The organism is Actinomadura kijaniata, from assembly GCF_014138665.1.
GTDB classification, from domain to species: Bacteria; Actinomycetota; Actinomycetes; order Streptosporangiales; family Streptosporangiaceae; genus Spirillospora; species Spirillospora kijaniata.
This window is the reverse complement of record NZ_JACJIA010000010.1, coordinates 332,651-386,652: the sequence shown is the minus strand read 5'-3', so window position 1 is coordinate 386,652 and position 54,002 is coordinate 332,651. Positions and strand designations below refer to the sequence as shown.

Genomic DNA, 54,002 nt, shown 5'->3' with positions numbered 1-54,002 from the left:
CCAGGTCGGTCATGTCCCTGATCTTGTCGACGATCCAGGCGAGCTGGCCGGCGGGCGAGTCGGTCAGGCCGTAGGCGAGGGTCTGCGGCCGGGTCGACTGGATGGCGATGTAGCCGCCCGCCTCGTTCATGAACTCGCGCATCCGCCGCACCCGGGCGCGTTCGAGGTCGGTCAGCGTCGGGTCGTCCTCCTCGGCGCTGGGGTAGGTCGTGCCGCCGTTGATGTGGACGGCGACGACGTTGTCGGGTGCGGCCAGGCCCAGCGCCCGGGTGATGCCGCTCCCGAAGTCGCCTCCCTGGGCGCCGTAGCGGTCGTAGCCGAGCCGGCGCATCAGTTCGGCCCAGGCGGCGGCGACGCGCCCGGTCGACCAGCCGGCCTCGCGGGTCGGGCCGGAGAACCCGAAGCCGGGGATCGACGGGATGACCAGGTGGAAGTCGCGGGAGAGCGGCTCGATCAGGTCGAGGAACTCCACGATCGAGCCGGGCCAGCCGTGGGTCAGGATCAGCGGCAGGGCGTCGGGCCGGTCGGAGCGGACGTGGAGGAAGTGGACGTCGTGCCCGTCGATCTCGGTGACGAACTGCGGGTGGGCGTTCAGCCTGGCCTCCCAGGCCCGCCAGTCGTAGCCGTCGGCCCAGTGGTCGGCGAGCTCCCTGAGGTAGCCGACCGGGACCCCGCGGCTCCACCCCTGACCGTCGATCTCGCTGGGCCAGCGGGTGTGCCGCAGCCGGTCGCGCAGGTCGTCCAGCTCGGCCTGCGGGATCTCGATGCGGAACGGGCGGATGGCGCTGTCGTTGCTCATGTCAGGAACGCTACGGCGCACCTAGGTCGATCACCGTCCTAGGTGTGCGGCAGGGTGGACTCCATGATGGAAACCTCGGCTCGGCTGCTGCGGCTGCTGGCGTTGCTCCAGGTCCACCGCTGGTGGTCGGGCAGGGAACTGGCGGACCGGCTCGGCGTGAGCCCGCGCACCGTCCGCCGTGACGTGGAGCGCCTGCGCGAACTCGGCTACGCCGTGGACGCCACCGCGGGCGCGGCGGGCTACCGGCTGGGACCGGGGGCCGGTATGCCGCCGCTGCTGCTGGACGACGAGGAGGCGGTGGCGGTCGCCGTGGGGTTGCGCACCGCCGCGGGCGGCACCGTGGCCGGGATCGCCGAGAGCTCGGTGCGGGCCCTGGTCAAGCTGGAGCAGGTGCTGCCGTCCCGGCTGCGGCACCGCGTCCACGCGTTGCAGACGATGACGGTCCCGATGGCCTCCGGCGGCCCGACCGTCTCCCCCGACACCCTGACGGCGGTCGCGGCGGCCTGCCGGGACCACGAGACCCTCCGGTTCGACTACCGGGCCCGGGAGGGAGACCCGAGCAGGCGGATGGCGGAGCCCTACCGTCTGGTGGCCGGCGGACGCCGCTGGTACCTGGTCGCCTACGACCTCGACCGCGCGGACTGGCGCACGTTCCGCCTGGACCGGCTCACCCTGCGCACCCCCAACGGCCCGCGGTTCATCCCCCGCGACCCGCCCCATACCGACATCGCCGGATACACCTCACACGCGGTCTCCAGCGCGCCCTACCGCTACCAGGGCCGCTTCACCGTGCACGCGCCCGCCGCCGTCGTGGCCGAGCGGGTCGCCCCGACCGCCGGCAGGATCGAGCCCGTCGACGCCCGGACCTGCACGCTGGACTGCGGCTCCGACTCCCTGGACGAGCTGGTCCTGTGGGTGGGCCTGATAGGCGTTCCCTTCACCGTGCACGGGCCGCCCGAGCTGGTCGAGCACATCCGAGCGCTCGCCGCCCGCCTGGGGGACGCGACGCCCCCGTCCCCGGGAGACGGCCCCGAGCGTGAACGGTGGAGAGAACAGCGCGCCGGGTGACGGCCGCCCGGACGACGGCGCGCCGGCCCCGTGCCCCTAGCCGAGGGAGCGGCGGTAGCGGACCTTGCTGACGAGGAAACCGTCGCTGCGGTCCTCGTCCCGGCCGCCGTCGTCCTTCCACCCCTGCCCTTCGTAGAAGGCGCGGGCGCGGCGGTTGTCCACCAGCACCCAGAGGGACGCCTCGGCGTACCCCGCCTCGGCCAGGGTCTCGACGACCCGGGTCATGAGGGCCTTGCCGGCGCCGGTCCCCCACACCTGGGGCAGCGTGTAGAGCGAGCCGATCATGCCGACCGACGAGGGGTCGTCGGCGTCGTCGGTCGGGTAGAAGTGCGAGTATCCGGCGATCGCGCCGTCGCGTTCGAGCGCCAGCATGCCCGACCGGGGCCAGTCGGTCTCGCCGAGGACCCTGTCCCAGGTGGCCTGGATGGCCGCCACGTCCAGCCCGGCGAGGTGCGATTCGGGCATCAGTCCCCGGAAGGCCGCCCGCCAGGAGGCGACCTTGACCCGCGCGAGCGCTCCGGCGTCCGCGGGGGCCGCCGGCCGGATGTGCTGTGACAACGTCCCTCCAAAGGGCGAGCGCTCAGGTGTCCGGTGAACGCTAGACCCGCCGCGCCCGAAGATCAATCGTGATTCCGGCGGCCGTCGCCGCGGCCTCGGTGTCCGGCCGGTGCCGTCGCTCGTGTCCCCGGTCTCGGGCCGCCGTTCACCAGCAGCTCAGGCGGCCCCTTGCAAGGGGGGCGACCTGGCCGGAGCTGGCCTTTGAATGGTAAAGGTTGAACTTCGTTTACGGCCGCCGCGTCGATTGGATGAGGTGGCCAACCCCCGCACACTTGGAGGTGCACTGCATGAGTTACTACCAGCCGCCCGGGCAGGGGTACGGCGGTTATTCGGCTCCGCCGCCCCAGTCTCCCCCGCCGAACCATCTGGTGTGGGCGATCCTGACGACGATCCTCTGCTGTCTGCCGGGCGGCGTCGTCTCGATCGTGTACGCGGCGCAGGTCAACTCCAAGTGGTCGGCGGGTGATTACCAGGGGGCCATGAAGGCGTCGAAGAACGCCAAGACCTGGGCGATCGTCTCGGCGGTCGTGGGGTTGGTCGGCAGCGCCATCTACCTGGTCGCCATGTTCGCCCTCAACAGCAACTCCAGCAGCTACTGACGACGGGTTCGATGGGAGACGAACGTCGGTCCGCTCCGCACGCGCCGAGCGGACCGCCGGTCGCCGTCGCGCGACGGCTGGCCGTTCCGGCGGGGGTGTTGGCGTTGGCCGTCGGGGCGGTGGCGTACGTCGGCGCGGTCGACCCGAACCAGCCCGGGCACTACCCGACGTGCCCGTTCTTGTTGTTGACGGGGTTGCAGTGCCCGGGATGCGGGTCGCTGCGGACGCTGCACGCGCTGGCGCACGGGGACGTCGGCACCGCGCTGGGACTGAACGTGCTGACCGTCGCGATGGTGCCGGTCCTCGCGTTCTTCTGGGCGCGGTGGGCGGTGGCGCGGGCGCGCGGGGTGCCCACGCGGAGGAAGGCGGGTGATCCGCGGGCGATCTGGGGGCTGTTCGCGGTCGTCGTCGTGTTCTGGGTGGTGCGGAACCTGCCGTTCGGGACGTTTCTCGCCGCCTGACCGGGAATGCCGGGCCCGGGTGCGGTACCGCGCCCGCGCATGGTCTTGATGGGGAGGCGACGATGGCGGACGAACGCGCGTTGGTGCTGGGCGGCGGAGGGGTCGCGGGCATCGCGTGGCAGACGGGCGTGCTGGCGGGGCTGGCCGCGGCGGGCGTCGAGGTGACCGACGCCGACCTGGTGGTCGGGACGTCGGCGGGCTCGACGGTCGCGGCCCAGGTGACCAGCGGGTTGCCGTGGGAGGAGCTGCTGGCGCGGCAGACCGATCCGGGCAGGCGGAGCGAGGAGCTGGTTCCGGCGGGGTCGGTGGCCGAGGCGCTGGAGCGGATGCTGACGTTGCGGTCGGAGGGGCTGGAGCCCGCGGAGGTCCGCCGGCGGGTCGGGGCGCTGGCGCTGGCGGCCGAGACGGTGCCGGAGTCCGCGCGGCGCGCGGTGATCGAGGGACGGCTGCCGGTGCGCGAGTGGCCGCGGCGGCCGCGGCTGGTGATCCCGGCGGTGGAGGCGATCTCGGGCGCCCCGGTGCTGTTCGACGCCGAGTCGGGGGTGGACCTGGTGGACGCGGTCGCGGCGAGCTGCGCGGTGCCGGGGATCTGGCCGCCGGTGACGATCGCGGACGCCCGGTACGTGGACGGCGGGCTGCGGTCGATGAACAACGCGGACCTGGCGGCGGGCCACGGGCGGGTGCTGGTGGTGGCGCCGTTCGCCGACCCGGTGCTGGAGGAGGACGTGGCCGGGCTGACCGGGGACGGCGCGCGGGTCGAGGTGGTCGCGCCGGACGAGGCGTCGGCGGCGGCGTTCGGGACCGATCCGCTGGATCCGGCGACGCGGACGCCGGCGGCCGAGGCCGGGTACGCGCAGGGGCGCGCGGAGGCCGAGCGGGTCGCGGCGCTCTGGAAGTGAGCGGCGGGCCGCCGCCTCCGGAGGGGCGGCGGCCCGCGCGGCCGGTCAGGTGGTGATCGGCTCGGTGGCGGGGGTCTCGCCGGCGTCGGCGGGCCGGTCCCGGGTGAGCACGTTGAACACCAGGTTCAGGACGATGGCGGTGAGGGCGGCGACGGTGATGCCGCCGCCGAGGACGGCCGCCAGGTCCTTGGGCAGGTTCTGGGCGAACTGCGGCACGACGGTGGGCAGGAAGCCCGCCCCGGCGCTGATGGCGACGATGAGCGCGTTGCGCTCGTCGCGCAGGTCGGCCTTGGCGAGGGTCTGGATCCCGACGACGGCGACCATGCCGAACATCGCGACGGCCGCGCCGCCGAGCACGTCGCTGGGGATGCCCGCGACGTAGGCGGCGGCCTTGGGGAACAGGCCGAGCAGGATCATGATCGCGCCGGCGGCGACCACGACGAAGCGGCTGCGGACGCCGGTGAGGCGGACCAGGCCGACGTTCTGGGCGAAGCAGGTGTAGGGGAACGAGTTCAGGGCGCCGCCGAGGAAGGTGGAGACGCCGTCGGCGCGCAGCGCGCGGGTGATGCCGTCCCGGCCGACCTCGCGGCCGACGATCTCGCCGGTGGCCTTGGCGTCGCCGATGGTCTCCACGACGGTGACCATCATGACCAGGACCATCGCGACGATCGCGCCGAGGTGGAAGGTGGGCGCGCCGTAGTGGAACGGGGTGGTGACGCCGAGCCAGTCGGCCTTGCCGACCTGGTCGAAGGTGGTGTCGCCGAGCAGCCAGGAGACCAGGGTGCCGCCGACCAGGCCGAGCAGGACCGCGATGCTGGACAGGAACGGGCGGCGCAGCCGGTACAGCGCCAGGATGAACAGCAGGGTGCCGCCCGCGTAGGCCAGGTGCTTCGGGTCGCCGAACTCGGGGGTGCCCTTGACGGCCGCGCCGCCGGCGGCGTCGGTGAGGGCGGTGGGCAGCAGGAGCAGCCCCATCATCATCAGGACGGTGCCGGTGACGACCGGCGGGAAGATCCGCAGGATGCGGCCGAGGAACGGCGCGGCCAGGAACGTCAGCAGGCCCGCGGTCATGGTGGCGCCGTAGATGGCCAGCAGGGCGGCGGTGGGGGTGGCCGCGCCCTGCCCGATGGCGATCATGGGGGCGACGGCGGTGAAGGTGACGCCCTGCACGATGGGCAGCCGGACGCCGATCCGCCAGAAGCCGAGGGCCTGGATGATGGTGGCGATGCCGCAGGTGAACAGGTCGGCGTTGATGAGGTAGACGAGCTGTTCGGGGGACAGTCCGATGCCGGAGGCGACCAGCAGGGGGACGATGACGGCGCCCGCGTAGAAGGCCAGGACGTGCTGGAAACCGTAGAGGGCGAGCTTGGGGACGGGGAGGACCTCGTCGACGGGGTGGACGTCGGGCCGGGTGCGGGGTCCCGCTTCGGACATGCCTGCCTTGCCTTCCAGGTAGGTGAATGACATGTGTGGTGCGTCGGTGGCGGGCAGGGGCGGGCGCGCCCCTGCCCTCCGGGCGGATCCAGCGGCCGCGGTGACGGATTCCGCGGGCGGGGCGGGCCGCGGGACCGGAGGATGGTCCGGCAATGGCGGCGTTTGCCCTGATCCAAGGGGTGTCACGATAACGGAGCCGCCCCGGCCGTGATCGGCCGGGGCGGCTCCGTGGACGGGCGGGTCCGGGGTCAGACCTTCGGGTTGAGGGCGGCGTGCAGCTCGGTCTTGAGCTCGTCCTTGGTGCGGGAGGACACGCCGGTGAGGCCCTGGCGTTCGGCCTGGGCGACCAGCTCCTCCTTGCTCATGGCGTCCAGGTCGCGGCCGGAGGTGGCGGCCAGCCGGGTCTTCTCGGCCTCCTCGGCCTGGTGGAACGCCTCGGCGACGCGGGCGGCCTCGTCCTCGTCGAGGGCCTGGTTGAGCTCGGGGAGGATGCTGCTCTCCTCCTCCTCCACGTGGTGGTCCACCGACTCGACGAACTTCTCCAGCCTGTCCGTGAAGTCCTCGGTGCCGGGCTCGGCGGCCTGGAGGGCGCGCAGGTGCTCCTCGGCCTCGCGGTGCTCCTCGACGCCGTGGAAGACGTCGCCCTTGTCCTCGGGGGACTTGACCGCGAGCTTGGGGTAGACCTCGGCCTCCTCGGCCTTGCCGTGGGCGACGAAGAGGATGGACATCTCGGCGAGGGTCTTCTCGTCGGGGTTCTTGCGGAGCTGGTCGAACATCCGCTCCAGGGTGCGGTGGTCGTTCTTGATGGCGGCGACGACCGCGTTGTCCGGCATGCTGCCCCCTGTTGATCATCATTGGTCGGGACAGCGATGTTCCCGTGGAGCGGGCGGGCAAACAGGCGGCGCTACCCGCGGCGGTCGGCGGCCCCGTAGGTGAGGCGGCGCAGGACCGCCTCGGCGGGGCCGCGCCGGCCCGCGCGTTCCAGGGCGTGGGCGGCGGCGACCGTCACCAGCCAGACGCCGATCGCGAACAGCGCCACCGTCGCGCTGTTGAGGTGCGCGCCGAGGCCGAGGCCCCAGGCCGCCAGGACCGGCGCGAAGATCAGCGAGTGGGTCAGGTAGGTCGACAGGGAACGCTTGCCGACCGCCGTGACCGCGGCCGTGACGGGGTGGCGGCGGGCGCGTCCGGACAGGTGGTGGGCCAGCAGCGCGAACACCGCCACGTAGCCGACGCCGCCGAACGTCCCGGTCACGTCGCGCAGCGCGGCCAGCGTGCCCTCGGCGCTGAGCGCGGCGGGCGGGACGTGCCAGATCCCGCTGTGGGCCAGGGCCATCGGCAGCGCGCCCAGCCAGCCGACCGGGACGGCGACGGCGGCGGTCCAGCGCAGCAGCCGCAGGTGCCGGTGCGGCTCCTCCAGCACGCGGCGGCGCGCCGCCCAGAACGCCAGGATCATCTGCGGCGCCGTCAGCATCAGCGGCCCGCCGACGAAGGTGACGAAGAACCCGGTGGTGGCGCGGGTGCCCATCGCGTCGAGGTAGCTCTCGGTCCCGGAGGCGTACTCCCTGGTGGAGGGCGGGTCCCCGGCGGCGGGGCCGAACGCGCCGACGTCGCCGCCGGCCAGCGCCCACAGCGGCCCGGAGTACAGCAGCACCGTGACGACCGCGGCGATCCCGGCCCACACCAGCTGCGTGCGGGGCCTGCGGCGCAGGAACAGCAGGACCAGCAGCAGGCTCGCCACGCCGTACGCGCCGACGATGTCCCCGGCCATCAGCAGCGTGGAGTGCAGCAGCCCGATGACGATCAGCCAGAAACCGCGCCGGTACAGCAGGCGGGCCGCGCGGCGCTCGCTCGTTCCGGCGGCGGTCTGGCGCAGGAACATCTGCATCATGCCGTAGCCGAACAGGAACCCGAACAGCGGGTACACCCGCATGTCCAGGGTGATGATCATGATGAGGCGGACGGCGCGGTCGAGCGCCGAGCCGTCCACCGGATGCCATCCGGAGGGCCCGTGCTCGGCCGCGTAGAGGTGGAAGGCGGTGTTCGACAGCACGATCAGCAGCAGCATCAGGCCGCGCGCCAGGTCGGGGGCCAGCGCCCGCTCCCGTGCCCGCACGCCGCCCCGCGCCACGCGTGCGGTCCGCGGGTCCCTGAGCCCGTCCGTGGTCTGGTCCATGCTCCGACGCTCTCAGGGCGGGACGCGGCCGGGCTTCGGCCGGATGGCCAGCGGGGACCGACCAAGGTCTAGGGTCGGCCGTCCAGTCGTCGACGCAGCCAGGCCAGGGCGATGTCGCCCTGGGCGCGCTGGAAGGCGCGCAGGGTCGGCAGGCCGGGCGGGGCGGGCAGCCGCGCCATGTGGACGAAGAAGCCGGTGACCGCCGCCAGGACGGCGGTGACCGCGTCGCCGTCGGCTCCGGCGGCGACGGGGTGGGCGTCGAACACCTCCTGCGGCGGCGGGCCGCCCTGCATGCGGACGCAGGGCAGGGCCAGCAGCAGGTCGAACCACGGCGGGGCCAGGCACGCCCACGGCCAGTCCACGACCACCACCCGGTCGGGGGTGAGCAGCAGGTTGTCGGCGCGGATGTCGGCGTGGGCGAGGGTGGCTCCGGCGGCGGCGGCGTCCTCCCAGGTCGCCTCGACGGCGGCGAGGCGGTCCAGGCGGCCCAGGGCCCAGGGGTCGAGGTCGTCCACCCCGGTGGAGCCCGCCAGGCGCCGCCATCCCCGGAACTGCTCGGTCCAGCGTTCGGCGGCGGTGGGCGCCTCGACGGGCGCGGGGGTCATCGTCGCCGCCAGCGCGGCCAGGGCGTCGAGCACGCGCCGCAACTCGCCGGCGTCCCACGGCTCGCGGGGCGGCCGCCCGTCGATGTCCTCGAACGCCAGCGCGACCCAGTCGCCCTGGTCGACCGCGCCGCAGAACGCGGGCACCGGCGCGGCCGGGGGAAGCGCCGCCGCCACCCGCGCCTCGGCGCGGTGCAGCTCCGGGGTCTCGGGGTTCGGCTCGGCCCCGGCCGCCTTGACGAAAGCGCGCCGCCCGTCGGCCAGCCGCAGCCGCGCGGCGACCCCCGGCGAGAACCCGCCCGGCTGGGTGACGGCCTCGGCGACCCGGCCGCCGAGCAGGTCCTCGACCGCGCGCCGGAGGCGTTCGGGCGCCTCCCACCAGCTCATCCGCGCACCGGCGGCGGGCGGGGCGATGTTCTCCCCGGTCATGCGTGCCTCCTCCCCGGACGGGTAGGCCGACCAGCATGACCACCAAGGGCACGCTGTTCAAGACGTTTTCCGTGACGGCGGCCGCCGCCGCGCTCGGCGCCGTCTCCACCGACCCGCGCTCCACCTGGTACCTGCGCCTGGACAAGCCGCCGTGGCAGCCGCCGCCGACGGCGTTCCCGCTGGTGTGGACGCCGCTGTACGCGTCGCTGGCGTACGCGGGCGCGCGGGCCCTGGACAGCGCCGACGGCGCGGAGCGGCGCGGGCTGCGCCGGGCGCTCGGCTGGAACCTGGCGCTCAACGCCGCGTGGACGCCGCTGTTCTTCGCCGCCAGGCGCCCGCGCGCGGCGCTCGCCGAGATCGCGGCGCTGAACGCCGCCAACCTGCTGCTGGCCCGCCGCGCCTGGCGCGCCGACCGCCGCGCGGGGCTCCTGCTGATGCCCTACCTGGGGTGGACGGCGTTCGCGACGGCCCTCAACACCGCGATCGTGCGCCGCAACCCCTGACCTCAGGTCACCGGAACGATCTCGGCCCGCACCAGCGCGCCGTCGGCGACGTCGAGCAGCCCGACCGTGCCGTGGGGCTGGCGGCGGCGGTCGGTGGGCGATCCGGGGTTGAAGATCCGCAAATGCTCGTCGTGCTCGTCGAGCGGGATGTGGGAGTGGCCGAACACCACCAGGTCCGCGCCGGGGAACCAGCGCCGCATCCGCCCGAGCCTCCCCTTGGCCTGCCCGCTGTCGTGCACCATCGCGACCCTGAGCCCGGCGAGCTCCAGTTCGAGGCGCTCGGGCGCGCCCCACCCGGCGACGTCGGGGCCGTCGTTGTTGCCGAGGACGGCGTGGACGGGCGCGTACTGGGCGAGCTCGTCCAGCACGCCGGCGGTGCAGACGTCCCCGGCGTGCAGGATCACGTCCGCGCCCCGCAGATGCTCGGCGACCCGGGGCGGGCACGCCCTCCACCGCCGGGGCGCATGGGTGTCGGACAACACGACGACTCTCACGCCGACCATTGTCCCGCGGGTGGGGTGCCCTAACCCTGGGGAGGGGTGAGGATCCCGGTGGTGGGGCCGAGGGTCGTGATGCGGCCGAGGTCACCTCGTCGCAGACCAGCACGCCGGGGTCGGCACATCGGCGCCGGCCTGCGGCGCGCCGCAAAACCCGTCGCCGCCGGGGGGCCGCCCTCCGTACCTTGACGCCATGAACCCCAACGACGCCATGAACGCGGACGTTCCGGCCTGGGCGCGCGGCGTCACGCGCGTGGCGGTCCTGACCGGCGCGGGCGTGTCCACCGACTCCGGCATCCCCGACTACCGGGGACCGGAGGGCCTCTGGACGAAGGACCCGTCGCTGGCCGGGCTGTTCACCCGCGAGCACTTCCTCGCCGACGCCGAGGGGCGGCGGCGCTTCTGGCGGATCTACGCCGGGATGCGCCGCGACGGCGTGCGGCCGAACGTCGCGCACGAGGCGCTGGCCAGGCTGGACGCGTCCGGCGTCGCCGTGCGCGTGCTCACCCAGAACATCGACGGCCTGCACCAGAAGGCGGGACTGGCCGCGCGCAAGGTGCTGGAACTGCACGGCAACATGGCCGAGGCCGAATGCACGCGCTGCCACGTCAAGGAGCCGATCGGCGCGGTGTTCGACCGGATGGCGGCCGGGGAGGACGATCCGGCGTGCCGGTCGTGCGGCGCCGTGGTGCAGCCGTCGATCGTGATGTTCGGGCAGTTCCTCGACCCGGACGTGCTGTCGCACGCGGCCGCCATCGCGCGGGCCGGCGGCCTCTTCCTGGCGGTCGGCAGCTCGCTGACCGTGGAACCCGCCGCCGGGCTGTGCGCGGTGGCGGTGGAGAGCGGCGCGACCCTCGTCATCGTCAACCGCGACCCGACCCCCTACGACCACCTGGCCGCCGAGGTCGTGCGGGAGCCGGTCGGCGTCGCGCTGCCCCGCATCTGCGACGCCATCATTTGCGACCGAAAAGCCGGATCTATAGGCGGGACATAAACATCGTCGGCGGAAGTGAAGAACATCACAATTGGCGAAGTCCCGCCGGAGCCGTCCGGCTGTCGCGTCCGCACCAACGAGGGTCCGGAATCCGCTACGGTCAAGGTCGCCGCGTCGGCAACGGAAGGAAGACACCACACACATGGCCGAGAAGGTCATTCGCGTAGACGACATCGACGGCTCCGAGGGAAGCGACGTCTCCAAGCGGGACTTCGACGTTCTCGGGCGGACGTTCACGATCGACCTGAGCGACGACAACCACAAGCGTCTGGTCGAGACGCTGGAGACGCTCAACCTGTTCGTCGAGCACGCCACCGAGGTCAAGGCCGCCCGGAAGGGCCGCAAGTCGACCAGCGCCGTCAAGCTCAAGGGCTACACCAACGCCGACGTCCGCGAATGGGCGATGAGCAACGACATCGAAGTCACCGAACGTGGCAAGATCTCCGATGAGGTCTATGCTGCATTCATCGAGGCTCACCCGGACGCGAAGCCGGACGCATAGCAAAGAGGTCCCCGCATGGCACAGAAGGTCGAAGTCCTTCTCGTCGACGACATCGACGGCGGAGAGGCGGACGAGACGGTCAGCTTCTCCCTCGATGGAATCACTTACGAGATCGATCTGAGCAAGGAGAACGCCGCCAAGCTCCGCAAGGAGTTCGAGCCGTTCGTCGCGCACGCCCGCAAGGCCCGCAAGGTCGGGGCCCGTCCCGGACGCGGCACGACCCGCACCGCCGGCACCCGCGAGCGCTCGGCCGAGATCCGCGAATGGGCGAAGTCCCAGGGGATCAAGGTCAACGAGCGGGGCCGCATTCCGCGCGACGTGATCGAGAAGTACGAGGCCGCCCACTAGACCGGGTGCGCGCCGCTTCCCGAGGGGCCGGGTGATTCGTTCACCCGGCCCCTTTGCGTGCGTATCGGACCGTGCCGCCGCGGGGCCATTGGTAGATCATTTGTCAGGGATTCCGGTAAGGCCGGCCGGCCGGGACCGGGAAAGGCCCGCCCCGCCGGGCGTCCCGATCTCCGGCCTCCGTTCCGGCGGGGCCGGGGAATGCCGGCCGCCCTGTCAAGGCACGGCATTCCTGTGTTTCCCGCCGGCGGCCCCGGAATGGCCGCCCCGGTCAACGGGCCGAGGCGGGCACCCGTTCGGTGATGGTGACGCCCGGCGTGACGCCGGAGACGCCGAATTGGAAGTTGCGCTCCACCTCGGCGATCTCGGCGGCGTTCGGATTGGGGTTACGGCACGAGGTTCCGGCGCTGGCGCCCGACATCAGATCCGAGCAAAGGCCGGTACGGCGGTCGGGAAGGCCGAGGATGTGCCCGAGTTCGTGGCTGGCGATACGCAGCGCGTAATGGCCCTGCGCGGTGGCCTGGCGGCCCATCCACACCCTTCCGCGGCCCAGCCCGGCGGGCTGGGCGCGGGGCCATCCGTTGTCGGCGTACACCACGACGTCGGCGGGCGTTCCGGCGACGAACCGCACGTTGCGGACGTGCTGGTTCCAGATCTGCGCGCCCTGGTCCACGACCGTGCGGAACTCGGCGGCGCGGCTGGCGTCGTACCGGATCACGCGCACCGCGGCGGGCGCGGCCTGCGAGCGTTCGCCGGACGGCGCGGACGGCGCGGACGGCGCGGCCTGGGCGGGGGCGGTCATCACCCCGGTGGCCAGGGCGGCGCCCAGCAGCGCGCCGCCCAGTGTTCTCGACAGCCTGGATACGTGCATGGGGGACCTCCGGTGTTCGGCGGGGAGGCGTCCGCCGCCAGGGCCGAGGCGGCGGACGCCGAGCGGGGTGGGAGCCGGATCAGCGGGCGGACGCGCCGCTACCGATGATCTGCTGGATGCGCGTGCGGTAGGCGGTTACGTCGCCGTAGATCGCCGGGGAGACCGCGCACGTCCCGGCCGTTCCGCGGCTGGTCGCGCCGACCAGTTGCCACGCGCCGGGCCCGCCGATCAGGGCCGGGCCGCCGGAGTCGCCGTAGCAGGCGCCCCGGCCGCCGCCGCCCTGGATGCACAGCTCGGTCGCGGCGCTGATGCCCGAGCAGGAGGAGTCGCTGATGATGCGGGTGTCGAGCTGGCGCAGCCCGACCGGCGCGGGACCGCAGCCGCGCGTCGAGCACGTCTGGCCCCAGCCCAGCAGCCGGGTGGCCGAGCCGACCGGCGCGCTGGTCGCGATCTGGATGGGACCGGTGGTGATGGGGCTGGCCAGGCGCAGCAGCGCCACGTCGCTGCCGACGACCTGCCGGGCGGCGACGCGGGCGACCTGGCCGCCGGAGGTGCGGTTGGTGGTGCCGACGCGGACCTGGTACGGCGTCCCGCAGTGCGCGGCGGTGACGACCCAGGTCGGCGAGACCAGCGAGCCGCCGCAGGTGTGGCTGCCCGAGGCGCTCTGCAGCGACGCCATGAACGAGTACGTCTCGGTCGCGGGCACCCCGCCCACGATCTTCGGGCTGGGCGGCGGGGTCGGCTCGGCGTTGGCCACGGAGGTGCCCGCGAGCGTGACGACGGCGGCGGGCAGGACGGCCAGCAGATGACGTTTCCTCACGAGGGGGTGTCCCTTCACTGAAGCGGGGGTGAAACGTGCTGACCGCAGGGCCCTGTCGGTCTGTCGGTCCCGGCGCCTCGGTGGGTGCGGCCGGGATCGATGGACCGACTATCGACCGTTGGGACGGAATTGGCCACCTTTGGGCAGTGCCGAGGCCCGATCCTGATGGACCAACAGAAGGCCGCCGCCCCGGTCCACCTGCGAGGACGGAAGGCGGCGTGAGCCGAACTTGAAGGTCGTCAGTTTTTCGGAAGCTTCCCGAACGTCATCGAAGAGCGGCCGCCCGGCCCTGGGAACGCCGAAGGCCGGCTCCGTCTTCCGGAACCGGCCTTGTGATCCGCTTCGGGGTTCGGGGGTCGCCCCCCGAAAAACACTGCGGGCCACCGGGAAGGCGCGAAGCGCCGACCATGATGGCCCGCCACGTGGGCGATACTGGGTTCGAACCAGTGACCTCTTCGGTGTGAACGAAGCGCTCTCCCACTGAGCTAATCGCCCTCGGTCCGTCTTCCCGCCCCTGCGGGGGCGTTCCGACAGGAAAACTTTAGCGCATCCCGGGGCGTCCTCGTGCCGCCCGGCAAGCGCACTGGTCAGGGCCCCGGGAACGCCGAAGGCCGGTCCCGTCTTCCGGAACCGGCCTTGTGATCCGCTTCGGGGTTCGGGGGTCGCCCCCCGAAAAACACTGCGGGCCACCGGGAAGGCGCGAAGCGCCGACCACGGTGGCCCGCCACGTGGGCGATACTGGGTTCGAACCAGTGACCTCTTCGGTGTGAACGAAGCGCTCTCCCACTGAGCTAATCGCCCTCGGTCCGTCCTCCCGCCCCTGCGGGGGCGTTCCGACAGGAAGACTTTAGCGCATGACGTGAGCGGTTCGCGCAGGGAAAAACGGTCAGCGCGGGGCCGCGTGCGCGGGGGTGGCGGTGCGGCCGCCGGGGTGGCGGTGCCGCCAGATGACGAACACGACGGTGGAGACCAGCGCCCACGCCCCCAGGGTGAGGAACGGCGTCGCGTGCTGGTGCCCCTGGAAGTAGAGGGCGGTGTGCTGGGCGCTGACCGAGGCGCCGGGCGGCAGCCAGCGGCCGATCTCGCCGAGCGGGGACGGCAGCAGGGGCCAGGAGACCGCGCCGCCGGAGGAGGGGTTGCCGACCAGGACCATCAGGCCCCAGGTGGGCAGCATCGCCCAGCGTCCGACGAGGGTGTTGAACATGGTGAAGACCATGCCGCTGGTGAACATGGTGAGCGCCAGGATGGACCAGGACTCGGGCACCGGCAGTCTCAGCACGCCGAGCAGCCCGTCCACGACGGCGACGATGGCCCAGGAGCCGAGGGCGGCGTAGGCGGCGGTGAACGCGACGCGTTCGGCGGGTCTGAGGGCCTTGGCGTGCACGCTGAGCTGGATCGCGCCGACGAACCCGATGATCACGGCGGCCAGCGAGATGTAGAAGATCGCCAGGCCCTGCGGGTCGGTCGGCTGGAGCGGCCGGACGTCGCGGACCCGGACGGCGGGGTCGGCGTGCCGGGCGGTCTGGGTGAGCAGGCGGGCCACCGAGGCCCCGGCGGCGCCGGCGACGTCCACCTCCGAGCCGTCGAAGACCGCGAAGACGGTCTGCTCCTCGACGCCGCGCAGGGCGGCGGCGCGGTCGGGGTAGCGGTGGACGACCAGGCTGGCGCCCAGTTCGCGGCGCATGGCCGCCGGCAGGCGCTGCGGCGGGTCGCCGGTGACCGCGACCGGGATGCGGTGCGGGCCGGGGTTCGCCATGGCGTAGGTGTAGGTACCGGCGAACAGCCCGGCGGCAGCGGCCAGGATGAGCGTCAGCACCACCGCCGGGACGAACGGCGACCCGCGGAACGCCGCCCAGTGCTCCCGCGGGGTGCGGCGCCGGGCGTGGGGATGTCTCCGCGGGTCATCGCGCATTCCCTCACGTTAGGTGACGGTGCGCTCACTCACTTCCAGGGGGTCCAGTCCTGGATGTCCCAGGGGAGTTTGAAGTCGTAGACCATCAGGTAGGCCACGACCGCCGCGCCGACCAGGATGCCGACGACGACGCCGAGGATGGCGTTGCGGCGCTTGGCCTTGGGGTCGAGGGCCTTCTCCTTGGCGCGTTCGGCGGCCTTCTTGGCGTGGTGCAGGGCGCGCTGGGCCCAGGCGAACTCGGTCGCCAGGATCGCCAGGCCGACGACGATGCCGAGGATGCCGGGGCCGGGGGCCACCATCATGACCAGGCCGCCGATCAGGACGGTCACGCCGACGGTGAAGACCCCGATCCGCCAGGTGGTGTTCAGCAGCGGGTTGCGCCGCACGTACTCGCGGAAGCGTCCCAGCCGACCGTGCGCGGGCAGTTGGTCCACCGGCGGGGGCGGTGCTTCCTTTTCATGCTCTGTCGCCACGGAAATCACCCTACGCCAGAGTGGTGTGGAGAACGTGCGAGAGGCCCGTTTTCTGCGGGCAATAGGAGCACTCCGATCTTCACACAGAAGGGGTGGCGGTGTCCCGGAGACTTCTTGATCGGCCCCGCCGTGTTGGGGGAAATGACCTTGTTTGCCCAGGTCAGGGGGCGCTTTCTTGCGAGTGAGATAGATCACACTCGGGGGTGGCGGCGGAATGTTCCCACATCTCGCACCAGTTACGCGTCATAGATCGCGGGGACATCCGTGGGAGGGAGTGAAGCACCTGCCCGGAACGCCCGCGAGTTCGCGGGACCGACGTCAGAAGGAATGGCCATGAACAGCAGCACGACCGTCTCAGCCGAGCTTGGCCTCCGCCTCGTCGTCCCCGACCGCACGACCGTCCCCCTGCTCGCAGGCCTGGAGTACGCGGCCGACGACCCGTACGCCATCCGCATGGCCTTCTACGTCGGTGACGACGAGCCGGTGGAGTGGATCTTCGCTCGCGAACTTCTCACGGTCGGCATCGTGCGCAGGGTCGGGGACGGTGACGTGGAGGTCTGGCCCGCGGAGGACGATGACGACACCCTGAACATCGCGCTGTCCTCCCCGTTCGGGGACGCGCTGTTCGAGGCGCCCCTGTCGCCGCTGGCCGAGTTCCTGCACCGCACCTACCAGGCGGTGCCGGCCGGCCAGGAGACCGAGTTCATCGACATCGACGCCGAGCTGGAGCACCTGCTCTGGTCCTCCTGACCCCCGGCGTCCCGACCCCTGGCGTCCGCACCGGTGCTCACTCCGACAACCGGGCGATGTGCCGCATCTTGTTCATCGCGTCCAGCGCCGCCACCTTGTAGGACTCGGCCAGCGTCGGGTAGTTGAACACGGCGTTGACCAGGTAGTCCACGGTCCCCCCGCAGCCCATGACGGTCTGCCCGATGTGCACCAGTTCGGTGGCCCCCGTCCCGAACACGTGCACGCCGAGCAGGGACCGGTCCTCCGGCGACACCAGCAGTTTCAGCATCCCGTAGGAGTCGCCGATGATCTGGCCGCGGGCCAGCTCCCGGTAGCGGGAGACGCCGACCTCGAACGGCACCTTGGCCTCGGTCAGCTCGTCCTCGGTGCGCCCGACGAAGCTGATCTCGGGGATCGTGTAGATCCCGATGGGCTGGAGCTCGTGCATGCCCCACACCGGGTCGCCGCAGGCGTGGTGGGCGGCCAGCCGTCCCTGCTCCATGGAGGTGGCGGCCAGCGCGGGGAAGCCGATCACGTCGCCGACGGCGTAGATGTGCGGGACCTCGGTGCGGTAGTACTCGTCCACCTGGATCCGGCCGCGCGGGTCGGCGGCGAGCCCGGCGGCCTCCAGGTGGAGGTCGTCGGTCATCCCCTGCCGTCCGGCCGAGTACATGACGGTGTCGGCGGGGATGCGCTTGCCGCTCTCCAGCACGGTGATCGCGCCGCGCGAGGTGCGTTCCACGGCGGCGACGGTCTCCCGGAACCGGAAGGTGACCGCCAGGTCGCGCAGGTGGTACTTGAGCGCCTCGACGATCTCCAGGTCGCAGAACTCCAGCATCCGCTCGCGCCGCTCCACCACGGTGACCTTGGTGCCGAGGGCGGCGAACATCGAGGCGTACTCGATGCCGATCACCCCGGCGCCGACCACCACCATCGTGTCGGGGACGCGGTCCAGGTGCAGGATGCCGTCGGAGTCGATCACCGTGCGCTCGTCGAAGGCGACCGAGTCGGGGCGGGCCGGACGGGTCCCGGTCGCGATCACGACGCGGTCGGCGGTGACCTTGTGCTCGCGGCCGTCCTCGCCGGTCACCCCGATCTGGTCGGGGGCCAGGAAGCGGCCGGTGCCGGGCAGGACGGTGACGTGGTTGCGGGCCAGCTGGCTGCGGATCACGTCGACCTCGCGGCCGATCACGTGCTGGGTGCGCATCCCGAGGTCGGCGACCGTGATCTCCTCCTTGACCCGGTAGCTCTGCCCGTACAGCTCGCGCTGGTTGAGCCCGGTGAGGTACAGCACCGCCTCGCGCAGCGTCTTGGACGGGATCGTGCCGGTGTTGATGCACACGCCGCCGATCATGGTGCGGCGGTCCACGATGGCCACCCGGCGGCCGAGCTTGGCGGCGGCGATGGCCGCGCGCTGCCCGCCGGGGCCCGAGCCCAGGACGAGCACGTCGAAGTCGCTCACGTTCCCCAGTGTGACCCGTGGGGGTCGTCCGCATAAGGGCTCGTCCGGAACGTCCTAGCAAAGGGCCTATGCCGGACAGATCCCGTGCAGCATCGCGTCCAGGCCCGCCTTCACCCGGTCCAGGTCCATGCCGAGGACGCGCCGCTGGTACAGGAACAGGTTGGCGGCCAGCGGCGCCAGCAGGGCGTCGGCGAGGTAGACCGCGTCGGCGCCGGGGCGGTGCCGGGCGACCAGCATCGCCAGGTGCATGCGGTAGAGGGCGTAGGAGCCGTCGTTGAAGCGCGCGTAGGCCGAGTCGGTCTCGGCCGCCAGCAGCAGGTCGGCCTGCTCCTCGGTGCGGTCGGCCAGCGCGTGCAGGAACGCCCGCAGCCGCTCGGCCGGGGCGGCGCCGGGGCCCAGCGGCGGCGGCCCGGCGAGGAAGTCCCGCTGGAACTCCCGCTCCCGGTCGTCGATCACCGCGTAGACCAGGCTCGCGCGGTCCCGGAAGCGCCGGTACACGGTGCCGACGCCGACGCCCGCCGCCCGCGCCACCTCGTCCATCGACAGCGCGTCGGCGCCGCGCGTGGCGATCATCTCGGCGGCGGCGGCCAGGATGCGGCGGCGGTTGCGCACGGCGTCGGCGCGTTCGGCCGGTGGCCCCCCGGCGATCGGCAGGACGCGGCGCCCGCCGGGCGGGTCGCTCACCGGTGCGTTCACGCGCCCAGCCTAGCGAAACGGAACCTTCTCCCTTTCCCCCTTGCCATTCGGAGAGTTCTCCGCTTAGCCTCGCCCCAGGAGTAAAACGGAAACTTCTCCGCTTATCTCGGGAGTGTGGATGGCAGAGCTGGAGGGCAAGACCGCCCTGGTCACCGGCGGCAGCAGGGGCATCGGGGCGGCGATCGCGCTGCGCCTGGCGCGCGACGGCGCGGACGTCGCGCTGACCTACGTGTCGGCCGCCGACCGGGCCGCCGCCGTCGTCGCGGAGATCGAACGCCGGGGCCGCCGGGCCCTGGCGATCCGGGCCGACTCCGCCGACCCCGGCGCGGTCACCGCCGCGGTCGAGCGGACGGCGGCCGAGCTCGGCGGGCTCGACATCCTGGTCAACAACGCCGGGATCGCCCCCTACGGCCCGCTGGAGGACGCCCGGCTGGAGGACCTGGACCGGGCGCTGGCGATCCATGTGCGGGCGGCGTTCGCGGCCGCCCAGGCCGCCGCCCGCCACCTGCCGCCCGGCGGGCGGATCATCAGCATCGGCAGCAGCCTGGTCGAACGCGTCCCCGATCCGGGCTGGACGCTGTACGCCACCAGCAAGGCGGCGCTGGTCGGGCTCACCCGGGGGCTGGCCCGCGACCTCGGCCCGCGCGGCATCACCGCCGTCCTCGTCCACCCCGGCTCCACCGACACCGACATGAACCCCGCCGACGCGCCCGAGGCCGAGGCCGAACGGCGGCACACCGCGCTCGGCCGCTACGCCGATCCGGGCGACGTCGCCGCCACGGTCGCGCATCTGGCCGGTCCCGGCGGCGCCTACGTCACGGGCGCGTCGATCCTGGTGGACGGGGGTGTCGCGGCGTGAGGACGGCATGGATCCTGCTGGTGGTGGCGGCCCTGCTGGAGCTGGTCTGGGCGACCGCGCTCAAGCAGTCCCACGGCCTCACCCGGCCATGGCCGACGGCGATCGGCCTGGCGGTGGCGCTGGTCAGCGTCGTGGTGCTGTCGGTGTCGCTGCGGGAGCTGCCGGTCGGCACGGCCTACGCGGTGTGGGTCGGGCTCGGCTCGGTGGGCGTGGCGGTGGCGGGGATCCTGGCGCTGGGCGAGAGCGCCTCGCCCGGACGGCTGGCGTGCATGGCGCTGATCCTCGCGGGGGTCGTCGGGCTGCGCGCGGTCGAGGGCTGAGCGTTCTTTAGATCGTGGGGAACGGGGCAGATCCCTGAGCATGAGCATGCTGGGCATCGACTTCGGCGGATCGGGGATCAAGGGCGCACCGGTCGATCCGGGGACCGGGGAGTTCATGGCGGAACGGCTGCGGATCGACACCCCGCAGCCCGCGTCGCCGCGGGCCGTGGCGCCGGTGCTGGCGGAGATCGCCGGGCACTTCGGCGGGGACGGGCCGATCGGGGTGACCTATCCGGGCGTCGTCGTCGACGGGGTGACGCTGTCGGCCGCCAACGTCGACAAGGAGTGGATCGGCACCGACGCCGAGGCGCTGTTCGCCGAGGCGACCGGGCGGCCGGTGACCGTGCTGAACGACGCCGACGCCGCCGGGATCGCCGAGATGCGCCTGGGCGCCGGGCGCGGCCGCACCGGCACGGTCGTGGTGCTGACACTGGGCACCGGGATCGGCAGCGCCCTGTTCACCGACGGGGTGCTGGTGCGCAACACCGAGTTCGGGCACCTGGAGCTGCGCGGCGAGGAGGCCGAGGCGCGGGCGGCGGCGCGGGTCCGCAAGGAGCAGGACCTGACCTGGGAGGAGTGGGCGCACCGGCTCAACGCGTACCTGGCGCACCTGGAGATGCTGCTGTCCCCCAAGCTGGTCATCCTGGGCGGCGGGGTGAGCCGCAAGGCCGACCGGTTCGTGCCGCTGCTGGAGGGGCTGCGGACCGAGGTCGTCCCGGCCGCGCTGCACAACCACGCCGGGATCGTGGGCGCGGCGATGGCCGCCGACGCCGCCCACACCGCCGTCACCGAGGTCAGGCCCGCAGGCGCATGGTGACGATCTCCCACGGGAGCATCGGCAGCCGCACCGCGCCGTCGGCCACCGCCAGGTCCTCGCCGGGCCGCCCGAGCAGGTCGGTGCGCACGGCCCGGCCGAACGCGCCGCTCAGCACCGCCACGGTCGGCTCGGGCGTCTCGGCGACCAGGCGCACCTCGGTCCAGCCGTCGCGGTCGCGCAGGGCCGACAGCACCACGCCGGCCCCGGAGACGGCCAGGCCGGCGCGGGCGGGCGGCAGCGCCCCGCCGGCGGGCCCGTACCCCTCGGCGGTCAGCGGTTCGTGCCGGTACTCCTCGGCGGCCGCGAGCACCTCCTCGCCCGGCCGGTCGCCCGCGTAGGGCAGGACCGCCAGGCTGAAGGCGTGCTCGCCCCGGCACTGCGCCCGCGGCGTGGGGAGCTGGGGACCGGCGGGCTGGTCGCGGTGGGCGTTGCGGTCGCGCGACAGGTAGCCGACCGAGCGCAGCAGCGTCACCGCCAGCTCGTCGTCGACGATCTCGTACTCGGCCGGGTGCTCCAGCAGCGCCGCCAGGCCGCCCGCCGCGACGAAACCGGAGGCGGGGAAGGTGGGGACCGGGCGTTCCCCGAACCCGCCCTCGGCGGTCAGCCCGCGTTCGACGACCGCGAACTGGCCCTCGGCGAACGACGAGCCCGCCCGGCGCGGCAGCGGCAGGTGCAGCCGCACCCGGTGGTCGGCGCAGCGGTTGTCGAACGCGACGCCCAGCCGCAGGAACGGCTCCCCCGCCCGCAGCTCCACGCGGGTGACGACGGCCGTCCGCTCGGTCGCCTCCGAACGCGCGCCGCGCGCCGCGTCCCCGGCGGCGGGCCAGCGGTAGGTCCGCACCACGTCGAACGCCGCCACCAGGGGCCCCGTCCACACCGGCCCCATCCGGACCGTTTCGGGGACGTCGACCAGCAGGTCGCGGGCGGGTGGGGCGTGGTTGTAGGTGTCGCCGAGGTCGCCGCCGTCCACCAGCCGCGCCAGCCCCTCGGCCGCTCGCCCGTCGGGCGTGCGGAGGGTGAGGGTGCCGTCGTCGCGGATCTCGACGCGCAACAGGCCGTTGTCCAGCGCGCGCCCCTCGACGCGGACGGGCGCGTCAACCGGCGCCACGTCCCCCACGACGCCGCCCACAGCGCTCCCCGCGCCACTCCCCGCGACGCTGCCCACGGTGCCGCTTGCGGTGCCGCTCGGAGCGCCGCTCGGAGTGCTTCTCGTGATGGGGCGTACGGCGGTGAGGCCCAGGGGTGGGATCTCCACCAGGGCCGCGACGGTGTGCCGGGGCTCGGCGATGATCCGGACCCGCCACTCCCCCTCCGCGTCGCCGAGGGCGGCGCGCACGTCGGCGATGTCGAACGGCGTGTCCGCGTGCCGCGCGACCTGGAACGTCAGCGTCCCCTCCGCCACCGACCACAGCCTCACCCGCTGCCCGAACAGCACCCGCCCGTAGACGCGTTCCAGGACCAGCGGCAGGTCGGCGGCCGGGTGCACCGCGTCGTCCAGCACGGTCGGCGCCGACTCCAGGACCTGCGTGGCCAGCAGCCGTCCCGCCGGGTCCTCCAGGGTGACCGGGGCGTCGCCGGGGACGTCCAGCACGACCAGCGCGGTGCGGCGGCGCGGGGTCGGGTTGAAGACCAGGTGGCCGCCGGCGGGCACGGCGGCGGCCGGGCCGGAGGTGACCAGGTCGCACACGGCGCGGCCGAGCTGCTCGGCCTCGGCGGCGCGGGCGGCGACCTGTTCGGCGGTCTCGTCGCTGCCGCAGCCGGTCACCGAGTCGTGGCAGCTCACCTCGACGATGCGCCGCCAGGCCATGTCCAGGAACCGGCGCGCCGACTCCGGCCACCACAGCGCGTCCAGGGGCTCGGCGTAGCGGGCGGTGAGGCGTTCGGCGCGGCCCATGGCCTGCTTGAGCGGGACGCGCGCCGACAGCACCCCCGGCAGGATGTTGGCGCGGGCGTGGGAGCGCAGCTCGCCGCGCACGCGGGTCAGCCCGGTCGCGTCGGCGGGCTCGCCGGCGAGGAACCCGGCGAGGGTGTCCAGCCGCACCGGCAGCCCGGCCCCGGCGAGCCGGTCGGCCAGGTCGGGGACGGGCGCGGCGTGGTCGGACCCGTACATCGCCAGCAGCGGGCCGCCCTCGGGGCGCCAGGCGCGCATGCGCTCGGCCAGGTCGGCGGCGCGGCGCGGCAGCAGCGCGGGGTCCTCCAGCAGGGAGGCGGCGTTGCCGTAGCCGCCCTCGGGCAGGTACTGGGCGCGCACCACGCTGCCGTCCGGGGCCTCCCACGCGAACGCCGAGGCCGTCACGGCGGCGGGCACGCCCCGCCACACGCAGGCGTGCGCGATCCCGGCGCGCCGCAGGATCTGCGGCATCTGCGCGCAGTGCCCGAACTGGTCGGGCAGGTAGCCGACCATCATCGCCGCGCCCAGCGCGTTCGCGCGGGCGACGCCGAGTTCGAGGTTGCGGACGATGGTCTCGCCCGAGCACAGGAACTCGTCGTGCAGGATCTGCCACGGCCCGACCGCCAGGCGGCCCTCCCGCACCAGGGCGGCGACGCGGTCGCGGCGCTCGGGGCGGATCTCCAGGTAGTCGTCCACGGCGGCCGTCTGGCCGTCGAGGGTGAAGTGCCAGCGCGGGTCGCGCTCCATCCGGTCCAGGACCTCGTCCAGCAGCGCGACCAGCCGCAGCCGGAACCGCTGGAACGGCAGGTACCACTCGCGGTCCCAGTGCGTGTGCGGGACGACGACCAGCGGCCCCGGCGCGGGGTCGGTCAGCCGCATAGCGCGATCACCTCGTTCCGGTCGGTCTCCAGGTGGTGCATGCCGGGCCCGGCGGGGAACCGGACGCGGTCGCCGCGCACGACGCGCCGCCGCCCGTCCGGCCCGATCAGCACGGTCCCGTCGGCGTCCAGCGCGAGCAGCTCGTCGCCGAGCCGCAGCAGCACCGGCGCGTCGCGGCCGGCGGAGACCGCGGTGCGCCCGGCCCGCAGCGCGCCCATCACGTCGGCGTCGCCCTCGGAGCGTTCGGCCAGCATCCAGGTGGTGGGCTCGCCGAGCCGCTGGAACTGGTCGGGTGCGTGCCAGTCGCTGCCGCCGAGCGGCACGACGCCGGGCCGCCACAGCTGCGCCCAGGCCAGCGGCGCGCCCCAGGTGCGGTCCCACCAGGAGGCGTGCCAGATCTCGGCGTGCCGGGGGCGTCCGTCCCCGGGCAGGGGGTGCCGCCAGGCGCAGTCGCCGCTGAGCGGATGGTTGATCGACATGACGCCGCCGCGCGCGGCGGCGTGCGCGGCCCACTCGGCGGCGGGGCGGCGGAAGTCGATCCAGCCGACGTCGCCGAACACGTTGGCGTGGCCGAGGTCGGTGGTGACCTCCTGGCCCGGCACCAGCGCCACGCCCATGCGGGCGCCGGCGGCGGGCAGCCCGGGGTGGTGGCTGACGGTGTTGTGGTCGGTGACGGCCAGGTAGTCCAGGCCGCGCCGGACCGCGAGGGCGGCCAGCTCGGGGACGGTCATCTTCCCGTCGCTGTGCACGGTGTGGGAGTGCAGGTCCCCGGCCAGCCAGCGCGTCCCGGACGGGGCGGGCAGGTCGCGGCGGGGCGGGCGCTCCGGCGGCGGCAGCGGCGGGTCCTCGGGCGGGGCGGGCGCGGTGCCGGACAGCTCGACGGTGACGGCGTAGGGGACCCCGTCGGGCGGGATGCGGTGCAGGCCGAGCCAGACGTGCCACTCCCCCGGTTCGAGCTCGCCGGGCAGGTAGCCGGGCGTCGCCCAGCCCGCGGTGATCGTGTACTCGCTCCGCGCGCCGCCCGACCAGCCGCGGAACCCGTCCGGGCCGCCGCAGCCCAGATCGAGGACGCCGCCCTCGTGGCGCAGCCGGACCGTCAGCGCGGCCGTGCCGGCCGGGACCTCGAACGGCAGGGTGCGGGGCGTGCCCGCGATCCGGTCCTCCAGCGTCCAGCGGCCCTGGTGGGTGGTGGTCGTCACGCGGCCGCCTCCTCCACCGCGCCGACCAGTTCCCCGTCGCGGTACAGCAGGGCGCGGCCGGGCCGGGGGCGGGCCCACCCGCGCGCGCCGGGCCGGGGTTCGCGCTCCTCGCCGACCACCACGTGCACCAGCTCTCCCGCGCCGTCGTCCCCGCCGAGTTCGAGGGTCACCAGGGAGGTACTACCCAGGTTCTCCACGACGGCGACACGGCCGGCGAACGCGCCGTCGAGCGGTTCGTCGGAGTAGTCCAGGTACTCCGGCCGCACCCCGTACACCAGGCCGTCCCCGGCCGACGCCAGGCCGGGCGCGGCGCGGGCGGGCAGCAGGTTCATCGGGGTGGAGCCGATGAACGAGGCGACGAACAGGTTGGCGGGGCGGCGGAACACCTCGCCGGGCGTGCCGACCTGCCGGATCCGCCCGCCCTCCATCACGGCCATGCGGTCGGCCATCGCCAGCGCCTCGGCCTGGTCGTGGGTGACGAACACGGTGGTGACGCCCAGCTCGTTCTGGAGGCGCTTGAGGAACGTGCGGGCCTCCAGGCGCAGCCGGGCGTCGAGGTTGGACAGCGGCTCGTCCAGCAGGAACACCCGGGGACGGGCCGCCATCGCGCGGGCGAGCGCGACGCGCTGCTGCTGGCCGCCCGACAGCTCGCCGGGGCGGCGGCCCAGCAGTCCGTCGAGGCCGAGTTCGGCGGCGACGCCGGCGGCGGCCGTGCGGCGTTCGGCGCGCGGGACCCTCCGGACGCGCTGCGGGTAGGCGATGTTGTCGGCGACGTCCATGTGCGGGAACAGCGCGTAGTCCTGGAACACCATGCCGACGTCGCGGCGGCCCGGCGGCAGGCGCGTGACGTCGGCGTCGCCGATGCGGACCTCGCCGGAGGTGGCGGTCTCCAGCCCCGCGACGGCGCGCAGCAGCGTGGTCTTGCCGCAGCCGGACGGGCCGAGCAGCGCGAAGAACTCCCCGTCGCGGATCTCCAGGTCGAGCGCGTCGAGCGCGCGGACGCCGCCGGGGTAGACCTTGGTGAGCGCGTGCAGGGTGATGCCCGCCATCAGTGTTTGATCCCTCCGTGGAAGCGGAACCCGTAGCGGCGGCTCACGAACAGGTACATCGCGACCACCGGCAGCGCGTACAGCAGCGAGAACGTCGACAGCAGCGGCAGGTCGGCCTGGCCGCCCTCGGTGTAGAACGTGTACATCACCACCGCCGCCGGGGCCTTGTCCGGATCGCGCAGCAGCAGGAACGGCATGAGGAAGTCGCCCCACACCTGCGCGACCGTCCACACCGTGACCGTCGCCAGGCCCGGCCGGATCACCGGCGCGACCACGTGCCGCAGCACCTGGAGCGGGGTCGCGCCGAACACCCGCGCGGCCTCCTCGTAGGACGGCGGGGTGGCGTCGGTGAAGTCCTTCAGGATGAAGATCGCGGTGGGCAGCAGGCCGCCGGTCAGCACCAGCACCACGCCGAGCCGCGTGTCGATGAGGTGCAGGTGGAACGCCAGCAGGAACACCGGCACCATCGCGGCCGTCCCGGTGATGATCGACGACAGCAACAGCAGCAGGTACAGCAGCGCGTCGCGGCCGGGCACGCGGACGCGGCTGAGCGCGTAGGCCGCCAGCGCCGCCGCCGTCACCACCAGCGCGGCGGTCCCGGCCGCCAGCAGCGCCGAGTTGCGCAGCGACGCCAGCGCGTAGGGGTTGTCCAGCAGCGCGCGGAAGTTGTCCAGGGTGAACCGCGGCAGCGACACGCTGATCCGCGGGTCGCGGTCGAACGGGGCCGACGCCAGCCACAGCAGCGGCAGCGAGAAGAACCCGAGCACCGCCGACACGAACACCGCGGCACCGATCCGGCGCAGCACCGCCCGGGCGGGCGTGGCGCGGGCCATCAGGGGGTCCTCCGGCGTTCGCGCAGCGCCCGCAGGTACAGCAGGGCGATGACCAGGTTGATGAGGATCATCACCAGGGAGACGGCCGCGCCGAAGCCGAGGCGGCCGTCGCCGAGCGCGGTCCGGTACACGTACACCGACATGATCTCCGAACGGTGGTCGGGGCCCCCGGCGGTCAGCAGGAACGGCGTGAAGTCGTTGAACGTCCACAGGCTGACCAGCAGCAGGCTCGTCAGCACGTGCCCGCGGATCCGCGGGAACACCACGTCGCGCAGCGTCTGCCAGGCCGAGGCCCCGGCCAGGCGCGCGGTCTCCAGGTGGGAGGGCGGGACGTTCCCGAGGGCCGAGCCGTACAGCATCATCGAGAACGCGGTGCCGCGCCAGACGTTGAACACGATGACGCAGGCCATCGGGTGGTCCAGCAGCCAGGCGGTGCCGGGGGTGCCGAGCAGGGCGTTGAGCGTCCCGGCGTCGCGGTCCAGCAGCGCCAGCCACAGGAACGCCACCACCGAGCCCGGCAGGATCCACGCCAGCAGCACCAGCGCCTCCACCGTCCGCCGCACCGGGCCGGAGCGGTCGCGCAGCACCCACGCCAGCGCGAACCCCAGCACGGTCTGGCCGAGGACCGCCGAGCCCAGCACGAACTGGAGCGTCAGCCACAGCGACCGGTGGAACCCCCCGTCGCCGAGCGCGCCGAGGTAGTTGTCCAGGCCCACGAACCCCGGGTCCTCGGCCTGCGCCCCGGTGAGCCGGTAGTCGGTGGTGCCCAGGTACAGCGTCCACAGCGCCGGGAAGACCAGGAACACCGCCACGAGCACCAGCGCGGGCGCGACGAACGCGGCCGCCCGCGCCCGTCCGAGCCCGGCCGCGTCCTCGGCCGACCGGGCGGCCGGTCCGGCGGCCGGTTCAGCGGGCGGCGACGTTGCCGGGGCCACCGGCGATCTCCTCCAGCCTCCGGTGGTACCCCGCGGCGGCCTCGTCGGGGGTGCGGCCCGCCACGATGTTCGCGGTGGCCTCCTGCAACGCGATCGACACCTGCGGGTACGCCGACAGGCTCGGCCGGTACACGGTGATCGGCAGGATCTTCTCGGCGATGTAGGCCAGCAGCGGGTCGCTCCTCAGCACCTCGCGGTTGACGTCGGTCCGCGAGGTGATCTCGGGCGTTCCGGCGGTGCGGGCCTTGTGCATCTCCGGCGAGTTCATGAACGCCAGCAGCTCGAACGCCAGCTTCGGGTGCTCGGTGTTGGGGTTGATCACCGAGACCGGGCCGCCGGACAGGCTGACGAACGACTGGCCCCGCACGCCCTTGCCCGGGGAGATCGCCGGGAACATCGCGTAGCCGACCGCCTGGTCGCGGTCGGGCATCTTCGCGATGCCGTTGCGGGGGTTGATCACGTCGCGCCAGAAGTAGTCGCTCTCGGCCAGGATCGCGATGCGGCCCTGTGCGAACTGCGCGAACGACTTGTCGCGACCCTGCGCCTCCTGCTGGAGCAGCGGGTCGCCGAGCCCCTGCCGGTAGACGGCCGAGTAGAACGACAGGACCTGCTTGAGGGCCGGGCCACCGCCGGTCCACCTCCCGTCGGCGTGGATCTCGGCTCCGGCCCCGGCCAGCAGCGGCAGCACGCCCTGGGTGGTGGTGGCCTCGCCCATGGGCGTCCCGGCGTTGAGCTGGAGGGGCGTCACGCCGGGCACCTTCCGCAGGGCGCGGGCCGCGGTGAGGATGTCGTCCCAGCTCCTGGGCTGCCAGGTGGTGGGCAGCCCGGCGCGCTGGAAGAGCTGCTTGTTGTAGAACAGCAGGCGGCCGTCGGTGCCGGGCGGGATGCCGTACCGCTTGCCGCCGAACGACCCGAGGCTCTGCACCGCCCTGGGGATCTGGGCCCAGCCGTCCCAGGCGTCGGCCTGCGCGCCGGCCAGCTCGGTGAGGGGCCTGAGGTATCCGGCCTGGGCGAGTTCACCGACCCAGATGCCGTCGACGTCGAGGATGTCGGCGCCCGACCGGGACTTCAGGTCCAGGGAGACGCGGGTCTTGTACGCCTCGTCGGCCACGCCCGAGCCCCGGTAGCGCACCCTGACGTCGACGCCCTTGGCCTTCTGCGCGGCGACGAACCGCGGGATCACCGTCCTGGTGATCCACTCGGCCTCGCCGGAGTTCTTGCCGCCCTCGATGGCGTTGCGGCCGATGGTGAGGGTGGGGCCGTCCGGTCCGCCGCAGCCGGACAGGGCCGCGCCCGTCAGCGCGAACGCGGCCAGCGCCCCGACGATCCCCCGCAGCCCGGTGGTTCCCCGCCGTCTGGAGTGGTCCACGGTGACCTCCCTTGAGCTCACCGTCACCGTGACTCCGGATCCCGATCTTGTAAACCCCCCGCCGGGCCAGAGTCGGGATCGTTATCAGGGGTCCATCAGCTCGGCGGAACGGGCCGCGAACTGCTCCATCGCCTTCGCGGTGATCGGGCCGGGCGCGGCCGGCAGCGCGGTGTCGTCGACGAACGCGATCGGCTGGATGTCGCGGGTGGTGGAGGTCAGGAACGCCTCCTCGGCCCGGTACAGGTCCGACAGCGGCACGTCGCGCTCCTCGCCACCGCACCACTCCAGCGTCAGCGCGCGCGTGACGCCGGCCAGGCAGCCCGACTCCAGCGTCGGGGTGACCAGGCGGCCGTCCAGGACCAGGAAGACGTTGGTGCCGGTGCCCTCGCACAGGTTCCCGGCGAGGTTGCCGAAGATCGCCTCGCCGCCGCCGCGCTGCTTGGCGTGGGCGAGGGCGAGGGCGTTCTCGGCGTAGGAGGTGGTCTTCAGGCCCGCCAGCGCGCCGTGCTCGTTGCGGGCCCACGGCACCACCACGACCTTGCCGGTCGGCGGGAACGGCCGCTGCTCGCCGACCGCGACGACCGCCGTGGGGCCCTGGTCCCCCCGGTCCGAGCCCAGCGGGCCGACGCCGCTGGTGTAGGTGATGCGGACGCGCGCCAGCGGCCACCTCGGCGAGGCGGCCAGCACCTCCAGCACGCCCTGGGCGAGGGCGTCCTCGTCGGGGGCGGGCAGGCCGAGGCCGGTCGCCGAGCGGGTGAGGCGCCGCAGGTGCCGGGTGAGGGCGAACGGCTCCCCGCCGGTGGCCTTGACGGTCTCGAACACCCCGTCCCCGACCAGCATCCCGTGGTCGAAGACCGAGACCGTCGCCTGCTCAGGGTCGAGCAGCCGCCCGTTCACCCACACCTTGCCCGTCACCGGAAGCCACCTCCAAAAGCCGAGCCGCCTTCAGCTCGGTCTCGCGCCATTCGCCGTGCGGATCGGACCCCCAGGTGATTCCGGCGCCGGTACCGAACCGCAACCGGCCGTCCTCGGCCCAGAAGGTCCGGATGCCGACCGCCAGCGCCGCGCGCCGGGAGTCGGCGTCCACCCAGCCGATGGCCCCACAGTACGGCCCGCGCGGGACGGGTTCGAGTTCATCCAGCAAGGTCAGGGCGCTGGACTTCGGCGCACCGGTCACCGAACCGGGAGGAAACGTCGCCGCCAGCAGCTCCGGCCACCCCATTCCGCCGGCGAGCCGGGCCCGCACCGTGGACACCAGGTGCACCAGGCCCGGGTGCGGTTCGACGGCGCACAGGTCCGGCACGACCACCGAGCCGGTGGCGGCGACGCGGCCCAGGTCGTTGCGGACCAGATCGACGATCATGACGTTCTCGGCGTAGTCCTTGGGCAGCAGGTCCGCCTCGGTGCGTCCGGTGCCCTTGATCGGCCTGGACTCCACCAGGTCGCCGTCGCGCGCCAGGTACAGCTCGGGCGAGGCGCTGGCGACCTCCAGGCCGGGGATCCGCAGCGTCATGGCGTGGGGCGCGGGGTTGCCGCGCGCCAGCCGGGCCCCCAGGCCCGCGATGTCGGCGTGCCGCCCGAGCGGCGCGGACAGGACCCGGCACAGGTTGGCCTGGTACACGACGCCGTCGGCGATGGCGGCGCGGATCCGCCGGACCCCGGCCACGTAGGCGGCCTCGTCCAGGGAGGTGTCCCACTCCCCCGGCGGGCTCCACGGCCCGTCCGGATGCGGGGCGGGGCGGACGTTCTCGAACCGCGCACAGGTGACCTTGCCCTCGTAGGTGGCGACGACGGCCCACCAGCCGCGCGTGTCCAGCGCGGCCGGATCGCCGGTCACCTCGGCCAGCCCGGTGGCCAGCAGCCCCCCGACGTGCGCGAACGCATCGTTCATGCAGACCAGTGTGCCGCCCGCGCGGGCACGCCGGGAAACCGGTTTGGGCTTGGGCCACGGACGCGCTAATCTCTTCCTTGTCGCCGCCCGGGGAGCCCCGAGCGGAGATCGCGCGGAAGTGGCTCAGTTGGTAGAGCATCACCTTGCCAAGGTGAGGGTCGCGGGTTCGAATCCCGTCTTCCGCTCTGAGAGGTCTTCACCGGCCTCGCTCTGGTGGAGTGGCCGAGAGGCGAGGCAACGGCCTGCAAAGCCGTGTACACGGGTTCAAATCCCGTCTCCACCTCCACGCGCACCCTTTCGACGAGGGGTGTCGCGGGCGATTAGCTCAGTGGGAGAGCGCTACCTTGACACGGTAGAGGTCACTGGTTCAATCCCAGTATCGCCCACCGGACAGCGGACCCCGGGTCTTCGGACCCGGGGTTTTTTGCGTTCCCGACCCCCTTGACACGCGCGCGCGGGTGCAGAACGTCACCGTCTATTCGATTACGCATCCGGGCCGGTTTACCGCTAGTGTTCTCTGTGTCGCCGCGAGGGACCGCCCGGCAGGGAGGCCCGAGCAGGACACGCGGAAGTGGCTCAGTGGTAGAGCATCACCTTGCCAAGGTGAGGGTCGCGGGTTCGAATCCCGTCTTCCGCTCGCAGCGCCGCCACCACGGCGGACGCCCGGGCGATTAGCTCAGTGGGAGAGCGCTACCTTGACACGGTAGAGGTCACTGGTTCAATCCCAGTATCGCCCACGTGTCACCGCTGGACCCCAGCGGAGATCACGCGGAAGTGGCTCAGTGGTAGAGCATCACCTTGCCAAGGTGAGGGTCGCGGGTTCGAATCCCGTCTTCCGCTCGCGGCGCCGCCACCACGGCGGACATCCGGGCGATTAGCTCAGTGGGAGAGCGCTACCTTGACACGGTAGAGGTCACTGGTTCAATCCCAGTATCGCCCACCACCCCTCTCTCTCGGGTCACCTCCCGTTCTGACCGTCACGTACGCGGTCGCTGCGCTGTCGCAGCTCGTCGATCAGGCGGGACGCCTCGGCCTTGGACAGTCCCTCGGGAACCTCCTCCCCCGCCTCGCGCGCGAGGGTCTGCAGGTAGGACGCCTGCGGCGCCGTCATCGGCTCGTCACCGGTCGCCCAGTCCTGGGGATCCTTCTCCACCGGTCCCTGTGTCATGACTCCCCTTTCCTCGAACGTGTGTTCGCCATACCCAGCACCGGAAGCCCAAACACACCCCGAGGATCAGAGGAGCCGCATCGCGCCAGCGGGAACCCTCCCGCCCCGGTCGGCGGCCGGGATCAGGGGGTGCCGTTTCGGCGGATGGCCTCCACCGCGTGCCGCAGGCCGAGCGCGAGATGGCGCCGGTCCTGCGGAGGGCGGATGACGAAGTCGAGCATCAGGCCGTCGATGAGCTTCACCAGCACCTGGGCGTCGAGGTCGGGTTCGGGTGATCCGGCGGCCAGGGCGACCAGTTCGGCGGCCCGCCGGAACTCCGCGCCGCATCGCGCCATCGCCTCTCTCACCGCGGGCTGCCTGGCCCCGGCCAGATCGAGTTCGAAGCGGGCCAGCAGCAGGTCCCGGCTCGCGGTCCACCACTGGTGCAGCAGCGCGGCGATCCGGTCGTAGTCCGGCTCGGCCTCCCGGCCCTGCGGCCGGACGGCCAGGGATCGCACCAGGTCGTGGATCACCGGGCCGGACCGGTCCCTCTCGATCTCGACCATGCGGTCGACCACCGCCAGGACCAGCAGGTCCCAGGTCTTGAAGTAGTACGTCACCGAGCCGTGCTTGAGGCCGGCGGCCTCCTGGAGCGCACGGTGGGTCAGGCCCCGCAGCCCGTGCTCGGCGATGACCGCGATCGCGGTGTCCAGCAGCAGTGTCCGGGTGTCGGCGCGGCCGCCCGTCTCCGTCGTTCTCGCAGTGGCCATGCCCACCAGTATGCCCCGGGGAGTTGACATCCGTAGAAGCTGCATCTACTACTGGTGGAGAATTTTCTACGAACGTAGGAGTTGATGGGCTTGACGGTCGACACCGCACCCGCATCCGCGCCCGCTTCCGACGTCGGCCCGGGGCCCAGGCGCCGGTGGCTGCGCCGCACCCTGGCCACCCTGGGCGGCCTGCTCGCCGTGCTGGTCGCCGCGGCGCTGTTCACCGCCTACGCGTGGCAGCCCTCGGCGACCGCCTACGCCTCGCCCTACCTGGCGCGGATCGACTCCCACTACGCCGACACCCCCCTGGCCCGCTTCCACTACACGAAGACCGGCCGCGGCGCGCCGGTGGTGCTGGTCGCCGGCGGCGGGCAGTGGCTCTACTCCTACCGGGACACCGTCCCCGCGCTGGTCGCCGACCGCACCGTCTACGCCGTCGACCTGCCCGGCCAGGGCTACACCACCCTCAAGAAGGACGGTTTCCGCTACGACCTGGACGCCATGGCCGGAGCCCTGGGAACGTTCATGGACGCCGTCGGCCTGCGCAGGGCCTCCGTGGTCGGGCACTCCTGGGGCGGCAGCTGGTCGCTGTACTTCGCCGAGCGTCACCCGGAGCGCGTCGACCGGCTGGTGCTGATGGGCTCCACCGGCCTGGACGTGCCCTCCAGCTGGGACTGGAGGCCGTTGGAGTTCCCCGTGGCCGGCGAGTTGATGGGCAAGCTGATGCGCAGGAGCGACGCCGCCCGCACCCTGCGCAAGGCGTTCGCGAATCCCGGGCGGGTCACCGACGAGGTCGTCGCCGAGGACTGGGCTCCGATGAGCCGGTCGGCCAACCGCGAGGCCCTGTGGGCCTCGCAGCGCAACCTCGACTACTCCGTCACGCAGCGCCTCATGGGCAGGGTGGCCGCGCCGACCCTGGTGTTGTGGGGTGGCGAGGACCGGTTCGACAAGCCGTGGCAGGCCGCCGCGATGGCCGGGCGGATCCCCGGGGCCACCTCCCGGGTGCTGCCCGGCTGCGGGCACAACGTCCACGAGGACTGCCCGGCGCAGGCCAACCCCGTCATCGCCGGATTCCTCAACGGCGCCTGAGCCCGCGTCGACCGGCGCGTTCCTCGCCCTGCGGGACCGCCGTCGAGCGATACAGTCCCCATGCGTCACATTGCGGACGAACCATTTCCTGGAATGCAATGTTGTACGGGCGTCAGGCTGAGCAGTCCGTCATCGCTGAGCTGCTGGAAGGCCGGTGCGGCGCTCTCATCGTGCGCGGCGAGGCGGGCATCGGCAAGTCGGTCCTGCTGGAGTCCTGCGCGGCGCGCGTGCGGGCGCGGGTGCTGCGGGTGATCGGGGTCGAGTCCGAGGCCGACCTGCCTTTCGCGGCCCTGCATCTGCTGCTCCGCCCGGTCCTCGGGCACGTCGAGGCGTTGCCGCCGCAGCAGGCCGAGGCGTTGCGCGGCGCGCTCGGCCTCGGCGGCGTCACCCCGGGCGACCGGTTCTTCGTCGGGCTGGCGACGCTCAGCCTGCTGGTGGAGCTGTCGGCGGCGGGCCCGGTGGTCTGCCTGGTCGACGATGCCCAGTGGCTGGACGGCGAGTCGGCCGACGCGCTGCTGTTCGCCGCGCGCCGCTGCACGAGGACGAGCTCAAGGAACTGCTGCGGCTCAACTTCGGCACCGACTACGGCATGCGCGACGTCAGGTGGAAGTCCCGCTTCCACAGCGACGAGCGCCAGGCGCCCTCCTACCGGGTGGGCCGGGTCTTCCTCGCGGGCGACGCGGCGCACGTTCACTCCCCGGCCGGCGCCATGGGCATGAACACCGGACTGCAGGACGCCGCCAACCTCGGCTGGAAGCTGGTCGCGGTGCTGCGCGACGGCGCCGATGACGCGCTGCTGGACACCTATCGGACGGAACGGCACGCGGTGGGCAGGCTGGTGCTGCGCATGAGCGGCACGATGGTCCGCGCCGCGATCCTGCGCCACCGGTCCCTCCGCCTCCTCCGCACCGTGGCGGGCACGATGGTCAGCCACCTGCGTCCGGTGGCCGACCGGGCCGCGCTCATGATCTCCGGCATCGGCATCGGCATCAGGTACCGGGCCGGACGCGGCGCGCACCCGCTCACCGGCCGTCGCGCCCCCGACACCGAACTCGCCGAGGGGCGCCAGTACGAACTGCTGCGCGGCGGCCGGTTCGTCCTCATCGTCCCGGAAGGCACCGCGGTCCCCGATCTGCCAGACCGCATCGTCCTCGCTCACCGGACCGACGACCACCAGACCATCGCCCTCGTCCGGCCCGACGGCTACTACGCCTGGGCGGGCAAGGCCCCGGGCGACACCGCCGCGCTGCGCGACGCGCTCACCACCTGGGCGGGCCGCCTCGACCTCGAAGAGTCGAGGTAGACGGCGAAAAGAACGATCATGACCTCACCACCGCGGCCCGGCCGGATCCCGGGGGCGACCGGCCTGACCAGCGTGTCGGCGAAGCCTTCCGGTGGACGGCCGGCTTCGCTCTCATCGCCCTCATCCCCGCATGGCCACTGCCCCGCTCACCGCACGACGGCTCCCTGCGCCCATGAATCACAGGGCCGCGGCCCTCCACTGGTGCCGGCCGTCGTGATCGGGCTCATCAGATCGTGCGCCGCAGCGCGGTCTCCACGGCGTCGATCAGCGGATCGCCGTCGGTCCGCGGGTGCCGCGCGAGACCGAGCTCGACGTCCGGCAGGACGGGAAGGGCGTCCGGGTCGTGGCAGGCCATGGCCGGTTCGAGGTTCGCGGGCATGAGCGCCGCGACGCCGAGCCCGGCCCGCAGCGCGGCGAGCACGCCGACCAGGCTGTTGCTCTCGAACGCCACCCGCCAGCGCCGGCCGGTGCGTTCCAGCGTCTCCAGCACCGACGTGCGCCAGGTGCACGGGTTCGAGAACAGCACCACCGGCAGCGGGTCGGCGGCCACGTCCACCCCCTGGCCGACCGCCCAGACCAGCGGGCGGCGCACCGTCCAGCGCGGCGGCCCGGGAACGTCCTGCGCCTCGTCGAACACGAGCTGGACGCGGCCCGCGTCGTAGGCCCGCCGCATCTCGGCGTTGGGGAGGCAGAACACCTCCAGCGTCGCGCCGGGGTGCAGCCGGGCGAGGTCGGCGAGGGCCTGCGGAAGCTGGGACGCGGCGAGGTCCTCCAGCAGCCCGACGCCGCAGTGGCCGGTGAGCACGCGCCCGGTTTCGGTGAGCGCCTGGGTGGAGAGCGAGAGGATGCGTTCGGCGTACGGCAGGAGTTCCTCGCCCGCCCGGGTCGGCGAGACGCCGGACGGCGACCGGTGGAGCAGCGGACGGCCGACGGTGCCCTCCAGCTTGCGCAACTGCTGGCTGAGCGCGGGCTGGGTGTGCCCGAGCGCGGTCGCGGCGCGGCTGATGCTCCCCGCCCGCACGGCGGTGACGAACGACCGCAGCAACGCGATCTCAAGATCCCTGGCCATAAGCAACCATTATGGCAGCTCCAACGAAACAACCACTTCCTATGGCGGAACGGACGATCTAGCGTCACCCGGGTGACCGGATACCGACAGGTGCTCGCCGTGCCGGGGCTGGCGTCGCTGCTGGGCGTCTCGCTGCTCGCCCGCACCGCGATCACCGCCGACGTGATGGCGCTGACGATGTACGTCGTGCTCGGCCTCGGCATGAGCTACACGGCGGCGGGCGGCGTCGCGGCGGCGCTGACCGCCGGGGTGGCGCTGGGCGGGCCGCTGCTCGGCGGCATGATCGACCGGCGGGGCCTGCGCGCCGTGCTGCTGGTGACCATCGGCGCGCAGGTCGTGTTCTGGCTGAGCGTGCCGGCCCTGCCGTACGGGCTCCTGCTGGGCGCCGCCTTCGCCGCGGGGCTGCTGATGGTGCCGGCCCAGCCGGTGACCAGGCAGGCGATCGCCGCGATGACGACGGCGGGGCAGCGCCGGGCCGCGTTCGCGCTGGAGTCGGTGCAGGGCGAGCTGTCGTACATCGTGGGCCCGGCGATCGTGATCCTGTGCGCGGCGAACCTGTCCCCCGGCGTGGTGGCGTGGGGGGTCGGCGCCGCGATCGTGGTCGGCGGGGCCGGGATCGCCCTGCTCGACCCGCCGCTGCGCGCCGCGGACGAGGCCGGGGCCGGCGCGGCCGGGCGGCCCCCGCGCCGGGAGTGGCTGGGCTCCGGCATGATCGCCGTACTGACGATGGCGTTCGGCACCACGATGCTGCTCGGCGGCATCGACCTCGCCATCGTCGCCGCGCTCGAGGAGGCGGGCCAGGTGTCCTGGGCCGCCGCGGTCGTGACCGTGCTCGGCGTGACCTCCGTCATCGGGGGGCTGGTCTACGGCGCGCTGTCCCGGTCGCTGCCCACGTGGCTGCTGCTCGGCCTGCTCGGGCTCCTGACGGTCCCCGCCGGGCTCGCCCACGACTGGCGCTGGCTGTGCGTGGCCGTCGTCGGCTCCGGGCTGCTCACCGCGCCGACCCTCTCCACGCTGGCCGACGCGGTGAGCCGGCTGGCCCCGGCGAGCGTGCGGGGCGAGGCGACGGGGTTGCAGTCCTCGGCGCTGAGCGCGGGTTTCGCGCTCGGGGCCCCGGTCGCCGGGATCGCGATCGACGCCTCCGCTCCGGCGGGCGGCTTCGCGGCGGCCGGGCTGGCCGGGGTCGCCGCCGCGCTGACCGGACTCCTGCTGTCCCGCCGCTCCCCCGCCCGGACGCGGTCCCCGCTCGGCGGGCCCGGCCTCGCGGGGGCGCCGGGCCCGGAGCCGCGCGGGGCCGACGCCCGCCCCGGGGTCAGCCCGTGACCGGACCGAAGGCCTTACGGGTGTCGATCACCTCGCCGAACAGCTCCCAGCGCTCGCCCTTGAAGCGCATCATCTGCATCGACTCGATCGGGAAGCCGTCGTCGGGGCCGGTCTGCAGGGTCACGCCGGGCAGCAGCATCGGCACCTGCACGTTGTTCAGGCCGCGCATCGCGTCCCGCAGGCCCTCGCGGGTCGGGCACTTGGCGGCCTCCATCGTCTTGTGGAAGCTGGTCGCCGCCGCCCAGCCGAACGCGTGGTAGGGCACCGCCGGGTCGGCGCCCGGCGCGTACTGCTTCATCTTGGCCCGGTAGAGCTTCATCTCCGCGTCGTCGTCCCACTGCGGGTCGTTGGGGTCCTTGTAGTAGTTGGCGGAGACCACGCCCTGGACGTTCCCGAAGCCGACCGGCCGCAGGGTGGTGATCGAGGCGGCGACGTTGTTGACGATGTGCAGCGGGTTCCAGCCGGTGAGCTTGGCGTCGGCGGCCAGGGCCTGGGAGCCGAACTTCGGGGTGGTGATGTTCAGGAACACGTCGGCGCGGGAGGTGGCCAGGTTCCGCATCTGGGGTTCGACGCTGGGGTCGGAGACCTCGTAGCTCTGCTCCTTGACGATGCTGACGCGGGTGCCCTCGACGGCCTTCCGGAAGCCGTTGAGGAGGTCCTTGCCGAAGTCGTCGTTCTGGTAGAGGACCGCGACCTTGGCGGCGGGGCGTTCGGTCTTGAGGTACTGGGCGTAGACGCGGCCCTCGGAGACGTAGTTGGGCTGCCAGCCGATCGTCCAGGGGTGCCCGGTGTCGCTGCCCCACTTGGACGCGCCGGTCGCCACGAAGATCTGCGGGACCTTGCGCTGGTTGGCGTAGTCCCAGGTCGCCGTGGTGGAGGGGGTGCCGAGGGTCTGGAACAGCGCGAAGACGCGTTCCTGCTCGACCAGGCGGCGGGCCTCCTCCACGGCCTTGGGCGGCTGGTAGCCGTCGTCGCGGACCGTGAACTCGACCTTCCGGCCCGCGACGCCGCCCTTCTCGCCGTTGACGTAGTCGAAGTACGCCTTGATCCCCTTGGGGATGTCGCCGTAGGCCGAGGCCGGGCCGGACAGCGGGTAGATCCCGCCGAGTTTGATCGTCTTGTCGGTGATGCCGGTGGTCTGCTGGCCCTCGCACGCGCCGGTGGCGGTGGTGGAGCCGTCGTCCCCGCCGCGCCCGCCGCACGCGGCCGTCGTCGCGAGCAGCACGGCCGCCGCCGCGCCGCCGATCGCCGTCACACGCATGCCCTCATCCCTTCCGAAGGGTCCTGCCGAACGAATGCGCGGCGCGCCGCACGAGCCCGGCCAGGCCGGTCGGGGCCACGTACATCACCACGATGATCAACAAGCCGAAGATGACGCCGGGCGCCGCCTTGTTGACGTCCTGCGACAGGCTCGGCACGAACATCACGAACAGCCCGCCGAGCAGCGGGCCCCACGTCGCGCCCAGACCGCCGATCACCAGGCCCGCCAGCAGGGTGATCGACAGGTTGACGGTGAAGGAGTCCGGCGAGACGAACCCGATCACCCAGGTGTAGAGGCAGCCCGCCGCGCCCGCGAACATCGCGCTCCAGGCGAACGCCATCCGCTTGTGGAACGCCAGCCGCACGCCCATCACCTCGGCGGCGGTCTCGTTGTCGCGGACGGCGTGCAGCGCCCGGCCGACGCGCGAGCGCAGCAGGCTGTGGTTGACGGCCAGCGCCAGCAGCGCCGTCGCCAGGGTGAGGAAGTACAGCCACTGGTCCTCGGCCAGGCCGCTCCAGGCCGGGGGCCGCGGCTTGGCGAGGGTCAGCCCCATCGACCCGCCGGTCACCGACTCGAACCGTTTCAGCAGCGGCACCAGGAAGATCGCGATGGCGAGGGTGACCAGCGCCAGGTACAGCCCGTGCAGCCGGGTCGCCGGGACGCCCAGCGCCAGCCCGATCGCGAACGCGACCGCCGCCGCCACCGGCAGCGTCACCGGGTAGGGCCACCCGCCGTGGAACATCATGACCGCCGTGCCGTACGCGCCGACCGCGAAGAACGCCCCGTGCCCCAGCGAGATCTGACCGCCGTGCCCGACCAGCAGGTTCAGCCCGATCAGCGCCACCGTGTAGACCAGCACCATCGTGAGCTGGAAGACCCGGAACGGCACCAGCTGGAACGGCGCGGCGCAGACCGCCAGCAGCGCGACCGCCAGCAGCAGGCCCCGCCAGCGCGCCCGGACCGCCGGGACGGGGCCGCGCCGCCCGGTGCCGCGTCGTTCGGCCATGACCGTGCCTCCGCTCATGCCCGTTCCACCGCCGCCCGGCCGAACAGCCCCTGCGGGCGCAGCAGCAGCACGCCCAGGATGATCGCCAGCGGGACGCCGACCTTCAGGTCGGAGCCGACGAAGTCCAGATAGGCCCCGGAGAGCGTCTCGGCCACGCCGACGACCAGCCCGCCGACCACCGCGCCGGCCGGGCTGTCGAACCCGCCGAGGGTCGCCGCGGCGAACGCGTAGATCAGGACGCCGCCCATCATGTTGGGCTCCAGGAACAGCAGCGGCGCGACCAGCACGCCCGACACCGCGCCGACCGTGGCGGCCAGGCCCCAGCCGAGGGCGAGGGTCCAGCCGACGCGGATGCCGACCAGCCGCGCCGACTCGGGGCCGCTCGCCACCGCCCGCATCCCCAGGCCGATCTTGGTGTGCCGGAACAGCAGGTACAGCAGGCCCATGACGGCGGCGACCACGCCCATGACGCCGAGCGTGGAGTAGGCGACGCCCACTCCCCCGGCCTCCAGCGCCCCGCGCGGGAACGGGTTGGGAAAGTCCTTGATCAGGAACGACCAGATCCAGCCGGCCGCCGCGTTGACCAGGATGAACAGCCCCACGGTGACGATCACGACGGTGAGTTCGGGCGCGCCCTCCACGGGCCGGATGACCACCCGTTCGATGAGCATCCCGCCCGCGAACGCCACCGCCAGCGTCAGCACCAGGGCCAGCCAGAACGGCACCCCGGCGTGCGTGAACTGCCAGGCGATGTAGGTGGCGAACATGGCCAGCTCGCCCTGCGCGAAGTTCACGATCCCGGTGAACCGGTAGATCAGGACCAGGGCCAGCGCCAGGCTGGCGTAGATCGCGCCCGCGCCGAGGCCCTCGACGACCTGCTGCAGGAATCCGGCCATGGCTAGATCCGGTATCCCAGGTAGGACTGGGCGACCTGCTCGTCGGCCCGGATGTCGGCGGCCGAGCCCGACAGCGCGATCCGGCCGGTCTCCAGCACGTGCGCCTGCCCGGCGACGTCCAGCGCCAGATGGGCGTTCTGTTCCACGACGACCACGGTGGTGCGTTCCTCCCGGTTGATCGAGGCGACGATGCCGAACAGCTCCCGGGTGACCATCGGGGCCAGTCCGAGCGACGGCTCGTCCAGCAGCAGCAGCCGGGGGCGCAGCATCAGCGCCCGGCCGATGGCGAGCATCTGCTGCTCGCCGCCGGACAGGCTGCCCGCCTGCTGGCGGAGCCGTTTCCTCAGCGCGGGGAAGTAGCCGTACACGCGTTCCAGGTCGTCGCGGACGGCCGCGCGGTCGCGGCGCGTGTAGGCCCCGACCCGCAGGTTCTCCTCGACCGTCAGCGGCATGAACGTGCCGCGCCCCTCGGGGACGTGCGCCACGCCGAGGCGCGCCACCGCGTCGGGGGAACGCCCGGACAGCGGCACCCCGTCCAGCCGGACCGCCCCGCGCACGCGGACCATCCCGCACAGCGCCCGCAGCAGCGTGGTCTTGCCCGCGCCGTTCGGGCCGAGGATCGCGCAGATCTCGCCCTGCCCCACCGACAGCCCGACGCCGTGCAGCACCCGGACGTCGCCGTACCCGGCGTGCAGGTCCTCGACCTTGAGAAACGCCTCGTCCTTCGCGTTCATGCGGCCGTCCCCAGGTAGGCCTCGATGACGGCGGGGTCGCGCTGGACCTCCTCGGGCGGCCCCTCGGCGATCTTGCGGCCGAAGTCCAGGCAGACGACCCGGTCGCAGGTCCCCATCACGAACCCCATGTGGTGCTCCACGACGACCACGGTCAGCGACAGCTCCTCGCGGAGGGCGCGCAGCGTGTCGGCGAACGCGTCGACCTCGCCGTGGCTGAGGCCGTTGACCGGCTCGTCCAGCAGCAGCAGGCGGGGGCGTCCGGCCAGGGCGCGGGCCAGCTCGACGCGTTTCAGCGTGCCGAACGGCAGCCCCGCCGCCGGGTGGTCGGCGACGGCGGCCAGGTCCAGGCGGGCCAGGACCGCGTCGGCCTCCTCGCGCAACCGGGCCTCCTCGCGGCGCACCCGCGGCAGCCGCAGCGCGGCGGTGAGGAACCCGGCGCGGCCGTGGTGGTGCGCGCCGACCATGACGTTCTCGCGCACCGACATGCGCGGGAACAGGCCGAGGTTCTGGAAGGTGCGGCCGATGCCGAGCCCGGCGATCGCGTGCGGCGGCTCGGCGAGCAGGCCGCGGCCCTCGTAGCGGACCTCGCCGCCGTCGGCGCGGTGGCGGCGGGTCAGGCAGTTGAACAGCGTGGTCTTGCCCGCGCCGTTGGGGCCGATCAGCCCGACCATCGCGCAGCGCGCCACGGTGAAGCCGACCCCGTCCAGGGCCGTGATGCCGCCGAACCGGACGGTGAGCTCGTGGACCTCCAGCATCCGGCCTCCTGCGCGGGGTGGTGGCGGTGGTGCGCCAGCGTAGGTTCCGCCTCCGGGCCGCACATTGGGCGCTGTCACCCAAGATGGGAACGGCGAGTTGTCCGCCGAGCACAGCGCCGGTCCCGAAGTTGTCACGACACGTTGACGGCCCCGCGGGCGCCATGGATGATCCGCACATGTCCGGTGGTGACGGCACGGGAACGTTCACCGGGACGGACGCTGTCCGGACCGAGCGCACGCGTATCCTCACCGAGCTGCTCGGCCGCGTGGACGAACTGGCCGACCGCGCGGTCGCGGCCATCCGCGCGGAGATCCCCGCCTACGACGCGCAGGGCCCCGCGTTCCACGCCGACGTGCGCGAACAGGTGCTGCGCCACTACCGCAACAAGCTGGCGGCGTTCCTGGAGGAGCGCGAGGTCACCGTCGACGACATCGCCTTCACCCGGCGCGCGTCGATGCGCCGCGCGCGGGCCGGGTTCGCGCTGGCCGACTACATCAACGCCTACCGGGTCGGCCAGCAGGTGTTCTGGGACGCGATCGTCGAGCGCGCGGGCGGCACCGACGTCGGCAACGTGGCCGCGCTGTCGCTGGCGTCGGCGCTGATGCGCTACATCGACTTCGTCAGCACGCACGCGGCCAACACCTACGTGGAGTACCAGCGGCAGGCCGCCGCCGAGGTGGCGCGGGAGAGCCGCGACCTGCTGGAGACGCTGCTGGCGGGCGCTCTCCCGGCGGGCGGCCCGCAGCTGGCCACCGCGCACGCGCACGGGCTGGGGCCCGACCCCCGCGCCCCGCTGGTGGTGGTGGCGGCCGTGCTGGTCGGTCCCGACGCCGGGCCCGGCCGGGACGCCGCGACCGGCGCGGACGCCTGGCACGAGGCGGGCACGGCGATCGGGCACCTGGTGGTGAACGGGCGGCGCCCGCTGACGGTGCTGCGCGACTCGGAGATCGTCGCGGTGGCCGCGCTGGGGCCCGGCGGCGACCCCGGGCGGCTGTGCGACCGGCTCCAGGAGGTGCGCGACCGGCTGCTGGGCGAGGGCGTCGCGCTGGCGGTGGGCGTCAGCACCGTCGTGCCGGGGATGGCGGACGTCCCCCGCGCGCACCGGGAGGCGCGGACCGCGCTGGAGTTCCTGCCCGAGGAGGGCGGGGTGGCGGCGCTGCCGCGGATGCGGCCGTTCGAGTACCTGGCGCTGCGGGCCGACGGCACCGCCCGGCGGCTGGTCGACCCGTCGGTGGCGGGGCTGCTGGCCGAGGACCGGGCGCGCGGCGGGGTGCTGACCGCGACGATCCGCGCGTTCGCCGCCGCCGACCTGAACCTGCGGGCGGCGGCCGAGCGGCTCCAGATCCACCACAACACCGCCCAGTACCGGCTGCGCCGCGTCCAGGAGCGGACCGGCCGGAACCCGCGGCACATCGCCGACCTGGTGGACCTGCTGGTCGCGATCGCGCTCCAGGACGCCGCGCCGCGGCGCACCAATCCGGCGCGGAAAGACTGGTCTCCGTGACCAATGAGAACGGTGGGACCTCCGCCGTAGCGTCGGGTCATGAACCTGGCTGACCGGCTGCGGACCGCCGCCGAACGGCTCGGCGGGCGGACGGTCCTCACCCTGGACCGCACCGACCTCGCCTACCGGGCGCTGGACCTCTGGAGCGCCCGGGTCGCGGCGCTGCTGCGGCGGCGCGGGATCGGGCCCGGCGACCGGGTCGCGGTCATGCTGCCGAACGTCCCCGAGTTCGCGGTCGTGTACTACGGGGCGCTGCGGGCCGGGGCGATCGTCGTCCCGCTGGACCCGCTGCTGAAGCGGCGGGAGATCGCGGCGTTCCTCGGCGACTGCGCGGCCCGGCTGGTGGTCGCCTGGCACGCGTGCGCCGAGGCCGTGGAGTCGGGCACGGCCGGGACCCGCACCGACTACCTGTTCGTGGTGCCCGGGGAGTTCCACCGGCTGCTGCGCGAGGAGCGGCCCGACCGCGCCGTCGCCCCGGCGGCGGCCGGGGACACCGCCGTGATCCTCTACAGCGCGGGGACGACCGGGCGGCCCCGGGGCATCGAGCTGACCCACGGCAACCTGGGGTCCAACGCTGCGGCGGTGGCGCGGGTGCAGGCGCTCGGCGTGGACGACGTGCTGCTGGGGGCGCTGCCGCTGTACCACGCGTTCGGGCTGACCTGCACGCTGAACGCCGCCGTCCACGCCGGGGCCCGGCTGACCCTGATGCCGCGGTTCGAGCCCGAACGCGCCCTGGAGGTGATCCGGCGGGACGGGGTGACGGTGTTCCAGGGGGTGCCGTCGATGTACATCGCGCTGCTGGACCTGCCGGGCGCGGCCGACCTGTCGCTGCTGCGGGTCTGCGTGAGCGGCGGCGCGCCGCTGCCGCTGGACGTGCTGCGCGCCTACCGGACGCGGTTCGGTTGCGTGATCTTCGAGGGGTACGGGCTGAGCGAGACCTCGCCGGTGGCGGCGTCCAACCGGGGCGGCGCGGGGCACCGGCCCGGCTCGATCGGACGGCCCGTGCCCGGCGTGGCGATGCGGGTGGTGGACGAGCGGGGGCGGGAGGCGCCGCCCGGCGAGATCGGCGAGATCGCCGTGCGCGGGCCCAACGTGATGAAGGGCTACTGGAACGACCCCGAGGGCACCGCCGAGGCGGTCCGCGACGGTTGGTTCCACACCGGCGACCTGGGCCGGGTCGACGCCGACGGCTTCTTCTTCCTGGTCGGCCGCCGCCGCGAAGTGATCATCCGCGGCGGGTACACGGTGTACCCGCGCGAGGTGGAGGAGGTCCTGTACGAGCACCCGGCGGTGCGCCAGGCCGCCGTCGTGGGCGTTCCGCACCCCGAACTGGGCGAGGAGGTCGCCGCCGTGGTGGCGGTGCGCGCGCGGGTCCCGCCGGAGGAGCTGCGGGACTTCGTCCGCGAGCGCGTGGCCGCCTACAAGTTCCCCCGGCTGGTCCGGCTCGTGGACGAGCTGCCGACCGGCCCCACCGGAAAGATCATCAAACGCGCGTTGCGGCTGCCGGCCGCTCCGGCCGCCGTTCCCCCCACCCCGAGGAGGTGACGGCCGTGCGCCGTCGACGACCGGTGACCCTGACCGTCCTGACCGCCCTGTGCGCGGCGGTCCTGACCGCTCCGGCCGAGGCCGCGTCCGCCCAGAGCGGGCGGGTCCCCGACGACCAGCCGCTGCCCGGCTACACGATCAGCAACCCGCCGCTGCCCCCGGCCCTGGTGGACGGGCGCCCCACCCGCGTCCACCAGGGCGTCCGGGGGCACGCCGCCTACATCATCGAGGTGCCGCCGAACTGGAACGGGCGGCTCATGATGTGGGCGCACGGCTACCGCGGCGACACCCGCGTGCTGACGGTGGACCCCCCGGCGTACGGGCTACGGCAGAGGGTGCTCGACCAGGGGTACGCCTGGGCCGCCTCGTCCTACTACGCCAACGACTACGACGTGCGCGCCGGGGTGCTCAGCACCCGCACGCTGGCACGGCACTTCGCGCGCCGGGTCGGGGAGCCGCGCCGCACGTTCCTGGCCGGGGTGTCGATGGGCGGGCACATCGCGGCGCGGTCGATCGAGGAGTTCCCCGGCTTCTACGACGGGGCGATGCCGATGTGCGGGGCGGTCGGCGACCACGCGCTGTTCGACTTCTTCCTGGACTTCCACGTCGTCGCGCAGGACCTGGCGGACCTGCGCGCCTACCCGCCGCCGCCCGGCTACCAGACCGCGGTCGTCCCCCGGATCAAGCAGCGGCTCGGCCTCACCGCCCTGACGCCGGGCGGGCCGGACACCACCACCAAGCTCGGCGACCAGTTCCGCTCCATCGTGATCAACCGCAGCGGCGGGCCGCGCCCGGCGGACCGGGCGGCGTTCGCGTACTGGCAGAACTACCTGTTCGGCCTGGCCGGTCCCCCGACCGACGGGTCCCTGGCGCAGAACCCGGACCGCGTCGCGACGAACGTCCGCACGTTCTACACCCCGACCACGCCGGTCGATGTCAACCGGACCGTCCAGCGCGTCCGCCCCGCCGACCCGGCCAGCCGCCACACCCGCCGCCTCACGCAGGTCCCGTCCGTCTCGGGCCGCCTGACGGCGCCCGTCCTGTCCCTGCACAACATCGGGGACGTGTTCGTGCCGTTCTCGATGGAGCAGCACTACCGCGCCGACGCCGACCGCCACCGCCGGGGCCACCTGCTGGTGCAACGGGCGATCCGCGCCCTCGGCCACTGCGAGTTCAGCCCGGCCGAGGCGGGCCGGGCCTGGGACGACCTGGTCCGCTGGGAACGCGGCGGCCCCCGCCCCGAAGGCGACGACGTACGGAACCCGCGGAAGGTCGCCGCCCCCACCTACGGCTGCCGCTTCACCGACCCGACGGCCCACACCACAGGAACCCGCCGCTTCTACACCCCCTGCCCCACCGGCTGACCACCCCGAGGAGTGCCGTTCGCGCCGTCCTAGCGGCGGACGGCGCGGAGGAGGACGAATTTCGGGTTGGAGGCCACCGTCGTGCAGTTGCCGAAGATCCGGCGGAGTTTCACGTGGTAGCCGAGATGGCGGTTGCCGATCACCCAGAGTTCGCCGCCCCGGTCCAGGGTGCGGCGGGCTCCGGTGAACATCTGCCAGGCCGTCGCGTCGGTGGTGGCCTGGTGGGAGTGGAACGGAGGGTTGTTCAGCACGAGGTCGGCCGAGCGGGGTTCCGCGTCGGTCAGGGCGTTGGCGGCGCGGAACCCCGCCCGGTTGGTCGCGTTGGCGCGGAAGGTCTCCTCGGCGGAGGCGACGGCCTGGTAGGACTCGTCGACGAAGAGGAGTTCCGCGTCGGGGTGCAGGAGGGCCGCCGCCGTGCCGACCACTCCGTTGCCGCAGCCCAGGTCGATGATGCGGCGAAAGTCCCCCTGCGGGAGGTGCTGGAGGAGGAAGCGGGTGCCGATGTCGAGGTGGTCGGCGGAGAAGATGCCCGCGTGGTTGACGACGGGGCGGCCCGCGGCGGCGCCGGCGTCGGGGGGCAGGTCGTAGCGCAGCGGCCACGGGCTGGGGACGCGGGGCAGCGACAGGTCGGGCTCGCAGAGGATCAGGCGGGCCTTGCGCACGGCCAGCGAGGTGCGGGTCGGGCCGAGGATCGTCTCGAAGAGGGTCAGGGTCGAGGTGTGGATCTCCTTGACCATGCCGGTGCCGACGATCACCGTGCCCGCGTGCACGGCGGGCGCGAGGCGGCGGAGCTGGTCCTCCAGCAGCGACAGGCTCTTGGGGACGCGGACCAGCAGCGTGTCGATCCGGTCGGGCGGGGCGTCGCGCGTGGTCAGGAGCGTGACGGGCGGGCGGCCGTTGCGTTCCAGGTTCTCGGCGGTGGCGGTGCGGCCCAGGAACGAGTCGGTGATCTGGACGGGGCCGTGCCCGGCCAGGGCCGTGGTCAGCGCGCCCCACCGGTCGCCGAGCACGACCAGCGTGCCCGAGGGGTCCCAGCCGGTCTCGGCCAGGTGGCGCAGCAGGTACTCGTCGGCGGCGTCCCAGGCCCGCAGCCCGGAACGCTCGTCGTGCGGGTGGCGGACGAGCTCGAACCCACCCCACGGCGTCCCCAGATGTTCCATGGTCCGCCCAGGTTACCGGCCCGTTCCCGGCTGTCAGGGTCCGGCCGCCCGCGGTGTCTTGCCGGGAGATCGGAAAGCGCTTACGTTCGTCTCGTCCGGGGCTCGGAGGCGGTGGGTTGGGCGAGTTCGGTCTGGACGTGCGCGTCCTTGGTGATCTGGCCGTCCGCGCGGGCGGGCGGCCGGTCCGGCTGCCCGGTCCCGGGGCGCGGGCGCTGTTCGGGGCGCTGCTGCTCACGCCCGGTGAGGTCGTCGGCGAGGAACGGCTGCTGGACCTGGCCTGGGGCGAGGAGCGGGGCACCCGCCGGGCGCTCCAGTGCGCCGTGCACCGGCTGCGCACCTGGTTGCAGGGGTTCGCCGGAACGCAGTGCGGGCTGGAGCACAGCGGTTCGGGCTACCGGCTGACGGTGGTGGGCGGCGCCGTCGATCTGGTGCGGTTCCGGGAGGGGCTGCGGGCGGGCCAGGCCGCCGACGATCCCGAGGAACGGATGCGGCTGCTGGCGGGGGCGCTCGGCGAGTGGCAGGGACCGGTCCTGGGCGGGCGCCCCGGGTCGCTGGCGGCCGATCCGGCGGTGCGGGCCCTGGAGCACGAACGGGTCCTCTGCGCGGCGGCCCTCGCCGACGTGGCGCTGAACCTCGGGCGCGCCTCCGAGGCGGTGCCGCCGGTGAGCGCGGCGTCGCTGGCCGCGCCCTACGACGAGCCGTTGCAGGCGCGGCTGGTGCGGCTGCTGGCGGCGTGCGGGCGGCACGCCGAGGCGGTGCTCCAGGTGGAGCGGGTGCGGCAGCGGCTGGCCGACGACCTGGGGATCGCGCCGTCGCCGGAGCTGCGGGCCGCGCACGCCGCGGCGCTTCCGGGGGAACGGTCCGCGCCGCCCCGGCAGGTGCCGCCGGACGTGTGCGACTTCACCGGGCGGGGCGCGGAGGTCGCGGCGATCGGCGGGCCGCTGCTGGCCGAGCAGGACCGGCGGGGGCCGCTGGTGTTCGGGATCGCGGGGGCGCCCGGGGTCGGCAAGTCGGCGCTGGCGGTGCACGTGGCGCACCGGATGGCGGCGCTGTTCCCCGACGGGCAGCTCTACGCGGAGCTGCGGGCGGACGGCGCGCCGGTGGATCCGGCCGAGGTGCTGCGGCGGTTCCTGCGCGACCTGGGGGAGGCCGGGCTTCCGGCGACCCTGGAGGAGCGGGCCGCGCTGTTCCGGTCGCGGACGGCCGGGCGCCGGGTGCTGGTGGTGCTGGACGGCGCGGTGACGGCCGGGCAGGTGCGGCCGCTGGTGCCGGGGGCCGCGGGCTGTGCCGTGCTGGTCACCGGGCGGGCGTGCCTGGCGGGGCTGACGGGGGTGCGGCTGGTGCGGCTGGGGCCGTTGGCCGAGGACGACGGGGTCCGGCTGCTGGGGCTGGTCGGGGGTGTCGCGCCGGGGCCGGAGGCCGTCGAGGTCGTGCGGCTGTGCGGGGGGCTGCCGCTGGCGTTGCGGGCCGCCGGGATGCGGCTGGCGTTGCGGCCGGGGCTGGGGGCGGCGGGGCTCGCGGCGGCGCTGCGCGATCCGCGACGGCGGCTCGGCGGCCTGGCCGTGCCCGGTCTGGCGGTGCGCAACGCGCTGGCCGCCGCCTACCGCGAGCTGCCCGAACGCGAACGGTCGCTGTTCCGCTCCCTGGCGGCGCTGCCGGACGGGTTCACCGCCGGCGAGGCCGTCGTGGCGGTGGACGGCGACCCCGACGCCGTGGTGGAGGGGCTGGAGTCCCTGGTGGACGCGTGCCTGCTGGAGGTCCCGGGCGAGGACGGCGTCTACCGGGCCGCCGCGCTGGTCCGGTTGTACGCCGCCGAGGCCGCCCGGATCTTCTGAGAGCGGTTCGCGAGCGGGCCGAAAGCGGGGCTCGGTCAAGATGCAGCAGTGATCGCAGACAGCGGCCCCGGGCCGCGCCCGGAGGGCACCGCGGCGCCGGTGTCCCTCCGCTTCGATCCGCCGGAGCCGCACGAGGGCGTGCCCGTCGTCCGGGCGGTGCCCGCGGGCCCGCGCGAGGGACGCCCTGGTGCGGGACCTCTCCGGAGAGGTGACCGGAATCGCCGGTATCACCGAGCCGTCGTCGCCGGAGACCCCGGCGGGCAAGGAGGAACAGCCGTGTCCGACGTCCTCACCCGAGACCCCCTGCTGACCACCCTGTCGATGGTCGACGGGCACCACGTCGAGCCGCAGCCGCCGGCCGACGAGCGGCTCCAGCCGCTCGCCTACCTCTACTCCGAGTGGGACGGCTCGCTGGCCGCCCCGCAGCCGGGCGACTACGACGAGGAGTCGCAGACCTGGTCGTTCCCCGACGGCATGCCGACCGCCGGGATCGCCACCTACACCAACACCAGTTGCTACATGGGGTCGGACCGCTGCCGCGACGACACGTGCGCCTGAGGACGGGAGCGCGGTGACCGACCCCACCGTCCTGGTCGTCACCCAGGACTTCGACCCGACCGTCGATCCGGTCATCCAGGCCCTCGGGGAGCGGGGCGCGCAGGTCGTGCGGGTGGACCTGAGCTACTTCCCGCGCCGGATGTCGTTCACGACCTCCGACTTCCGGGGGGAGCGGCGGCAGCTGCGGCACCGCGACCGCGTCGTCGACCTCGACGCGCTGTCGGCGGTGTGGTACCGCCGCCCGACCGGGTTCGACTTCGGTCCGGAGATGGGCGAGCCGGAACGCCAGTTCGCCCGCAAGGAGGCCATGCAGGCGATCGGCGGCATCATGCGCGCCACCGGCTGCCTGTGGGTCAACCGGCCCGACGTCGACGCGATCGGCGATCTGAAGCCCTACCAGCTCCAGCTGGCCAAGCGCCTGGGGTTCCGGGTCCCGAGGACGCTGCTCACCAACGACCCGGCGGAGGTGCGGGAGCTGCTGGAGGCCGGGGGCGAGCCGATCGTCTACAAGTCGCAGACCGGCGGGGTGATCCACTATCCGGGGGCGTTCCCGGGCGGGCTGCTCACCACGGTGGTCGGTGACGAGATCCACGAGCACCTCGACCGCGTGGGCCACACGATGTGCATGTTCCAGGAGTACGTCGAGAAGGCCTACGAGGTCCGGCTGACCGTCATCGGGAACACCTACTTCCCGGTGGTGATCAACTCGCAGGAGATGGACACGACGAAGGTCGACTGGCGGGGCGAGGCGGGCGAGCACTCCGTCCTGCCCTACGGCGACTACCGGCCGCTGCCCGACGACGTGGTCAAGAAGACCCAGGCCCTGCTGTCGGAGCTGAACGCCGTGTACGCCGCGGTCGACTTCATCGTCACCCCCGAGGGCGAGCACATCTTCCTGGAGGTGAACCCGGCCGGGCAGTTCATGTGGATGAAGTACGACCTGGACCTCCCCCTGCACGAGCACATGGCCGACCTGCTGGTGCGGGGCGGGCCGTTCGCGCGGGGCGAGGTGACCCAGGTCGGCTACTGAGATGCCGGCGCTCCTGGTCGGGTGTCAGGCGGCCGTCGCGGTCGCCTTCGCGGGCTCGGCGCTCGCGAAGGTGGCCGGGCGCGCCGCCTACGCCGACTTCCGGCGCTGGCTCGCGCGGACCGTCCGGGTCCCCGCGTGGGCCGCGCCCCTGGCGGTGGCCGCGGAGGCGGGCACGGCGGTGGCCGTGCTGGTCCCCGCGACCGCCGCGTTCGGGTTCGGGGCGGCGCTGGCGCTGCTGGCGGTGTTCACCGCGGCGCTGGCGTCGATGATCCGGCGGCGGGTGCGGGTGCCGTGCCGGTGCTTCGGCGCGGGCCGGCGTCCGCCGGGGCCGGTGCAGGTGGCCCGGAACGGCGCGCTGGCGCTGGTGGCGGCCGTCGGCGGCGTGTCGGCGGCGGCCGGGGCGGAGATCGTGTGGACGGCGGCGGCGGTGGCGCCGCCGGTGGCGGCCGGGGCGGCGCTGGGCCTGCTGCTGGCCGAGCTGGAGGAGATCGTGGAGCTGGCGCGATGACCGTGCTGCTGAGCGTGGTGTGCCTGGTCAACACCCTGTTGCTGCTGGCGGTGATCCGGCGGCTGAACGAGCAGAACCGGATGCTGCGCGAGGGCGTCCCGGCCGGTGGGCGCCCGCCGCAGGGCTGGCCGCCGCCGATGGCGGTGGAAGCCGGGCAGAGGATCGGGGCGTTCCGGGTGGCCTCGCTGGACGGGGAGGTCGTCGCCAGCGACGAGCTGGAGGGCGAGGTGCTGGTCGGGTTCCTGGCCCCGGGGTGCCAGGCGTGCGACGCCAGCCTGCCGGGGTTCGTGGAGCGCGCCAAGGCGACGCCGGGCGGGCGTGACCGGGTGCTGGCGGTCGTGATGGGCGACGGGGCGGCGGCGGCCGAGGTCCACGAGCGGCTCGCGCCCGTCGCGCGGGTGCTGGCCGAGAACGAGGAGCAGGGGCCGCTGGCGACGGCGTTCGGGGTGGGCGCGCTGCCCGCGTTCGCCGTGCTGTCGGGCTCCACGCTGGTCGCCTCGCACTCGCTGGTCGACAGGCTGGAGACCCCGGCGACATGATCGCCGCGCTGGAGCTGGCGTGGGCGTCGGGCCGGGCGCGGCTGCTGCTGCGGATGGCCCTGGCGGTGCTGGGCAGCGCCGTTCCGGTGGCGGCGGCGTGGCTGACCAAGGACGTGCTGGACCGGGTCGCGGCGGACCGCCCGGTGCTGGCGTCGGCGCTGCTGCTGGCGGTGGCGGGCGGGGCGGCGGCGCTGGTCCCCCAGGTGATCCAGTACGTCGAGGCGGAGGCGCAGCGCGCGGTGGACCTGACCGCGCGGGAACGCCTGTACGGGGCGCTGGCGCGGATGCCGGGGCTGCGCCGCCTGGAGGACCCGAGGTTCCACGACCGGTTGTCGCTGGCGGCCGAGACCGGGCCGACCGGGCCGTCGGAGGTGGTCGGCGGCGCGCTGGGGGCGGCGCAGGGGCTGCTGATGCTGGGCGGTTTCGTGGGGACGCTGGTGGTCCTGAACGCCTGGATGCTCGTCCCGGTGCTGCTGGCCGGGGCGGTGGCGCTGCACGGGCAGTTCCGGCTGGGCCGGTTCCGGGCGCGGCTGCACGGCGGCCTCGGGCACGCGCTGCGCCGCGAGTTCTTCTACGCGCAGTTGCTGACCAGCCTCAGCGCGGCCAAGGAGGTGCGGCTGTTCGGGCTGGGCGGGCTGTTCGGGGCGCGGATGCTGACGGAGCTGCGGTGGAGCAACGCCCAGCGCCGCCGCATGGACCGCCGGGAGCTGCTGGTGCAGGCCGGGCACGGGCTGCTGGGCTCGGTGGTGGCCGGGGCGGGCCTGGTGTGGGCGGTGGGCGCGGCCCGCGCGGGGCGGCTGACGGTCGGCGACGTGTCGATGTTCGTCGCGGCGGTCGCGGGCGTGCAGGCGGGCCTGACGGTGATGGTGTCGAGCCTCGGCCGCACCCAGGAGGCGCTGCTGCTGTTCGGCCACTACCGGCACGTGGTGACGGCCGGGCCCGACCTGCCCGCGGTGGCGGAGGGGGAGGTCCCGCCGCTGCGGCACGGGATCGAGCTGCGGGACGTGTGGTTCCGGTACGGCGAGGACCTGCCGTGGGTGCTGCGCGGCGTGAACCTGACGATCCCGGCGGGCGCGGCGACCGCGCTGGTCGGCCCGAACGGCGGCGGCAAGAGCACGCTGGTGAAGCTGCTGTGCCGCTTCTACGACCCGACGCGCGGCGCGATCCTGTGGGACGGGACCGACCTGCGGGAGCTGCCGGTGGCGGGGCTGCGCCGCCGCATCGGCACGGTGTTCCAGGACTTCATGGCCTACGAGCTGAGCGCCGCCGAGAACATCGCGGTCGGCGACCCCGACGCCCGCGAGGACCGGGCGCGGATCGTCGCGGCGGCCCGCCGGGCGGGCTGCGATCGGGCGCTGGCGGCGCTGCCGTGGGGGTACGACACGGTGCTGTCGCGGGCGTTCGAGTCGGCGGAGCAGGACGACCCGGGTTCGGGGGTGCTGCTGTCGGGCGGCCAGTGGCAGCGGGTGGCGCTGGCGCGGGCGCTGCTGCGCGACCGCGCCGACCTGCTGATCCTCGACGAGCCGAGCTCCGGCCTGGACGCGGAGGCGGAGGCGGAGGTGCACCGGGGGCTGCGCGAGCACCGCGCGGGCCGCACCAGCCTGCTGGTCTCGCACCGGCTGAGCACGGTCCGCGACGCCGACGCGATCGTGGCGCTGGAGGAGGGCGCGGTCGCCGAGCGCGGCACCCACGACGCCCTGCTGCGGGCCGGTGGCCTGTACGCGCGGCTGTTCACGC

General features: G+C 73.8%; 54 protein-coding genes, 9 tRNA genes and 1 pseudogene (2 of these 64 running past the window's edge). 32 read left to right on the top strand and 32 right to left on the bottom strand.

The annotated features are described in order from the left end of the window. Window positions 1-799, bottom strand: the 5' portion of a protein-coding gene (locus HNR61_RS33360; RefSeq protein WP_182847105.1) for an epoxide hydrolase family protein. It extends 320 nt beyond the left edge of the window; only the first 799 of its 1,119 coding nucleotides appear in the window; the start codon lies at window positions 797-799; the stop codon falls past the left edge of the window. Window positions 800-862: 63 nt separating this feature from the next. On the opposite strand from HNR61_RS33360, the gene HNR61_RS33355 reads away from it, so the two are divergent. Further along, entirely contained in the window at window positions 863-1,867 is a 1,005-nt protein-coding gene (locus HNR61_RS33355; protein ID WP_182847104.1) for a helix-turn-helix transcriptional regulator, read from the top strand. Between the two features lie 36 nt (window positions 1,868-1,903). On the opposite strand, the gene HNR61_RS33350 is transcribed toward HNR61_RS33355, so the two are convergent. Then, a complete protein-coding gene (locus tag HNR61_RS33350; RefSeq protein WP_182847103.1) occupies window positions 1,904-2,425 on the bottom strand; it encodes a GNAT family N-acetyltransferase in 522 nt (173 codons plus the stop codon). A gap of 287 nt (window positions 2,426-2,712) precedes the next feature. Between HNR61_RS33350 and HNR61_RS33345 the strand changes: the two genes are divergently transcribed. The 3 genes from HNR61_RS33345 (at window position 2,713) to HNR61_RS33335 (ending at window position 4,384) form a co-directional block, all read left to right on the top strand. Next, window positions 2,713-3,024 (top strand): CD225/dispanin family protein, encoded by a 312-nt coding sequence (locus HNR61_RS33345; RefSeq protein WP_182847102.1) that lies wholly within the window; start codon window positions 2,713-2,715, stop codon window positions 3,022-3,024. An 11-nt stretch (window positions 3,025-3,035) separates the two neighbouring features. Next, window positions 3,036-3,485, top strand: a complete 450-nt coding sequence (locus tag HNR61_RS33340; protein ID WP_182847101.1) for a DUF2752 domain-containing protein — start codon at window positions 3,036-3,038, stop codon at window positions 3,483-3,485. Between the two features lie 62 nt (window positions 3,486-3,547). Then, a complete protein-coding gene (locus HNR61_RS33335; protein ID WP_182847100.1) occupies window positions 3,548-4,384 on the top strand; it encodes a patatin-like phospholipase family protein in 837 nt (278 codons plus the stop codon). 45 nt (window positions 4,385-4,429) lie between these two features. Here the strand turns inward: HNR61_RS33335 and HNR61_RS33330 are convergent, their stop codons facing one another. From HNR61_RS33330 to HNR61_RS33315, 4 genes are all read right to left on the bottom strand, one after another. Beyond that, window positions 4,430-5,818 (bottom strand): nucleobase:cation symporter-2 family protein, encoded by a 1,389-nt coding sequence (locus HNR61_RS33330; RefSeq protein ID WP_182847099.1) that lies wholly within the window; start codon window positions 5,816-5,818, stop codon window positions 4,430-4,432. Window positions 5,819-6,066: 248 nt separating this feature from the next. Next, complete coding sequence (locus tag HNR61_RS33325) at window positions 6,067-6,651, bottom strand: hemerythrin domain-containing protein (protein WP_182847098.1); 585 nt, start codon at window positions 6,649-6,651, stop codon at window positions 6,067-6,069. A 71-nt stretch (window positions 6,652-6,722) separates the two neighbouring features. Then, window positions 6,723-7,991, bottom strand: a complete 1,269-nt coding sequence (locus HNR61_RS33320) for a DUF418 domain-containing protein (RefSeq protein ID WP_182847097.1) — start codon at window positions 7,989-7,991, stop codon at window positions 6,723-6,725. 68 nt (window positions 7,992-8,059) lie between these two features. After that, window positions 8,060-9,022, bottom strand: coding sequence for a phosphotransferase (locus HNR61_RS33315; RefSeq protein WP_182847096.1), 963 nt, complete (start codon window positions 9,020-9,022; stop codon window positions 8,060-8,062). A gap of 35 nt (window positions 9,023-9,057) precedes the next feature. Between HNR61_RS33315 and HNR61_RS33310 the strand changes: the two genes are divergently transcribed. Next, the gene (locus HNR61_RS33310; RefSeq protein WP_182847095.1) at window positions 9,058-9,525 is read left to right on the top strand and encodes a TspO/MBR family protein; all 468 of its coding nucleotides are present in this window, start codon (window positions 9,058-9,060) and stop codon (window positions 9,523-9,525) included. A gap of 2 nt (window positions 9,526-9,527) precedes the next feature. Here HNR61_RS33310 and HNR61_RS33305 read toward each other — a convergent pair whose 3' ends face one another. Beyond that, window positions 9,528-10,007, bottom strand: coding sequence for a metallophosphoesterase family protein (locus tag HNR61_RS33305; protein WP_312898223.1), 480 nt, complete (start codon window positions 10,005-10,007; stop codon window positions 9,528-9,530). Window positions 10,008-10,215: 208 nt separating this feature from the next. Here HNR61_RS33305 and HNR61_RS33300 point away from each other — a divergent pair, with 208 nt between their 5' ends. From HNR61_RS33300 to HNR61_RS33290, 3 genes are all read left to right on the top strand, one after another. Continuing rightward, the gene (locus HNR61_RS33300; RefSeq protein WP_246444150.1) at window positions 10,216-11,016 is read left to right on the top strand and encodes an SIR2 family NAD-dependent protein deacylase; all 801 of its coding nucleotides are present in this window, start codon (window positions 10,216-10,218) and stop codon (window positions 11,014-11,016) included. 142 nt (window positions 11,017-11,158) lie between these two features. Further along, complete coding sequence (locus HNR61_RS33295; protein WP_182847093.1) at window positions 11,159-11,518, top strand: histone-like nucleoid-structuring protein Lsr2; 360 nt, start codon at window positions 11,159-11,161, stop codon at window positions 11,516-11,518. A gap of 15 nt (window positions 11,519-11,533) precedes the next feature. Beyond that, complete coding sequence (locus HNR61_RS33290) at window positions 11,534-11,866, top strand: histone-like nucleoid-structuring protein Lsr2 (protein WP_067825983.1); 333 nt, start codon at window positions 11,534-11,536, stop codon at window positions 11,864-11,866. Window positions 11,867-12,134: 268 nt separating this feature from the next. Here the strand turns inward: HNR61_RS33290 and HNR61_RS33285 are convergent, their stop codons facing one another. The 6 genes from HNR61_RS33285 to HNR61_RS33260 form a co-directional block, all read right to left on the bottom strand. Further along, the gene (locus HNR61_RS33285) at window positions 12,135-12,734 is read right to left on the bottom strand and encodes a snapalysin family zinc-dependent metalloprotease (protein WP_182847092.1); all 600 of its coding nucleotides are present in this window, start codon (window positions 12,732-12,734) and stop codon (window positions 12,135-12,137) included. A 79-nt stretch (window positions 12,735-12,813) separates the two neighbouring features. Then, complete coding sequence (locus tag HNR61_RS33280) at window positions 12,814-13,554, bottom strand: S1 family peptidase (protein WP_182847091.1); 741 nt, start codon at window positions 13,552-13,554, stop codon at window positions 12,814-12,816. A 423-nt stretch (window positions 13,555-13,977) separates the two neighbouring features. Then, a tRNA-Val gene (locus tag HNR61_RS33275) sits at window positions 13,978-14,049 on the bottom strand. A 234-nt stretch (window positions 14,050-14,283) separates the two neighbouring features. Beyond that, window positions 14,284-14,355 (bottom strand) — tRNA-Val (locus HNR61_RS33270). Between the two features lie 85 nt (window positions 14,356-14,440). Then, the gene (locus tag HNR61_RS33265) at window positions 14,441-15,466 is read right to left on the bottom strand and encodes an ABC-2 transporter permease (protein ID WP_182847090.1); all 1,026 of its coding nucleotides are present in this window, start codon (window positions 15,464-15,466) and stop codon (window positions 14,441-14,443) included. Between the two features lie 29 nt (window positions 15,467-15,495). Further along, entirely contained in the window at window positions 15,496-15,939 is a 444-nt protein-coding gene (locus HNR61_RS33260; RefSeq protein ID WP_182847089.1) for a TIGR02611 family protein, read from the bottom strand. A 333-nt stretch (window positions 15,940-16,272) separates the two neighbouring features. Here HNR61_RS33260 and HNR61_RS33255 point away from each other — a divergent pair, with 333 nt between their 5' ends. Then, window positions 16,273-16,689, top strand: a complete 417-nt coding sequence (locus tag HNR61_RS33255; protein ID WP_182847088.1) for an SsgA family sporulation/cell division regulator — start codon at window positions 16,273-16,275, stop codon at window positions 16,687-16,689. 37 nt (window positions 16,690-16,726) lie between these two features. Here HNR61_RS33255 and sthA read toward each other — a convergent pair whose 3' ends face one another. After that, complete coding sequence (gene sthA / locus HNR61_RS33250) at window positions 16,727-18,130, bottom strand: Si-specific NAD(P)(+) transhydrogenase (protein WP_182847087.1); 1,404 nt, start codon at window positions 18,128-18,130, stop codon at window positions 16,727-16,729. A 66-nt stretch (window positions 18,131-18,196) separates the two neighbouring features. Continuing rightward, on the bottom strand, window positions 18,197-18,826 hold the full coding sequence (locus tag HNR61_RS33245) for a TetR/AcrR family transcriptional regulator (RefSeq protein ID WP_312898220.1): 630 nt from the start codon (window positions 18,824-18,826) through the stop codon (window positions 18,197-18,199). A gap of 118 nt (window positions 18,827-18,944) precedes the next feature. Between HNR61_RS33245 and HNR61_RS33240 the strand changes: the two genes are divergently transcribed. From HNR61_RS33240 to ppgK, 3 genes are read left to right on the top strand one after another with little or no spacing between them, the layout of a single operon-like run. Then, window positions 18,945-19,685 (top strand): SDR family NAD(P)-dependent oxidoreductase, encoded by a 741-nt coding sequence (locus HNR61_RS33240; RefSeq protein ID WP_182847086.1) that lies wholly within the window; start codon window positions 18,945-18,947, stop codon window positions 19,683-19,685. Beyond that, a complete protein-coding gene (locus tag HNR61_RS33235) occupies window positions 19,682-20,005 on the top strand; it encodes a DMT family transporter (RefSeq protein ID WP_182847085.1) in 324 nt (107 codons plus the stop codon). The genes HNR61_RS33240 and HNR61_RS33235 overlap by 4 nt, the downstream gene beginning before the upstream one ends. 40 nt (window positions 20,006-20,045) lie before the next feature. Next, window positions 20,046-20,822: a polyphosphate--glucose phosphotransferase gene (gene ppgK, locus HNR61_RS33230; protein ID WP_182847084.1), complete on the top strand. Its 777-nt coding sequence runs from the start codon at window positions 20,046-20,048 to the stop codon at window positions 20,820-20,822. Here the strand turns inward: ppgK and HNR61_RS33225 are convergent. The 8 genes from HNR61_RS33225 to HNR61_RS33190 form a co-directional block, all read right to left on the bottom strand. Further along, the gene (locus HNR61_RS33225) at window positions 20,800-23,592 is read right to left on the bottom strand and encodes a glycoside hydrolase family 38 N-terminal domain-containing protein (protein ID WP_182847083.1); all 2,793 of its coding nucleotides are present in this window, start codon (window positions 23,590-23,592) and stop codon (window positions 20,800-20,802) included. The genes ppgK and HNR61_RS33225 overlap by 23 nt on opposite strands. Then, window positions 23,583-24,791 carry a CehA/McbA family metallohydrolase gene (locus HNR61_RS33220; protein ID WP_182847082.1) on the bottom strand — a complete coding sequence of 403 codons (1,209 nt, stop codon included), beginning with the start codon at window positions 24,789-24,791 and terminating at the stop codon, window positions 23,583-23,585. Before HNR61_RS33220 ends, HNR61_RS33225 begins: the two co-directional genes overlap by 10 nt. Then, window positions 24,788-25,840, bottom strand: a complete 1,053-nt coding sequence (locus tag HNR61_RS33215) for an ABC transporter ATP-binding protein (RefSeq protein ID WP_182847081.1) — start codon at window positions 25,838-25,840, stop codon at window positions 24,788-24,790. The genes HNR61_RS33220 and HNR61_RS33215 overlap by 4 nt, the downstream gene beginning before the upstream one ends. Then, window positions 25,840-26,673 (bottom strand): carbohydrate ABC transporter permease, encoded by an 834-nt coding sequence (locus tag HNR61_RS33210; RefSeq protein WP_182847080.1) that lies wholly within the window; start codon window positions 26,671-26,673, stop codon window positions 25,840-25,842. Before HNR61_RS33210 ends, HNR61_RS33215 begins: the two co-directional genes overlap by 1 nt. Next, the gene (locus HNR61_RS33205) at window positions 26,673-27,608 is read right to left on the bottom strand and encodes a carbohydrate ABC transporter permease (protein ID WP_182847079.1); all 936 of its coding nucleotides are present in this window, start codon (window positions 27,606-27,608) and stop codon (window positions 26,673-26,675) included. The genes HNR61_RS33210 and HNR61_RS33205 overlap by 1 nt, the downstream gene beginning before the upstream one ends. Further along, window positions 27,580-28,977: an extracellular solute-binding protein gene (locus HNR61_RS33200; RefSeq protein ID WP_312898219.1), complete on the bottom strand. Its 1,398-nt coding sequence runs from the start codon at window positions 28,975-28,977 to the stop codon at window positions 27,580-27,582. The genes HNR61_RS33205 and HNR61_RS33200 overlap by 29 nt, the downstream gene beginning before the upstream one ends. A gap of 84 nt (window positions 28,978-29,061) precedes the next feature. Beyond that, window positions 29,062-29,892 carry an aminotransferase class IV gene (locus tag HNR61_RS33195; protein ID WP_312898218.1) on the bottom strand — a complete coding sequence of 277 codons (831 nt, stop codon included), beginning with the start codon at window positions 29,890-29,892 and terminating at the stop codon, window positions 29,062-29,064. Then, window positions 29,849-30,868 carry a chorismate-binding protein gene (locus HNR61_RS33190; protein ID WP_182847078.1) on the bottom strand — a complete coding sequence of 340 codons (1,020 nt, stop codon included), beginning with the start codon at window positions 30,866-30,868 and terminating at the stop codon, window positions 29,849-29,851. The genes HNR61_RS33195 and HNR61_RS33190 overlap by 44 nt, the downstream gene beginning before the upstream one ends. Before the next feature lie 112 nt (window positions 30,869-30,980). Between HNR61_RS33190 and HNR61_RS33185 the strand changes: the two genes are divergently transcribed. The 7 genes from HNR61_RS33185 (at window position 30,981) to HNR61_RS33155 (ending at window position 31,811) form a co-directional block, all read left to right on the top strand. Next, window positions 30,981-31,053: transfer RNA gene (locus HNR61_RS33185), tRNA-Gly, on the top strand. A gap of 27 nt (window positions 31,054-31,080) precedes the next feature. Further along, window positions 31,081-31,154 (top strand) — tRNA-Cys (locus HNR61_RS33180). A gap of 28 nt (window positions 31,155-31,182) precedes the next feature. After that, window positions 31,183-31,254, top strand: a tRNA-Val gene (locus HNR61_RS33175). 179 nt (window positions 31,255-31,433) lie between these two features. Beyond that, a tRNA-Gly gene (locus HNR61_RS33170) sits at window positions 31,434-31,505 on the top strand. A gap of 28 nt (window positions 31,506-31,533) precedes the next feature. Continuing rightward, window positions 31,534-31,605 (top strand) — tRNA-Val (locus HNR61_RS33165). A 31-nt stretch (window positions 31,606-31,636) separates the two neighbouring features. Continuing rightward, window positions 31,637-31,708, top strand: a tRNA-Gly gene (locus HNR61_RS33160). A gap of 28 nt (window positions 31,709-31,736) precedes the next feature. After that, window positions 31,737-31,811: transfer RNA gene (locus tag HNR61_RS33155), tRNA-Val, on the top strand. Window positions 31,812-31,826: 15 nt separating this feature from the next. Here the strand turns inward: HNR61_RS33155 and HNR61_RS33150 are convergent. Together HNR61_RS33150 and HNR61_RS33145 are read right to left on the bottom strand one after the other, a co-directional pair. Beyond that, window positions 31,827-32,036, bottom strand: coding sequence for a DUF3072 domain-containing protein (locus HNR61_RS33150; protein WP_067811986.1), 210 nt, complete (start codon window positions 32,034-32,036; stop codon window positions 31,827-31,829). Between the two features lie 122 nt (window positions 32,037-32,158). Then, window positions 32,159-32,785 (bottom strand): TetR/AcrR family transcriptional regulator, encoded by a 627-nt coding sequence (locus HNR61_RS33145; RefSeq protein WP_182847077.1) that lies wholly within the window; start codon window positions 32,783-32,785, stop codon window positions 32,159-32,161. Window positions 32,786-32,875: 90 nt separating this feature from the next. Between HNR61_RS33145 and HNR61_RS33140 the strand changes: the two genes are divergently transcribed. The 3 genes and pseudogenes from HNR61_RS33140 (at window position 32,876) to HNR61_RS49515 (ending at window position 35,177) form a co-directional block, all read left to right on the top strand. After that, window positions 32,876-33,874 carry an alpha/beta fold hydrolase gene (locus HNR61_RS33140; RefSeq protein WP_182847076.1) on the top strand — a complete coding sequence of 333 codons (999 nt, stop codon included), beginning with the start codon at window positions 32,876-32,878 and terminating at the stop codon, window positions 33,872-33,874. Window positions 33,875-33,972: 98 nt separating this feature from the next. Then, window positions 33,973-34,395 (top strand): annotated as a pseudogene (locus HNR61_RS48510) (ATP-binding protein); the annotation flags it as partial. After that, window positions 34,359-35,177 (top strand): FAD-dependent monooxygenase, encoded by an 819-nt coding sequence (locus HNR61_RS49515; RefSeq protein ID WP_312898217.1) that lies wholly within the window; start codon window positions 34,359-34,361, stop codon window positions 35,175-35,177. The pseudogene HNR61_RS48510 and the gene HNR61_RS49515, both read left to right, overlap by 37 nt. 226 nt (window positions 35,178-35,403) lie before the next feature. Here the strand turns inward: HNR61_RS49515 and HNR61_RS33130 are convergent, their stop codons facing one another. Beyond that, complete coding sequence (locus tag HNR61_RS33130; protein ID WP_182847074.1) at window positions 35,404-36,246, bottom strand: LysR family transcriptional regulator; 843 nt, start codon at window positions 36,244-36,246, stop codon at window positions 35,404-35,406. 72 nt (window positions 36,247-36,318) lie between these two features. Here HNR61_RS33130 and HNR61_RS33125 point away from each other — a divergent pair, with 72 nt between their 5' ends. Then, a complete protein-coding gene (locus HNR61_RS33125) occupies window positions 36,319-37,569 on the top strand; it encodes an MFS transporter (protein ID WP_312898216.1) in 1,251 nt (416 codons plus the stop codon). Here HNR61_RS33125 and HNR61_RS33120 read toward each other — a convergent pair. The 5 genes from HNR61_RS33120 to HNR61_RS33100 are packed head-to-tail and all read right to left on the bottom strand — an operon-like array spanning window position 37,559 to window position 42,221. Further along, a complete protein-coding gene (locus HNR61_RS33120) occupies window positions 37,559-38,830 on the bottom strand; it encodes an ABC transporter substrate-binding protein (RefSeq protein WP_182847073.1) in 1,272 nt (423 codons plus the stop codon). The genes HNR61_RS33125 and HNR61_RS33120 overlap by 11 nt on opposite strands. 4 nt (window positions 38,831-38,834) lie before the next feature. Beyond that, the gene (locus tag HNR61_RS33115; protein WP_246444148.1) at window positions 38,835-39,854 is read right to left on the bottom strand and encodes a branched-chain amino acid ABC transporter permease; all 1,020 of its coding nucleotides are present in this window, start codon (window positions 39,852-39,854) and stop codon (window positions 38,835-38,837) included. Then, complete coding sequence (locus tag HNR61_RS33110) at window positions 39,851-40,732, bottom strand: branched-chain amino acid ABC transporter permease (RefSeq protein WP_182847072.1); 882 nt, start codon at window positions 40,730-40,732, stop codon at window positions 39,851-39,853. The genes HNR61_RS33115 and HNR61_RS33110 overlap by 4 nt, the downstream gene beginning before the upstream one ends. A gap of 2 nt (window positions 40,733-40,734) precedes the next feature. Continuing rightward, window positions 40,735-41,466: an ABC transporter ATP-binding protein gene (locus HNR61_RS33105; protein ID WP_182847071.1), complete on the bottom strand. Its 732-nt coding sequence runs from the start codon at window positions 41,464-41,466 to the stop codon at window positions 40,735-40,737. Then, complete coding sequence (locus HNR61_RS33100; RefSeq protein WP_182847070.1) at window positions 41,463-42,221, bottom strand: ABC transporter ATP-binding protein; 759 nt, start codon at window positions 42,219-42,221, stop codon at window positions 41,463-41,465. Before HNR61_RS33100 ends, HNR61_RS33105 begins: the two co-directional genes overlap by 4 nt. 176 nt (window positions 42,222-42,397) lie before the next feature. On the opposite strand from HNR61_RS33100, the gene HNR61_RS33095 reads away from it, so the two are divergent. The 3 genes from HNR61_RS33095 to HNR61_RS33085 are packed head-to-tail and all read left to right on the top strand — an operon-like array spanning window position 42,398 to window position 46,635. After that, window positions 42,398-43,726: a PucR family transcriptional regulator gene (locus HNR61_RS33095; RefSeq protein WP_182847069.1), complete on the top strand. Its 1,329-nt coding sequence runs from the start codon at window positions 42,398-42,400 to the stop codon at window positions 43,724-43,726. A gap of 39 nt (window positions 43,727-43,765) precedes the next feature. Next, entirely contained in the window at window positions 43,766-45,271 is a 1,506-nt protein-coding gene (locus HNR61_RS33090; RefSeq protein ID WP_182847068.1) for a long-chain-fatty-acid--CoA ligase, read from the top strand. A gap of 5 nt (window positions 45,272-45,276) precedes the next feature. After that, on the top strand, window positions 45,277-46,635 hold the full coding sequence (locus HNR61_RS33085; protein ID WP_182847067.1) for a DUF6351 family protein: 1,359 nt from the start codon (window positions 45,277-45,279) through the stop codon (window positions 46,633-46,635). Between the two features lie 29 nt (window positions 46,636-46,664). Here HNR61_RS33085 and HNR61_RS33080 read toward each other — a convergent pair whose 3' ends face one another. Then, a complete protein-coding gene (locus tag HNR61_RS33080) occupies window positions 46,665-47,795 on the bottom strand; it encodes a methyltransferase (RefSeq protein ID WP_220510063.1) in 1,131 nt (376 codons plus the stop codon). A 116-nt stretch (window positions 47,796-47,911) separates the two neighbouring features. Here HNR61_RS33080 and HNR61_RS33075 point away from each other — a divergent pair, with 116 nt between their 5' ends. The 6 genes from HNR61_RS33075 to HNR61_RS33050 all read left to right on the top strand — a co-directional run. Beyond that, a complete protein-coding gene (locus tag HNR61_RS33075) occupies window positions 47,912-49,630 on the top strand; it encodes an AfsR/SARP family transcriptional regulator (RefSeq protein ID WP_182847066.1) in 1,719 nt (572 codons plus the stop codon). A 276-nt stretch (window positions 49,631-49,906) separates the two neighbouring features. After that, complete coding sequence (locus tag HNR61_RS33070) at window positions 49,907-50,188, top strand: hypothetical protein (protein WP_182847065.1); 282 nt, start codon at window positions 49,907-49,909, stop codon at window positions 50,186-50,188. Window positions 50,189-50,201: 13 nt separating this feature from the next. After that, window positions 50,202-51,218, top strand: a complete 1,017-nt coding sequence (locus tag HNR61_RS33065) for an MvdC/MvdD family ATP grasp protein (RefSeq protein WP_182847064.1) — start codon at window positions 50,202-50,204, stop codon at window positions 51,216-51,218. 1 nt (window position 51,219) lies between these two features. After that, window positions 51,220-51,726 (top strand): MauE/DoxX family redox-associated membrane protein, encoded by a 507-nt coding sequence (locus tag HNR61_RS33060; protein ID WP_182847063.1) that lies wholly within the window; start codon window positions 51,220-51,222, stop codon window positions 51,724-51,726. Then, window positions 51,723-52,265, top strand: coding sequence for a TlpA family protein disulfide reductase (locus HNR61_RS33055; RefSeq protein WP_182847062.1), 543 nt, complete (start codon window positions 51,723-51,725; stop codon window positions 52,263-52,265). The genes HNR61_RS33060 and HNR61_RS33055 overlap by 4 nt, the downstream gene beginning before the upstream one ends. Beyond that, window positions 52,262-54,002, top strand: partial view of an ABC transporter ATP-binding protein gene (locus HNR61_RS33050; protein WP_182847061.1) — the 5' portion only. The gene runs 26 nt beyond the window's last position; the window shows 1,741 of its 1,767 coding nt (coding positions 1-1,741); its start codon is at window positions 52,262-52,264; its stop codon lies off the right edge, out of view. The genes HNR61_RS33055 and HNR61_RS33050 overlap by 4 nt, the downstream gene beginning before the upstream one ends.

Excerpts from the sequence above, each read along its gene's own strand:
- HNR61_RS33355 (WP_182847104.1), top strand. The coding sequence starts at position 863 with ATGATGGAAACCTCGGCTCGGCTGCTGCGGCTGCTGGCGTTGCTCCAG.
- HNR61_RS33345 (WP_182847102.1), top strand. The coding sequence starts at position 2,713 with ATGAGTTACTACCAGCCGCCCGGGCAGGGGTACGGCGGTTATTCGGCT.
- HNR61_RS33340 (WP_182847101.1), top strand. The coding sequence starts at position 3,036 with ATGGGAGACGAACGTCGGTCCGCTCCGCACGCGCCGAGCGGACCGCCG.
- HNR61_RS33335 (WP_182847100.1), top strand. The coding sequence starts at position 3,548 with ATGGCGGACGAACGCGCGTTGGTGCTGGGCGGCGGAGGGGTCGCGGGC.
- HNR61_RS33330 (WP_182847099.1), bottom strand. The coding sequence starts at position 5,818 with ATGTCCGAAGCGGGACCCCGCACCCGGCCCGACGTCCACCCCGTCGAC.
- HNR61_RS33325 (WP_182847098.1), bottom strand. The coding sequence starts at position 6,651 with ATGCCGGACAACGCGGTCGTCGCCGCCATCAAGAACGACCACCGCACC.
- HNR61_RS33320 (WP_182847097.1), bottom strand. The coding sequence starts at position 7,991 with ATGGACCAGACCACGGACGGGCTCAGGGACCCGCGGACCGCACGCGTG.
- HNR61_RS33315 (WP_182847096.1), bottom strand. The coding sequence starts at position 9,022 with ATGACCGGGGAGAACATCGCCCCGCCCGCCGCCGGTGCGCGGATGAGC.
- HNR61_RS33310 (WP_182847095.1), top strand. The coding sequence starts at position 9,058 with ATGACCACCAAGGGCACGCTGTTCAAGACGTTTTCCGTGACGGCGGCC.
- HNR61_RS33300 (WP_246444150.1), top strand. The coding sequence starts at position 10,216 with ATGAACCCCAACGACGCCATGAACGCGGACGTTCCGGCCTGGGCGCGC.
- HNR61_RS33295 (WP_182847093.1), top strand. The coding sequence starts at position 11,159 with ATGGCCGAGAAGGTCATTCGCGTAGACGACATCGACGGCTCCGAGGGA.
- HNR61_RS33290 (WP_067825983.1), top strand. The coding sequence starts at position 11,534 with ATGGCACAGAAGGTCGAAGTCCTTCTCGTCGACGACATCGACGGCGGA.
- HNR61_RS33285 (WP_182847092.1), bottom strand. The coding sequence starts at position 12,734 with ATGCACGTATCCAGGCTGTCGAGAACACTGGGCGGCGCGCTGCTGGGC.
- HNR61_RS33265 (WP_182847090.1), bottom strand. The coding sequence starts at position 15,466 with ATGCGCGATGACCCGCGGAGACATCCCCACGCCCGGCGCCGCACCCCG.
- HNR61_RS33255 (WP_182847088.1), top strand. The coding sequence starts at position 16,273 with ATGAACAGCAGCACGACCGTCTCAGCCGAGCTTGGCCTCCGCCTCGTC.
- HNR61_RS33240 (WP_182847086.1), top strand. The coding sequence starts at position 18,945 with ATGGCAGAGCTGGAGGGCAAGACCGCCCTGGTCACCGGCGGCAGCAGG.
- ppgK (WP_182847084.1), top strand. The coding sequence starts at position 20,046 with ATGAGCATGCTGGGCATCGACTTCGGCGGATCGGGGATCAAGGGCGCA.
- HNR61_RS33225 (WP_182847083.1), bottom strand. The coding sequence starts at position 23,592 with ATGCGGCTGACCGACCCCGCGCCGGGGCCGCTGGTCGTCGTCCCGCAC.
- HNR61_RS33215 (WP_182847081.1), bottom strand. The coding sequence starts at position 25,840 with ATGGCGGGCATCACCCTGCACGCGCTCACCAAGGTCTACCCCGGCGGC.
- HNR61_RS33210 (WP_182847080.1), bottom strand. The coding sequence starts at position 26,673 with ATGGCCCGCGCCACGCCCGCCCGGGCGGTGCTGCGCCGGATCGGTGCC.
- HNR61_RS33190 (WP_182847078.1), bottom strand. The coding sequence starts at position 30,868 with ATGAACGATGCGTTCGCGCACGTCGGGGGGCTGCTGGCCACCGGGCTG.
- HNR61_RS33150 (WP_067811986.1), bottom strand. The coding sequence starts at position 32,036 with ATGACACAGGGACCGGTGGAGAAGGATCCCCAGGACTGGGCGACCGGT.
- HNR61_RS33145 (WP_182847077.1), bottom strand. The coding sequence starts at position 32,785 with ATGGCCACTGCGAGAACGACGGAGACGGGCGGCCGCGCCGACACCCGG.
- HNR61_RS33130 (WP_182847074.1), bottom strand. The coding sequence starts at position 36,246 with ATGGCCAGGGATCTTGAGATCGCGTTGCTGCGGTCGTTCGTCACCGCC.
- HNR61_RS33120 (WP_182847073.1), bottom strand. The coding sequence starts at position 38,830 with ATGCGTGTGACGGCGATCGGCGGCGCGGCGGCGGCCGTGCTGCTCGCG.
- HNR61_RS33115 (WP_246444148.1), bottom strand. The coding sequence starts at position 39,854 with ATGAGCGGAGGCACGGTCATGGCCGAACGACGCGGCACCGGGCGGCGC.
- HNR61_RS33110 (WP_182847072.1), bottom strand. The coding sequence starts at position 40,732 with ATGGCCGGATTCCTGCAGCAGGTCGTCGAGGGCCTCGGCGCGGGCGCG.
- HNR61_RS33105 (WP_182847071.1), bottom strand. The coding sequence starts at position 41,466 with ATGAACGCGAAGGACGAGGCGTTTCTCAAGGTCGAGGACCTGCACGCC.
- HNR61_RS33100 (WP_182847070.1), bottom strand. The coding sequence starts at position 42,221 with ATGCTGGAGGTCCACGAGCTCACCGTCCGGTTCGGCGGCATCACGGCC.
- HNR61_RS33095 (WP_182847069.1), top strand. The coding sequence starts at position 42,398 with ATGTCCGGTGGTGACGGCACGGGAACGTTCACCGGGACGGACGCTGTC.
- HNR61_RS33090 (WP_182847068.1), top strand. The coding sequence starts at position 43,766 with ATGAACCTGGCTGACCGGCTGCGGACCGCCGCCGAACGGCTCGGCGGG.
- HNR61_RS33080 (WP_220510063.1), bottom strand. The coding sequence starts at position 47,795 with ATGGAACATCTGGGGACGCCGTGGGGTGGGTTCGAGCTCGTCCGCCAC.
- HNR61_RS33060 (WP_182847063.1), top strand. The coding sequence starts at position 51,220 with ATGCCGGCGCTCCTGGTCGGGTGTCAGGCGGCCGTCGCGGTCGCCTTC.
- HNR61_RS33055 (WP_182847062.1), top strand. The coding sequence starts at position 51,723 with ATGACCGTGCTGCTGAGCGTGGTGTGCCTGGTCAACACCCTGTTGCTG.